55 protein-coding genes and 3 tRNA genes (2 of these 58 running past the window's edge) are annotated in these 55758 nt (G+C 61.2%); 22 read left to right on the top strand and 36 right to left on the bottom strand.

Annotated features, from left to right (window positions below):
* Nucleotides 1-291: the 3' end of a helix-turn-helix transcriptional regulator gene (locus tag LSO07_RS23945; RefSeq protein ID WP_099394472.1), read on the top strand. It extends 498 nt beyond the left edge of the window; 291 of the gene's 789 nt are visible here — the last part of the coding sequence; its start codon lies beyond the left edge, outside the window; it ends in the stop codon at nucleotides 289-291.
* A 59-nt stretch (nucleotides 292-350) separates the two neighbouring features.
* Here LSO07_RS23945 and LSO07_RS23950 read toward each other — a convergent pair.
* Nucleotides 351-427: transfer RNA gene (locus LSO07_RS23950), tRNA-Met, on the bottom strand.
* A gap of 141 nt (nucleotides 428-568) precedes the next feature.
* A tRNA-Met gene (locus tag LSO07_RS23955) sits at nucleotides 569-645 on the bottom strand.
* A gap of 185 nt (nucleotides 646-830) precedes the next feature.
* On the opposite strand from LSO07_RS23955, the gene LSO07_RS23960 reads away from it, so the two are divergent.
* Genes LSO07_RS23960 through LSO07_RS23970 form a run of 3 tightly spaced genes read left to right on the top strand, consistent with a single transcriptional unit; the run spans nucleotide 831 to nucleotide 2951 of the window.
* Nucleotides 831-1421, top strand: a complete 591-nt coding sequence (locus LSO07_RS23960) for an NUDIX hydrolase (RefSeq protein ID WP_034785201.1) — start codon at nucleotides 831-833, stop codon at nucleotides 1419-1421.
* 30 nt (nucleotides 1422-1451) lie between these two features.
* Complete coding sequence (gene aat / locus LSO07_RS23965) at nucleotides 1452-2168, top strand: leucyl/phenylalanyl-tRNA--protein transferase (RefSeq protein ID WP_151096765.1); 717 nt, start codon at nucleotides 1452-1454, stop codon at nucleotides 2166-2168.
* A 60-nt stretch (nucleotides 2169-2228) separates the two neighbouring features.
* Complete coding sequence (locus LSO07_RS23970) at nucleotides 2229-2951, top strand: arginyltransferase (protein ID WP_070256655.1); 723 nt, start codon at nucleotides 2229-2231, stop codon at nucleotides 2949-2951.
* Between the two features lie 102 nt (nucleotides 2952-3053).
* Here the strand turns inward: LSO07_RS23970 and LSO07_RS23975 are convergent, their stop codons facing one another.
* Nucleotides 3054-6365, bottom strand: coding sequence for a S41 family peptidase (locus tag LSO07_RS23975; RefSeq protein WP_151096767.1), 3312 nt, complete (start codon nucleotides 6363-6365; stop codon nucleotides 3054-3056).
* A gap of 203 nt (nucleotides 6366-6568) precedes the next feature.
* On the opposite strand from LSO07_RS23975, the gene LSO07_RS23980 reads away from it, so the two are divergent.
* From LSO07_RS23980 to LSO07_RS23990, 3 genes are all read left to right on the top strand, one after another.
* Nucleotides 6569-7618, top strand: coding sequence for a quinone-dependent dihydroorotate dehydrogenase (locus LSO07_RS23980; RefSeq protein ID WP_151096769.1), 1050 nt, complete (start codon nucleotides 6569-6571; stop codon nucleotides 7616-7618).
* On the top strand, nucleotides 7618-8664 hold the full coding sequence (locus LSO07_RS23985) for an aldo/keto reductase (RefSeq protein WP_151097928.1): 1047 nt from the start codon (nucleotides 7618-7620) through the stop codon (nucleotides 8662-8664). The genes LSO07_RS23980 and LSO07_RS23985 overlap by 1 nt, the downstream gene beginning before the upstream one ends.
* 296 nt (nucleotides 8665-8960) lie before the next feature.
* Nucleotides 8961-11381, top strand: coding sequence for a TonB-dependent receptor plug domain-containing protein (locus tag LSO07_RS23990; protein ID WP_151096771.1), 2421 nt, complete (start codon nucleotides 8961-8963; stop codon nucleotides 11379-11381).
* Between the two features lie 82 nt (nucleotides 11382-11463).
* Here LSO07_RS23990 and LSO07_RS23995 read toward each other — a convergent pair whose 3' ends face one another.
* Nucleotides 11464-12021: a PEP-CTERM sorting domain-containing protein gene (locus LSO07_RS23995; protein WP_092608397.1), complete on the bottom strand. Its 558-nt coding sequence runs from the start codon at nucleotides 12019-12021 to the stop codon at nucleotides 11464-11466.
* 360 nt (nucleotides 12022-12381) lie between these two features.
* On the opposite strand from LSO07_RS23995, the gene LSO07_RS24000 reads away from it, so the two are divergent.
* On the top strand, nucleotides 12382-12993 hold the full coding sequence (locus LSO07_RS24000; RefSeq protein ID WP_151096773.1) for an immunity protein Imm33 domain-containing protein: 612 nt from the start codon (nucleotides 12382-12384) through the stop codon (nucleotides 12991-12993).
* The gene (locus LSO07_RS24005; protein ID WP_151096775.1) at nucleotides 12990-13343 is read left to right on the top strand and encodes an MmcQ/YjbR family DNA-binding protein; all 354 of its coding nucleotides are present in this window, start codon (nucleotides 12990-12992) and stop codon (nucleotides 13341-13343) included. Before LSO07_RS24000 ends, LSO07_RS24005 begins: the two co-directional genes overlap by 4 nt.
* Here the strand turns inward: LSO07_RS24005 and LSO07_RS24010 are convergent.
* The 8 genes from LSO07_RS24010 to LSO07_RS24045 all read right to left on the bottom strand — a co-directional run bounded on the left by LSO07_RS24010 (nucleotide 13340) and on the right by LSO07_RS24045 (nucleotide 20202).
* Nucleotides 13340-14272, bottom strand: coding sequence for a CysB family HTH-type transcriptional regulator (locus LSO07_RS24010; RefSeq protein WP_151096777.1), 933 nt, complete (start codon nucleotides 14270-14272; stop codon nucleotides 13340-13342). The genes LSO07_RS24005 and LSO07_RS24010 overlap by 4 nt on opposite strands.
* 12 nt (nucleotides 14273-14284) lie before the next feature.
* Nucleotides 14285-15355 carry a sulfate/molybdate ABC transporter ATP-binding protein gene (locus LSO07_RS24015; protein ID WP_034747519.1) on the bottom strand — a complete coding sequence of 357 codons (1071 nt, stop codon included), beginning with the start codon at nucleotides 15353-15355 and terminating at the stop codon, nucleotides 14285-14287.
* A 1-nt stretch (nucleotide 15356) separates the two neighbouring features.
* Nucleotides 15357-16283 (bottom strand): sulfate ABC transporter permease subunit CysW, encoded by a 927-nt coding sequence (cysW, locus tag LSO07_RS24020; protein WP_034785420.1) that lies wholly within the window; start codon nucleotides 16281-16283, stop codon nucleotides 15357-15359.
* Nucleotides 16280-17089 (bottom strand): sulfate ABC transporter permease subunit CysT, encoded by an 810-nt coding sequence (gene cysT / locus LSO07_RS24025; RefSeq protein ID WP_099408869.1) that lies wholly within the window; start codon nucleotides 17087-17089, stop codon nucleotides 16280-16282. Before cysT ends, cysW begins: the two co-directional genes overlap by 4 nt.
* Nucleotides 17090-17388: 299 nt before the next feature.
* Nucleotides 17389-18027 (bottom strand): peroxiredoxin, encoded by a 639-nt coding sequence (locus tag LSO07_RS24030; protein ID WP_034785187.1) that lies wholly within the window; start codon nucleotides 18025-18027, stop codon nucleotides 17389-17391.
* Nucleotides 18028-18072: 45 nt separating this feature from the next.
* Nucleotides 18073-18639, bottom strand: coding sequence for an RBBP9/YdeN family alpha/beta hydrolase (locus LSO07_RS24035; protein WP_034747509.1), 567 nt, complete (start codon nucleotides 18637-18639; stop codon nucleotides 18073-18075).
* A gap of 44 nt (nucleotides 18640-18683) precedes the next feature.
* Nucleotides 18684-19688, bottom strand: a complete 1005-nt coding sequence (locus LSO07_RS24040) for a sulfate ABC transporter substrate-binding protein (protein WP_034785183.1) — start codon at nucleotides 19686-19688, stop codon at nucleotides 18684-18686.
* A 130-nt stretch (nucleotides 19689-19818) separates the two neighbouring features.
* On the bottom strand, nucleotides 19819-20202 hold the full coding sequence (locus LSO07_RS24045) for a diacylglycerol kinase (RefSeq protein ID WP_070281337.1): 384 nt from the start codon (nucleotides 20200-20202) through the stop codon (nucleotides 19819-19821).
* 151 nt (nucleotides 20203-20353) lie between these two features.
* On the opposite strand from LSO07_RS24045, the gene LSO07_RS24050 reads away from it, so the two are divergent.
* Complete coding sequence (locus tag LSO07_RS24050) at nucleotides 20354-21133, top strand: IclR family transcriptional regulator (protein WP_034785179.1); 780 nt, start codon at nucleotides 20354-20356, stop codon at nucleotides 21131-21133.
* Nucleotides 21134-21166: 33 nt separating this feature from the next.
* Here the strand turns inward: LSO07_RS24050 and LSO07_RS24055 are convergent, their stop codons facing one another.
* The 3 genes from LSO07_RS24055 to LSO07_RS24065 all read right to left on the bottom strand — a co-directional run bounded on the left by LSO07_RS24055 (nucleotide 21167) and on the right by LSO07_RS24065 (nucleotide 24081).
* A complete protein-coding gene (locus LSO07_RS24055) occupies nucleotides 21167-22240 on the bottom strand; it encodes a serine hydrolase (protein WP_151096779.1) in 1074 nt (357 codons plus the stop codon).
* A 177-nt stretch (nucleotides 22241-22417) separates the two neighbouring features.
* Complete coding sequence (locus LSO07_RS24060) at nucleotides 22418-23137, bottom strand: nitroreductase (protein ID WP_151096781.1); 720 nt, start codon at nucleotides 23135-23137, stop codon at nucleotides 22418-22420.
* A gap of 26 nt (nucleotides 23138-23163) precedes the next feature.
* Nucleotides 23164-24081: a DMT family transporter gene (locus tag LSO07_RS24065; protein WP_034785174.1), complete on the bottom strand. Its 918-nt coding sequence runs from the start codon at nucleotides 24079-24081 to the stop codon at nucleotides 23164-23166.
* A 350-nt stretch (nucleotides 24082-24431) separates the two neighbouring features.
* Here LSO07_RS24065 and LSO07_RS24070 point away from each other — a divergent pair, with 350 nt between their 5' ends.
* A complete protein-coding gene (locus tag LSO07_RS24070; protein ID WP_092608379.1) occupies nucleotides 24432-24995 on the top strand; it encodes a phasin family protein in 564 nt (187 codons plus the stop codon).
* 122 nt (nucleotides 24996-25117) lie between these two features.
* On the opposite strand, the gene LSO07_RS24075 is transcribed toward LSO07_RS24070, so the two are convergent.
* The 4 genes from LSO07_RS24075 to LSO07_RS24090 are packed head-to-tail and all read right to left on the bottom strand — an operon-like array spanning nucleotide 25118 to nucleotide 28789.
* Nucleotides 25118-25837, bottom strand: a complete 720-nt coding sequence (locus LSO07_RS24075; protein ID WP_070256673.1) for an ABC transporter ATP-binding protein — start codon at nucleotides 25835-25837, stop codon at nucleotides 25118-25120.
* Complete coding sequence (locus LSO07_RS24080) at nucleotides 25834-26607, bottom strand: ABC transporter ATP-binding protein (protein ID WP_034785170.1); 774 nt, start codon at nucleotides 26605-26607, stop codon at nucleotides 25834-25836. The genes LSO07_RS24075 and LSO07_RS24080 overlap by 4 nt, the downstream gene beginning before the upstream one ends.
* Nucleotides 26608-26619: 12 nt before the next feature.
* Entirely contained in the window at nucleotides 26620-27837 is a 1218-nt protein-coding gene (locus LSO07_RS24085) for an ABC transporter permease subunit (protein WP_034785169.1), read from the bottom strand.
* A 22-nt stretch (nucleotides 27838-27859) separates the two neighbouring features.
* A complete protein-coding gene (locus tag LSO07_RS24090) occupies nucleotides 27860-28789 on the bottom strand; it encodes a branched-chain amino acid ABC transporter permease (protein ID WP_034785168.1) in 930 nt (309 codons plus the stop codon).
* Here LSO07_RS24090 and LSO07_RS24095 point away from each other — a divergent pair.
* Nucleotides 28788-29006, top strand: coding sequence for a hypothetical protein (locus LSO07_RS24095; protein WP_151096783.1), 219 nt, complete (start codon nucleotides 28788-28790; stop codon nucleotides 29004-29006). The two genes, LSO07_RS24090 and LSO07_RS24095, sit on opposite strands and share 2 nt — an antisense overlap.
* Before the next feature lie 80 nt (nucleotides 29007-29086).
* Here LSO07_RS24095 and ispH read toward each other — a convergent pair whose 3' ends face one another.
* The 4 genes from ispH to LSO07_RS24115 all read right to left on the bottom strand — a co-directional run bounded on the left by ispH (nucleotide 29087) and on the right by LSO07_RS24115 (nucleotide 31822).
* Complete coding sequence (gene ispH, locus LSO07_RS24100; protein ID WP_034785166.1) at nucleotides 29087-30034, bottom strand: 4-hydroxy-3-methylbut-2-enyl diphosphate reductase; 948 nt, start codon at nucleotides 30032-30034, stop codon at nucleotides 29087-29089.
* A 9-nt stretch (nucleotides 30035-30043) separates the two neighbouring features.
* The gene (locus LSO07_RS24105; RefSeq protein ID WP_034785165.1) at nucleotides 30044-30499 is read right to left on the bottom strand and encodes an FKBP-type peptidyl-prolyl cis-trans isomerase; all 456 of its coding nucleotides are present in this window, start codon (nucleotides 30497-30499) and stop codon (nucleotides 30044-30046) included.
* A gap of 134 nt (nucleotides 30500-30633) precedes the next feature.
* Nucleotides 30634-31386, bottom strand: a complete 753-nt coding sequence (locus LSO07_RS24110; RefSeq protein WP_151096785.1) for a LamG domain-containing protein — start codon at nucleotides 31384-31386, stop codon at nucleotides 30634-30636.
* A complete protein-coding gene (locus tag LSO07_RS24115) occupies nucleotides 31340-31822 on the bottom strand; it encodes a hypothetical protein (RefSeq protein ID WP_151096787.1) in 483 nt (160 codons plus the stop codon). The genes LSO07_RS24110 and LSO07_RS24115 overlap by 47 nt, the downstream gene beginning before the upstream one ends.
* A gap of 245 nt (nucleotides 31823-32067) precedes the next feature.
* Between LSO07_RS24115 and radC the strand changes: the two genes are divergently transcribed.
* The 3 genes from radC (at nucleotide 32068) to rpmG (ending at nucleotide 33416) form a co-directional block, all read left to right on the top strand.
* Nucleotides 32068-32742, top strand: a complete 675-nt coding sequence (radC, locus tag LSO07_RS24120) for a RadC family protein (RefSeq protein ID WP_070256677.1) — start codon at nucleotides 32068-32070, stop codon at nucleotides 32740-32742.
* Between the two features lie 247 nt (nucleotides 32743-32989).
* Complete coding sequence (rpmB, locus tag LSO07_RS24125; RefSeq protein ID WP_010400928.1) at nucleotides 32990-33226, top strand: 50S ribosomal protein L28; 237 nt, start codon at nucleotides 32990-32992, stop codon at nucleotides 33224-33226.
* Between the two features lie 22 nt (nucleotides 33227-33248).
* A complete protein-coding gene (gene rpmG, locus LSO07_RS24130) occupies nucleotides 33249-33416 on the top strand; it encodes a 50S ribosomal protein L33 (protein WP_010400929.1) in 168 nt (55 codons plus the stop codon).
* 154 nt (nucleotides 33417-33570) lie between these two features.
* On the opposite strand, the gene LSO07_RS24135 is transcribed toward rpmG, so the two are convergent.
* The 6 genes from LSO07_RS24135 to LSO07_RS24160 all read right to left on the bottom strand — a co-directional run bounded on the left by LSO07_RS24135 (nucleotide 33571) and on the right by LSO07_RS24160 (nucleotide 41202).
* The gene (locus tag LSO07_RS24135; protein WP_151096789.1) at nucleotides 33571-35703 is read right to left on the bottom strand and encodes a PKD domain-containing protein; all 2133 of its coding nucleotides are present in this window, start codon (nucleotides 35701-35703) and stop codon (nucleotides 33571-33573) included.
* Nucleotides 35704-35871: 168 nt separating this feature from the next.
* Entirely contained in the window at nucleotides 35872-37041 is a 1170-nt protein-coding gene (locus LSO07_RS24140; protein ID WP_369811458.1) for a DesA family fatty acid desaturase, read from the bottom strand.
* A 172-nt stretch (nucleotides 37042-37213) separates the two neighbouring features.
* Nucleotides 37214-38572 (bottom strand): mechanosensitive ion channel family protein, encoded by a 1359-nt coding sequence (locus LSO07_RS24145; protein ID WP_151096791.1) that lies wholly within the window; start codon nucleotides 38570-38572, stop codon nucleotides 37214-37216.
* A 125-nt stretch (nucleotides 38573-38697) separates the two neighbouring features.
* Entirely contained in the window at nucleotides 38698-40017 is a 1320-nt protein-coding gene (locus LSO07_RS24150) for an RsmB/NOP family class I SAM-dependent RNA methyltransferase (protein ID WP_092608367.1), read from the bottom strand.
* Between the two features lie 21 nt (nucleotides 40018-40038).
* A complete protein-coding gene (gene purN, locus LSO07_RS24155) occupies nucleotides 40039-40647 on the bottom strand; it encodes a phosphoribosylglycinamide formyltransferase (protein WP_034785137.1) in 609 nt (202 codons plus the stop codon).
* 156 nt (nucleotides 40648-40803) lie between these two features.
* Nucleotides 40804-41202 (bottom strand): barstar family protein, encoded by a 399-nt coding sequence (locus tag LSO07_RS24160; protein WP_034785135.1) that lies wholly within the window; start codon nucleotides 41200-41202, stop codon nucleotides 40804-40806.
* Between the two features lie 401 nt (nucleotides 41203-41603).
* Here LSO07_RS24160 and LSO07_RS24165 point away from each other — a divergent pair, with 401 nt between their 5' ends.
* The 5 genes from LSO07_RS24165 to LSO07_RS24185 all read left to right on the top strand — a co-directional run bounded on the left by LSO07_RS24165 (nucleotide 41604) and on the right by LSO07_RS24185 (nucleotide 45576).
* A complete protein-coding gene (locus LSO07_RS24165; RefSeq protein WP_151096793.1) occupies nucleotides 41604-42116 on the top strand; it encodes a glycine zipper 2TM domain-containing protein in 513 nt (170 codons plus the stop codon).
* A gap of 222 nt (nucleotides 42117-42338) precedes the next feature.
* Complete coding sequence (locus tag LSO07_RS24170) at nucleotides 42339-43127, top strand: spermidine synthase (RefSeq protein ID WP_151096795.1); 789 nt, start codon at nucleotides 42339-42341, stop codon at nucleotides 43125-43127.
* A gap of 47 nt (nucleotides 43128-43174) precedes the next feature.
* Entirely contained in the window at nucleotides 43175-44929 is a 1755-nt protein-coding gene (locus LSO07_RS24175) for a GspE/PulE family protein (protein ID WP_191909757.1), read from the top strand.
* 68 nt (nucleotides 44930-44997) lie between these two features.
* Nucleotides 44998-45073 (top strand) — tRNA-Lys (locus LSO07_RS24180).
* Nucleotides 45074-45177: 104 nt separating this feature from the next.
* Nucleotides 45178-45576, top strand: a complete 399-nt coding sequence (locus tag LSO07_RS24185) for a hypothetical protein (RefSeq protein ID WP_151096797.1) — start codon at nucleotides 45178-45180, stop codon at nucleotides 45574-45576.
* Here LSO07_RS24185 and LSO07_RS24190 read toward each other — a convergent pair whose 3' ends face one another.
* Nucleotides 45577-46044, bottom strand: coding sequence for a hypothetical protein (locus tag LSO07_RS24190; RefSeq protein ID WP_151096799.1), 468 nt, complete (start codon nucleotides 46042-46044; stop codon nucleotides 45577-45579).
* A 39-nt stretch (nucleotides 46045-46083) separates the two neighbouring features.
* Nucleotides 46084-47130, bottom strand: coding sequence for a lysozyme inhibitor LprI family protein (locus LSO07_RS24195; protein ID WP_208672429.1), 1047 nt, complete (start codon nucleotides 47128-47130; stop codon nucleotides 46084-46086).
* Nucleotides 47131-47303: 173 nt separating this feature from the next.
* On the opposite strand from LSO07_RS24195, the gene LSO07_RS24200 reads away from it, so the two are divergent.
* Nucleotides 47304-49472 (top strand): dipeptidyl-peptidase 5, encoded by a 2169-nt coding sequence (locus LSO07_RS24200; protein WP_151096800.1) that lies wholly within the window; start codon nucleotides 47304-47306, stop codon nucleotides 49470-49472.
* A gap of 158 nt (nucleotides 49473-49630) precedes the next feature.
* On the opposite strand, the gene LSO07_RS24205 is transcribed toward LSO07_RS24200, so the two are convergent.
* The 3 genes from LSO07_RS24205 to LSO07_RS24215 all read right to left on the bottom strand — a co-directional run bounded on the left by LSO07_RS24205 (nucleotide 49631) and on the right by LSO07_RS24215 (nucleotide 52603).
* Nucleotides 49631-50923, bottom strand: coding sequence for an MFS transporter (locus LSO07_RS24205; RefSeq protein ID WP_151096801.1), 1293 nt, complete (start codon nucleotides 50921-50923; stop codon nucleotides 49631-49633).
* 157 nt (nucleotides 50924-51080) lie between these two features.
* Entirely contained in the window at nucleotides 51081-51812 is a 732-nt protein-coding gene (locus tag LSO07_RS24210; RefSeq protein ID WP_151096802.1) for a BON domain-containing protein, read from the bottom strand.
* A 104-nt stretch (nucleotides 51813-51916) separates the two neighbouring features.
* Complete coding sequence (locus tag LSO07_RS24215; protein WP_151096803.1) at nucleotides 51917-52603, bottom strand: hypothetical protein; 687 nt, start codon at nucleotides 52601-52603, stop codon at nucleotides 51917-51919.
* A 196-nt stretch (nucleotides 52604-52799) separates the two neighbouring features.
* On the opposite strand from LSO07_RS24215, the gene LSO07_RS24220 reads away from it, so the two are divergent.
* Nucleotides 52800-53768 carry an IS1595 family transposase gene (locus tag LSO07_RS24220; RefSeq protein ID WP_151096804.1) on the top strand — a complete coding sequence of 323 codons (969 nt, stop codon included), beginning with the start codon at nucleotides 52800-52802 and terminating at the stop codon, nucleotides 53766-53768.
* A 58-nt stretch (nucleotides 53769-53826) separates the two neighbouring features.
* On the opposite strand, the gene LSO07_RS24225 is transcribed toward LSO07_RS24220, so the two are convergent.
* Together LSO07_RS24225 and LSO07_RS24230 are read right to left on the bottom strand one after the other, a co-directional pair.
* Nucleotides 53827-55560 carry a dipeptidyl-peptidase 3 family protein gene (locus LSO07_RS24225; RefSeq protein ID WP_151096805.1) on the bottom strand — a complete coding sequence of 578 codons (1734 nt, stop codon included), beginning with the start codon at nucleotides 55558-55560 and terminating at the stop codon, nucleotides 53827-53829.
* Between the two features lie 111 nt (nucleotides 55561-55671).
* A protein-coding gene (locus LSO07_RS24230; RefSeq protein WP_151096806.1) for a short chain dehydrogenase crosses the window boundary here: on the bottom strand, nucleotides 55672-55758 show its final stretch. Its footprint extends 513 nt past the window's final position; only the last 87 of its 600 coding nucleotides appear in the window; the start codon falls outside the window, past its right edge; its stop codon occupies nucleotides 55672-55674.

The raw sequence follows: 55758 nt of genomic DNA on the forward strand, positions 1-55758 counted from the left end.
TCCCGCTTCGCGGCGTGGGAAGAGCAGGCGCCGCTGATGCTGTCGAGCTTTCGCCGCGACTATGCGCGCGCCACGCAGGAAGCGGATATCCACGCGCTGGTGGAGGAACTGGAAAAAGTCTCGCCCGAATTCAAGTTATGGTGGCGCCGCCACGACGTGCATGCGCCATGTGCCGGCGTGCGCCGCCTGACAATCGACGGCGGGGAGGTCGCATATGAACACACCTCGCTCACCATCGATGCGGACCGCCATCTGCGGCTGGTGGTGTATGCACGCCAGCCGCAGGAGTGAACTGCGGCGCACAACGAAAAAACCGCTGATTCTCTTGCGAGAAATCAGCGGCTTCGAATTGGTTGCGGGGACAGGATTTGAACCTGTGACCTTCGGGTTATGAGCCCGACGAGCTGCCAGACTGCTCCACCCCGCAGACGAATTATATACCAGATTGTTGCGCGGCGTAAAGGCGTGAATTGACAATGTCATTCCTGCCCCGTCTGCCGGATATTGTCGTTGGCCAGCAATGGAAAAAGCCGCTGATCTTTTGCAAGAATCAGCGGCTTTCCGGTATTGGTTGCGGGGACAGGATTTGAACCTGTGACCTTCGGGTTATGAGCCCGACGAGCTGCCAGACTGCTCCACCCCGCACAAGAATTATAAGGGCAAACGGGTGGCTTAGGCAATAGCTATCTCAACTTAGGCTGCAATAGAGCTATTTAATTAAAAACCCCGGCCAATTGCCGATTGGCATTGTGTCCTCCCGACACGCCACGCCGCGCGCAATCGGTGTACAGTAAGCGTTACACTAGACTTCCATTTTCCCAAGCCCGCCCATGAAATTCTGCTCCGAATGCGCCCATCCTGTCAGCCTCTCCATTCCGGAAGGCGACAACCGTCCGCGCTATGTCTGCGCCAACTGCGACGCCATCCATTACCAGAACCCGAAAATGGTGGTCGGCTCCATCCCCGTGTGGGAAGAGGATGGCCAGCTGCAGGTCTTGCTGTGCAAGCGCGCCATCGAGCCGCGCCTGGGCTACTGGACCCTGCCTGCCGGCTTCATGGAAAACGATGAAACGACATCCGACGCGGCCGAACGCGAAACGGTGGAGGAAGCGGGCGCGAATATCGAACTGGGCCCCCTGTTTTCACTGCTGAACGTGCAGCGCGTGCACCAGGTGCACCTGTTTTACCTGGCGCGCCTGCGCGACCTCGATTTCGCGCCGGGCATCGAAAGCCTGGACGTGCAGATGTTTACGGAAGCGCAGATCCCCTGGGATGACCTGGCCTTCCCCACCATCCGCGCCACCCTGGAACTGTTCTTTGCCGACCGCGTGAAAATCCGCGAAGGCGGCAGCTATGGTTTCCATACGGGCGACATCACGCGCCCGATGGCGCGCACGGATGCAGAGCAAGCCCCCGAATAAGCCTCCACCAACTGCCACCTTTGACGCCGCATGATTCCCTGGCTCGATACCCACACCCCGTTTCCCGACGTTTCGCGCGCCCTCACCGACGAGGCGCCCGGCCTGCTGGCGGCCGGCGCCGACCTGTCGCCCGCGCGCCTGCTCGACGCCTACCGGCGCGGCATCTTCCCCTGGTTTTCCGAAGGCCAGCCTATTTTGTGGTGGAGTACCGATCCGCGCATGGTGCTGATGACGGAGGACTTCAAGGTCTCCGACAGCCTGGCCAAGGCGATCCGCAAGGTCGAACGCAGCGCCGCCACGGACGGTCGCTGGCAGCTGCGCTTCGACGGCGATTTCGACGCCGTCATGCGCGCCTGCGCGGCGCCGCGCAAGGATGGCCCGGGCACGTGGATTTCCGACGAAATCATCGCCGGCTACACGGGCTTGCACGAGCTGGGCTACGCGCACTCGTCGGAACTGTGGCTTGATGGAGAACTGGTGGGCGGCGCGTATGGCGTGTCGATCGGACGCATGTTCTATGGCGAATCGATGTTCGCGCGCGTGACGGATGGCTCGAAGATCGCGCTGGCGCACCTCGTGCGTTTTCTGTACGCGCGCGGCGTGGCCATGATTGACTGCCAGCAAGAAACAAAGCACCTGGCCTCGCTGGGCGCGGCGCCCATTTCGCGCGCGCGCTTCCTCGCCCATGTGCGCGTCGCCATTGAAGCAGCGCAAATCACGGATTGGCAAGCTGCACCACCTGCATAAAAAAGCTATGATATCTCCACGCAGACTTCCATTGCCGCGGACAGACCAGACAGGATCAGCATGACGCACCTGAACGAACTACCGTTTGCCACCCTGCAGTTCTACACGACGGCGCCCTATCCGTGCAGCTACCTGGACGACCGCCAGGCCCGCTCGCAGGTGGCCACGCCTTCGCACCTGATCAACAGCGACGTGTATTCGGAACTGGTGCGCAACGGCTTTCGCCGCAGCGGCATTTTCACCTACCGCCCGTATTGCGATGGCTGCCAGGCCTGCATTCCCGTGCGCGTCGTGACGGGCGAGTTCACCCCGAACCGCAACCAGCGCCGCGCCTGGAGCCGGCACGCCGACCTGCAGGCGGGCGTGGCCACCCTGTCCTTCCTCGACGAGCACTACGAACTGTACCTGCGCTACCAGAGCACGCGCCACGCGGGCGGCGGCATGGACCAGGACAGCCGCGACCAGTATGCGCAATTCCTGCTGCAAAGCCGGGTCAACACTCGCCTGGTGGAGTTCCGCGATGCCGAAGGCATCCTGCGCATGGTCAGCATCATCGACGTGCTGGCCGATGGCCTGTCGTCCGTCTACACTTTTTTCGATCCCGACGTGCCGGGCGCCTCGTACGGCACCTACAACGTGCTGTGGCAAATCGCCCAGGCGCGCGAACTGGACCTGCCCTACATCTACCTGGGCTACTGGATCGCGCAAAGCCCGAAGATGGCCTATAAAATCAACTTCAAGCCGCTGGAAGCACGGATCAAGGGACAGTGGGTGATCCTGTAAACCTGGGATTATTTGGCAGGTCGGATTAGCGCGCAAGCGCGTAATCCGACACTGCGATGCCAACAATGGTGTCGGATTACGGCGCTTCGCGCCTAATCCGACCTACTTGCTCTTGTCCGGAAACGCCGGACGCTTGGGCTGCACAGGCGGATTCTTCGCCAGTTCGGCCTGGATCACCTCGATCGCCTTTTCCAGCTGAGGATCACGTCCGGCGATGACGTCGGCCGGCGTTTGCTCGACTTCGATATCGGGCGGCACGCCTTCGTTTTCCACGCCCCAGCCATTCTCGCGCGTCCAGAACGCCAGGTTCGGCGCCGTGATGAAGCCGCCATCCATCAGCACGGGGAAGCCCAGCACGCCCACCAGGCCGCCCCACGTCGCCTTGCCGATCAGCGGGCCCATGTTATTTTTGCGGAACATCCACGGCAGCAGGTCGCCGCCCGAACCGGCCGTCTCGTCGATCAGCATGGCGCGCGGCCCCTGGATCGAAGCGGACGGCGTCTTCATGTCGGCGCCGTAGCGCATGGTCCACCAGGCGATTTCCTTCTTCTGCAGAATCTCGATGTAGTAATCGGCCACGCTGCCGCCGCCATTGAAACGCTCGTCGACGATGATGGCCTGCTTGTCCGCCTGCGGGAAGAAATAGCGCTTGAAGTAGGTGTGGCCCAGGCCCGCCGTATTCGGCACATACACATACGCCACCTTGCCGCCGGTCGCCGCATTCACCTTGCGCATATTGCCTTCGATCCAGTCGCGGTTGCGCAAGGCATCTTCGGTGGGCACGGGCACCACGGTGATCGTGCGCGCGCCCTTGCCGTCGGCCGATGGCCCCACGGTCAGGTCGATCGCCTTGCCGGCCGTGTTTTCAAAGGCGCTGTACAAGTTGGTGGGTGGCGCCAGCGGGCGGCTGTCGACGGCCAGCAGGTATTCGCCCGCCTTGACGTTCAGGCCCGGCTCCGTCAGCGGCGCGCGCAGGGCCGGATTCCAGTTCAAGCCGCCATACACTTTCTTGAAGCGGTAATGCCCATCGCGCACTTCATAGTCAGCGCCCAGCAAGCCCCCCGGCACCTTCTTCGCCTCGATAAAATCATCGCCGCCGCCGCCGCGGTGGTGGCCCACGGCCAGCTCGCTGCACATCCACTGGATCAACCGGTTCAGGTCCGCGCGGCTGGACAGCTCGGGCAGGAAGACGGCGTACTTGTCGCGCATGGCTTTCCAGTCCACGCCATGCATGCCCGGGTCATAGAAGTAATCGCGGTTGATGCGCCACACCTCGTTGAAAATCTGCGTCCATTCGGCGCGCGGATCGGCCTTTACTTCGATGGCGTCGACCTTGATCTTGCCTTCGCCCGGCGCCAGCAGCTTGCCCATGGCGCTACCCATGGCCCAATTCTCCTTCTGGCGGTACAGCAGCTTCTTGCCATCGGCCGACACTTCGAATTCATCGGCTTCCGCCACCACGGTTTCCGCCTTGCGCTCCTTCAGGTCAAAACGCTGCACGGCCTTCTTGCCGTCGCTTTCGCGCAGCAAAAAGATCTGCCCTGCGGCACCCGCCGTCAGACTGGAGAACTGCGCGGCCGGCAGCGGCAAGTCGACGATGCGCGTGGCGATGCCGTCGAAATCGATGCTGATCGGCGCCACCGGTGCCACCGTCACCTTCGGATCGTCGCGGCCCGTCTTCGGATCGACCTTCGGTTCGTTTTTCGCTTCCGGCTCCGCCTTCGCCGTGTCTTTTTTACTCTCCGCGCTGGCGGCCTTTTCCTCGTCGCTTTCCTTGATCAGGGGCGATGGCAAGTCGCGCCGCAGCACGGCCATCCACACGGTGCGCGTCACCAGGTTGTCTTCGTTCTGCTGCGAGAACCAGTTGTTGCTGGGGCCAGCATTCGTCGAAGCGAAGAAATACAGGTATTTGCCGCTCTTGTCGAACACGGGCTGGGCCACGTCGGACAAGCCATCGGTCACGGGCATCGACTTGTTCTGCTCGACGGAATAGATGTAGGCGCTGCGCGTGTAGGTGGGCGAATTGAGCGTGTAGGCCAGCCAGCGCGAATCGGGCGCCCACGAGGCGCGCATGCTCTTGTCGACGCCATACATCGGCTCCGTGGCGACCTTCTGCACCTTGCCCGTGCCGACATCGATCACATACATGCTCCAGCCATTGTCGGCAAACGCGATCTTCCTGCTGTCGGGCGACCAGACGGCGCTGTCATAGAAGCCGCTGCCATTCAGCTTGAACTTGCGTACGGCACCCTTGCCATCCTGCGCCCGCACATGCAGTTCATACTCGCCCGACTCGTCCGAGAAATACGCGACCGAGCGGCCATCGGGCGACCAGATCGGCGTGCGCTCGTGGGCGCCGGCCGTCTGCGTCAGGTTGCGCACATCGCCCTTGTCGGCGGGGATGGTGACGATCTCGCCCCGGTACTCGAAGGCGATGCGCGCGCCCGACGGCGAAATCGACGCGTCGCGGATATATTTCGCGTTCTTGACCCAGCGGGGGCGCGTCTGCCCCAGGTCGCTGGCCACGGCGATGCTCAGCTTGTGCGCCTGGCCGCTGGCGATGTCGAGCGCGTGCAAATAGCCGGCCTGCTCGTAGACGATGGTGCCGTTCGCGGCCGACGCGTTCAGCACGGGGAAATCCGCATGCCGCGTCAGCTGGCGCACGGCTTTCGTCTTGACGTCATACGCAAACAGGTTGAATTCGCCGTTGCGGTCGGAGCGGAAGTACACGGTGTCGCCCAGCCACATGGGGTCGACGTCGTTCGAGCGCGTCGTCGGCTGGGGGATTTTTTCGATGGATTTGTCGGCCGACGAGAATAGCCACAGCCAGGAGTTGGTGCCGCCCCGGTAGCGCTTCCACTGCTTGAAGGCGGGCGCCAGCGGGTTGTAAACGATGCGCTTGCCATCGGGCGAATAGGCGGCGCGCGAGGCGTTGGGGATTTCCAGCTGGGTTTCCACGCCGCCCGCCACGGGTACCGTAAACAGCTTCTGGAAGCGGTTGTTGAAGGCGGCGCGGGGCGAGGTGAACATCACTGCCTGGCCATCGGGCGTGAACGACTGCGCCAGGTCCGCGCCCGGGTGGAAGGTCAGGCGGCGCGGCACGCCGCCGGCCGCCGCGATCACATACACGTCGACATTGCCGTCGATGTTGGCGCTATACGCGATCTGGCTGCCATCGGGTGAAAACACGGGATGGGACTTGTCGCCCAGGTCCGAGGTCAGGCGCCGCGCGCCGCCGCCATCCAGGTTCGACAGCCACAGGTCGCCCGCATAGATGAAGGCGATGTGGCGGCTGGAGACGGCTGGTTCGCTCAGCATGCGGGTGTCTTGCGTATTGGGCAGGGCCAGGGCCGGGTGGCTCAGCAGCAGTGCGCTGGCGGCCGCGATGGCCGTCAAGATGCGTGTCTTTTTCAATCGATGTCTCGCTTATGAAGTAAACAGAACAGAGAAGAAACAGGAAAGTCCAAGGCCGGATGCGGATTATCAATGGATCAATATTGCATTTGGCCAACAAGAACTATACACCCGACCGCTGCGCGGAACACGGTAAAATACGGCACTTATTTCGCGCGCCGCCAGCCCTTCCCGGCAGCCCGCACACCTACTCAAAGCGCCCCATGTCTGAAAAATTCCTGTACTCCCTCGCCCGCCCGCTGCTGTTTTCGATGGATGCCGAAGCGGCCCACCATCTCACCCTGCCCGCCCTGAAACGCGCCAGCGCGCTGGGCCTGACGAAGCTGGCCGGCAAGCCGGCAGCCGACCCGCGCACGGTGATGGGCATCACCTTCCCCAATCCCGTCGGCCTGGCCGCCGGCCTGGACAAGGATGGCGCCTACATCGACGCGCTGGCCGACCTGGGCTTTGGTTCCATCGAAGTGGGTACCGTCACGCCGCGCGCGCAGGCGGGCAATCCGAAACCGCGCATGTTCCGCCTGCCGCAGGCGCAGGGCATCATCAACCGCATGGGCTTTAACAATGGCGGCGTGGACGCCTTTGTCGCCAACGTGCAGGCGTCGCAGTTCTACCAGGACCGCGCCGGCGTGCTGGGCCTGAACATCGGCAAGAATGCCGACACACCTATCGAGCGGGCGGCCGACGACTATCTGCTGTGCCTGGAAAAAGTCTACCCGTATGCCAGCTATGTGACGGTGAACATCTCGTCGCCGAACACCAAAAACCTGCGCCAGCTGCAGGGCGCGTCGGAACTCGACGCCCTGCTGTCGCAGCTCAAAGATGCCCAGGCGCGCCTGGCGGACAAGCACAAGCGCTACGTGCCGCTGGCCCTGAAAATCGCGCCGGACATGGATGGCGAACAGGTGAAAAGCATTGCCGAGTCGCTCACGCGCCACCGTATCGACGGCGTCATCGCCACCAACACGACCCTGTCGCGCAGCGCCGTGGAAGGCATGCCGCACGGCGCCGAAGCGGGCGGCCTGTCGGGTGCGCCCGTGTTCGAGCTGTCGAACAATGTCATCCGCCTGCTGAAGGCCGAACTGGGCGATGCGCTGCCCATTATCGGCGTGGGCGGCATCATGCAGGGCAGCGACGCCGTGGCCAAGTTCGAGGCGGGCGCGCAGCTGGTGCAGCTGTACAGCGGCCTGATTTACGCCGGTCCCGCGCTGATCAAGGATTGCGCGCGCGCGCTGCGCGGCAAACAGGCGAAATGATAGCCAAGGTCAAGCTGGGTTCCAGCAGCCTGGAGGTGAGCCGGATCTGCCTGGGCACGATGACCTTCGGCGAGCAGAACAGCGAAGCGGAAGCGCACAGCCAGCTCGATTACGCGCTCGAGCGGGGCATCAACTTCGTCGACACAGCCGAGATGTATCCGGTGATGGCCAGCGCGCAAACGCAGGGCAGCACGGAGCGCTACATCGGCAGTTGGCTGAAGAAAAGCGGCAAGCGCAGCCAGATCGTGCTGGCCAGCAAGGTAGCCGGGCCGAATTCGCGCATGCACTGGATACGCAAGGGCAAGACGGACCACGACGCGGTCAACATCCGCGCCGCCGTCGAGGACAGCCTGCGCCGGCTGCAGACGGAGCACATTGACCTGTATCAATTGCACTGGCCCAGCCGCAACCTGCCCATCTTCGGCGCCAGCGTGTACAACCCGCGCAAGGAGCACGCCTCGGTCGCCATCGAAGACACCCTGGCCGTGCTGGGCAAGCTGGTCGAGGAAGGCAAGATCAGCAATATCGGCGTGTCGAACGAATCGTCGTGGGGCGTGTGCGAATACATCAAGCAGGCCGAGCTGAAAGGCTTGCCGCGCATCGTTTCCATCCAGAACCTGTACAACCTGACGGCGCGCCATTTCGAGACGAGCCTGCTCGATGAAACCTGCCACAGGGAAAATGTCAGCTTGCTGGCCTACAGTCCGCTGGCGTTCGGCCAGCTGACGGCGAAATATATCGATGACCCGCAGGCCAAGGGCCGTTTGACGCGCTTCCCGGCCGGCTGGAGTCCCCGCTACGTGCGCCCCGCTACCATCGCGGCAGCCAGCCAGTATGCGGCGCTGGCCCGCGCGCACGGCTTGACGCCGGCGCAGCTGGCGCTGGCCTGGTGCTACTCGCGCTGGTTCGTGGCCTCGACCATCATCGGCGCCACCAGCGTGGCGCAGTTGCAGCAGAATATCGACGCCCATCAAGTGACCCTGTCGCCGGAACTGGTGGCGGCCGTCGACGCCATCCACGCCAGCCTGCCCAATCCGGGACAGTAGGCGCGCTCCATCTGGCGGCGCATGCCGCCGCCAGGCTCCCCACGCTCATCGCAGATAGTCGTATTTATACAACAGCTGGCAATTTACTGCTGTGCAGCATTGCGGCCTTGCCGTGCCCGGTCGTATGCTGGAAACGAGGCCATATGCGCTACCCGCGCCATTTGGACGTGTATCAGACATTTATTGCATATCGATAGACAGAACGATTCGTAAGCACGCCACAGGCCCACTGTTACTCTGATGTCATCACCGGACCGCCATGGTTCGCGCATCCACCAACCGAAGAGATATTGTCGATGAGTTCAAGCACCGCCCGCTCCCAGCTTCCCGCCCTGCCCGTGAAAACCGTTATCGCCGCCAGCCTGATCGCCTGCTTCAGCCTGCCAATGCAGGCGCAAGCGCAGCAAGAGCTGCCGGCCGAAGGTGAACTGCAATCGGTGGTGGTCACCGGCACGTTCGCCAAGAACCGCCGCACCATCGATTCCGAATCGCCTATCGACATCCTCACCTCGCGCGACCTGCAAAGCACGGGTTCGGGCGAACTGGCCACCGTGCTGGCGCGCCTGCTGCCATCGCTGAACTTTGCCCGCGCCACGGGCGCCGACGCCAGCGACGCCGTGCGTCCGGCCCAGCTGCGCGGCCTGTCGCCCGACCAGACCCTGGTGCTGGTGAACGGCAAGCGCCGCTACACCTCGGCCGTCGTCAACGTCAACGGTTCCCTGGGCCGCGGCTCGGCGCCCGTCGACCTGAACGCCATCCCGCTGGCCGCCATCGACCACGTGGAAGTGCTGCGCGATGGCGCGGCGGCCCAGTACGGTTCCGATGCGATTGCCGGCGTGATCAACATCATCCTGAAAAAAGGCGCGGCCGGCGGCGATATCGAAGTGGGCTATGGCCAGACGCAGGAACGCGACGGCAAGCAAAAATCCATCAAGGGTTCGGCCGGCTTCGCCCTGGGTGACGACGGCTGGGTGCGCGTCTCGGCGGAAGTGGCGGAACGCGACCCGACCAACCGTGCCGGCGCCGACTTCCGCAATCCGCTGGAACCGCGCTACGGCAAGGTCAACCAGCGCTATGGCGATCCGGAAAGCAAACCGGCAACGATTTTCCTCAACAGCGAATACCGCATCAACGACAATATCGACTGGTATGCCTTCGGCAATTATGGCAAGCGCGACACGTCGGCCGCCGCCACATGGCGCACGGCCCTGATCCAGGACCCCGTCACCAAGGTCTACTCGCAGCGCACGCCGATCTATCCGGAAGGCTTCTTGCCGCTGCAAAACAGCACCCTGACGGACCAGTCCATCGTCACGGGCTTGCGCGGTGAAGCGGCCGGCTGGCGCTGGGATGCCAGCATCAATTACGGCAGCAACAAGTTCGAACTGGACCTGGACAACACGGTCAACCAGTCGCTGGGCGCGAACAGCCCCACGCATTTCTACGCCGGCTCGCTGAAAAACGAACAGACCGTATTCAATCTGGACGCGGCGCGCGAGTTTCCCGTCTCTTACTTTACGGGTCCGCTGACTGTAGCCGTCGGCGCGGAAGCGCGGCATGAGAAATACAGCATCGGCGCCGGCGACGCAGCGTCGTACACAGGCGGCGGCTCGCAAGGCTTTGCCGGCTTCCGCCCTGTCAACGCAGGCAGCCACTCGCGCCACAACGAGTCGATCTATGTGAACCTGGAAGCGGAAGCGACGAAGAAACTGTCGGGTGGCGTGGCCCTGCGCCATGAGCGCTACAGCGATTTCGGCAGCACCACCTCGGCCAAGGGCTCGGCCCGCTACTCCTTCACGGACGCGCTGTCCCTGCGCGGCACCGTATCGAGCGGCTTCCGCGCGCCATCGCTGGCGCAGCAGTACTACACCATCACCACCACCAACTTCCAGGTCATCAACGGCAACAATACGGCCATCGAGACGGGCACCTTTGCCGTCAACACGCCGCAGGCGCGCGCCTTGGGCGCACAGGACCTGAAACCGGAAAAAGCCCGCAACTACAGCCTGGGCCTGCAGTTCCAGCCTAACCGCAACTTCACGACGACGGTAGACGCCTACCGCATCGACATCGACAACCGCATCCTGTTCTCGGCCAACCTGGCGCTGAACGACAAGCTCAAGGCCCAGCTGGCGACGCAAGGCTCGAGCGTGGGCGCGGCGCGCTACTTCACCAACGCCGTCGACACGCGCACGGAAGGCGTGGACATCGTCAGCACCTACCGCATCGACCTGCAGGACAAGGACCGCCTCGATCTCACCGTGGCCTACAACCATAACAAGAGCACGGTACAGAAAATCGCCGACAATCCAGCCATCCTGACGGCCAACAACCTGAAACTGATCGACCGCCAGAGCATCGACCGCATCACGGTGGCCTCGCCGAAGGACAAGTTCAGCCTGGCCGCCGACTACGGCTTCGGCATCTGGAATACGCACGGCGTCGTGACGCGCTACGGCAGCTTCACCGTGCCGCAGAACGATGTCAAGCTGGACCAGACGTATGACCCGCAATGGGTGCTGGACGTGTCCGGTTCCGTGAAACTGGGCAAGAACTGGCGCCTGGTGGCCGGCATCGACAACGTCACCAACCGCTACCCGGCGCAAGTGACGAGCGCGGGCAACCTGAATGTCAACGGCACCCAGCCGTACAGCATCTTCGCGCCGAACGGTTTCAACGGCCGCTACTACTACGCCAAGGCTGGCTATAGCTGGTAAATAGCGCTCTGCCATGCAAAAAGCCCGGAACGCATCGCGTTTCCGGGCTTTTTCATGTCTTGCGCCCGCAGGCGCATCAGGCTCAGGCGCGGCGGCGGCGCGCGACAAAACCGACCAGTCCCAGGCCCAGCATCAGCATGCCGTAGGTCGCTGGCTCAGGCACGGCAGAGACGGAGTTGTACGCGCGGAAATTGCTCAGGCCACGCGGCAGGTTGGCAATGCTGAAGACCGTATTCGCGGCAAGCGGCGTATCCCAGTGGAACAATAGTTCGCCACGGCCATAATGCACGGCCAGGTAGTCAAAGCTGGAGTTGACGGTAAACGAACCGGACTTGCTGCTGGCCAGGTCGCCCTGGGCGGCAAAGACCAACGAGCCGGCGCCGCTGGAGGGCAGGCCAAACTTGCTGCTGACCAAGCTCTTGATGGCGGCCGCGCTTTGCGCGCCGGCCGGGTTGGCGCCGTCATAGACCCAGACCGCGTCCGCTGCCACGCTGCCATAGGTGACGGTATTGCCGCCCACCAGGAAGCCGCTCATGGCAGGGTCGGTGATTTCCACCCAGCTAGCAGCCTGGGCCAATGGCGCCAGGCAAGCCGAGACAGCAAGGCAGAGACCCAGCACGGCATGTTTAGTCATGTTCATAGTTTCCCCTATCGATTAATTTCAAAAACTACAATGTTGATTATATTTTTGTTATATTTTTTTGCGATTGGACAAAAGATATCATCCAGGAAATCTAAATGCAATAAAAGAAACATCTTCGGCCATTGAAAATTTCAATTGGTCTTATCAATTTATTGGCGAGGCCTGCTATCACGAGGCTTGCCGCCATCGTTGCCATGAGCGCGCTCGCCGTTCCGGGGAACAGGATTGTTGTATCTCAGCACATGTAAAGTGGCAGGGTCGCCCTGCTCCAATGGCAAGCCGGAAGGTATGCGTGGTCATCCTGACACGCAATCGGCTACCATGGGTCTTACTCTTTTTGATCACGGATAAGCAACCATGCCCAGCTGGCACCTGGCCGACGCCGCCGAACTGGCGGCGCGCCATCCCTACACTTTCTATAAATCGCCACCCGAGGCCATCGCCCAGGTGCGCCCCGGCGAGGTGGTCAAGCTGATCTTCGCCTTCCACAGCGACGATCCGCAAGCGCCGGGCGCCGAGCGCATGTGGGTGCTGGTGGATACGGTCGAACCGCATGGCCACTTCACCGGCAAGCTCGACAACATGCCCGGCTACATCCAGGATTTACAGGCCAAGGCCCCCGTCGCCTTCGATGCGCGCCACATCATCAATACCCAGCACGACGATGACGATAACCTCGTCAACCGCTACGCGGGCCTGTGCTTCGTGACGAAAAAAGTGCTGGAAGACGGCGCGCCCGTCGGTTATCTGTACCGCGAGGAGCCTGACAACGACGACGACAGCGGCTGGCGCTTCACGGCCAACGACGAAAGCGACGACTACATGCACGACAGCGCCAACGTGGCCCTCGTGTCGCTGGGAGCCGTGCTCAGCGTGGACGACCGTTTTATTGCCCTGCTGGATGCTCCGGCCGGCGCGGCCTATGCCTTCGACCACAACACGCAACAATTCATGGCGGTTGACGAATGACAATAGATGAATTGAAGGAATTTTGCGCGACCCTGCCCGGCGCGCAAGCCGTGCTGTACGGTGCGCCGTCGAATATCCTCGTGTATGCAGTGGCGGGGAAAAAATTTGCGTACTTCAAGACCAGCGCACCGGAGCAGTGGCGCTTCAGCCTGCGGGTCAGCGCCGGGCGCTTTATCGAACTGACGGACATGCCGGGCGTGAAACCGGCCCGTTACATGGGCCGCTTTCACTGGGTGACGATCGTGGATGTGGCGCGCTTCCCGGCCGATTACCTGGCGGAGCTGGTACAGGATAGCTACGCGCGCGCCGTGGCCAACCTGACGCGCGCGCAAAGGGCAGCCATCGCCTAGAGGGCGTCCTCGCCCGCCATGGCACGGTCGATGTCTTCGCGCGTCAGGTCCGGCGCCAGTTGCAGGATGAACTCATAGGCGTACGCGCGCAGGTAGGCGCCGCGGCGCACGGCCAGGCGCGTCGTGTTGGTGGCGAACAGATGCGACGCTTCCACGGCCCGCAGACCCTTGTCCCTGCCATGGTCGAAGGCCATCGAGGCGACGATGCCCACGCCCAGGCCCAGCGCCACGTATTGCTTGATGACGTCGGAATCCATGGCAGTGAGAATAATATCGGTCGCCACGCCCGCCTTGGCGAACGCATCGTCGATATGGCCGCGTCCCGTGAAACCCTTGTCGTAGGTAATCAGCGGATACTTCGCCAGGTCTCCCAGGCGGATGGGCGAGTGTTCGAGCAGCGGGTGGCCGTCCGGCACGACGATCAAATGGCTCCAGCGGTAGCACGGGAACGACACGAGGTCGGGGAACTGGCTCAAGCCTTCCGTGGCGATGCCGATATCGGTCTTGCCGGACAGCACCCATTCCGCGATGTGCTCGGGCGCGCTTTGCTGCAGCGCGATACGCACGTCGGGGAAAGCGGCACGGAAGCTTTGCACCACTTTCGGCAGCGCATAGCGCGCCTGCGTGTGCGTGGCCGCCACCGATAACGTGCCGCTGGTCTGGCCGCTGTATTCGAGGCTGGCCTGCTGCAGGTTTTCCGCCTCGATCAAGAGACGGTCGACGATCTTCAGGATACCCTTGCCCGGCTCCGTCAAGCCCGTCAAACGCTTGCCGTTGCGCTCGAAAATCACCACGCCCAGCTCATCCTCGAGTTCGCGGATTTGCCGGCTCACGCCCGGCTGCGACGTGAACAGGGCGTTGGCCACTTCCGTCAGGTTATAGCCGCGGCGGGCCGCTTCGCGGATCGATCGCAATTGTTGAAAGTTCATGGCTATCCTGTATCAAGTTCGGGTGGGTTCAACAAATACATGTAGGCGTTTCGGGCGGACAACCAATGTCTCGCCTTCCTTCAGCTGCAGATGGGTAAAACGCTCGTTCGACATCACAGCTTCGATCAGCTCGCTGTTATCGACGCGCTGCAAATCCAGCTGGGCCAGCGGGCCGATCGCATGCGCGCGGCTCAGCTTGACGACGATGCCTTCCGCGCCCTGCGTGTAGCGGTCGATTTCGAGGTCGTGCGGACGCACATAGGCCGTACCCTTGCTGTCGCTCACGCCCGCGTAATCGGGCACCTCGAAGCTGGCGTCGCCGGTGGCCATCACGCCGTCGTGCACGCGGCCGTGGAACAGGTTGACGTTGCCCAGGAAGCCATACACGAAGGGCGAAGCCGGGTGGTTGTAGACTTGCTCCGGGGAACCGAGCTGCTCGACGGTGCCCTTGTTCATCAGCACCACCTGGTCCGCCACTTCCAGCGCTTCTTCCTGGTCATGCGTGACGAAAATGCTGGTCACGTGCAAGTCGTCATGCAGGCGGCGCAGCCAGCGGCGCAATTCCTTGCGCACCTTGGCATCCAGGGCGCCGAACGGTTCGTCGAGCAGCAGCACGCGGGGCTCGACAGCCAGCGCGCGCGCCAGGGCGATGCGCTGGCGTTGCCCGCCCGACAGCTGCGGCGGATAGCGGTCGGCCAGCCAGTCCAGTTGCACCAATTCCAGCAAATCCTTCACCTTGCGGCGGATCTGGTCTTCCGACGGGCGCTCGCTGCGCGACTTCACGCGCAAGCCGAAGGCCACGTTCTCGAACACCGTCATGTGCTTGAACAGCGCGTAATGCTGGAAGACGAAACCGACTTGCCGCTCGCGCACGTGGCGGTTCGACGCGTCTTCCGCGTCCAGCAGCACCTGGCCGCTGTCCGGATGTTCGAGGCCGGCAATAATGCGCAACAAGGTGGTCTTGCCGCAACCGGACGGGCCCAGCAGGGCCGTCAATTCGCCGGCGGGAAAGTCCAGCGAGATATTGTCGAGGGCGACGAAATCGCCGAAACGCTTGTGGATGTTTTTAACTGCGATGGTCATATCAGTGCTCCGTAGAACGTAAGGCGGAATCGTCGGCGTCGCTCTCGTTCAAACGCCACTCAATGAAAGCTTTCAGGGCCAGGGTCACCAGGGCCAGCAGGGCCAGCAGGGAGGCGACGGCGAACGCGGCGGCGAAGTTGTACTCGTTGTACAGAATCTCCACTTGCAGCGGCATGGTGTTCGTTTCGCCGCGGATATGGCCGGAGACGACGGACACGGCGCCGAACTCGCCCATGGCGCGGGCGTTACACAGGATCACGCCATACAGCAGACCCCACTTGATGTTCGGCAAGGTGACTCGGCGGAAGGTATTCCAGCCCGACGCGCCCAGCACGATGGCGGCCTCTTCCTCTTCGCTGCCCTGCGACTGCATCAGCGGGATCAGTTCACGCGCCACGAACGGGAAGGTAATGAAAATGGTGGCCAGCACGATGCCGGGCACGGCAAACAGGATCTTGATGTCGTGCGCCTGCAGCCACGGGCCGAACCAGCCTTGGGCGCCAAACATCAGCACATAGATCAGGCCGGAAATCACGGGCGAGACGGAAAACGGCAAGTCGATCAGGGTCAGCAAGATGCTCTTGCCGCGGAAGTCGAACTTGGCGATGCACCAGGATGCAGCCACGCCGAACACCAGGTTCAGCGGCACGGCGATGGCTGCCGTGATCAGGGTCAGCTTGATGGCGGAAATCGCGTCCGGGTCGATGATGGCGGCGATATACGCTTCCCAGCCCTTCTTGAACGCTTCCGCAAACACGGCCACCAGGGGCACGATCAAAAAGGTCGTCAGGAACAGCAGGGCGATGGTGATCAGTACCGTGCGCACCCACAACGGCTCCAGCACGACGGGGCCGACATTCGGCTCGAAGCGGCGCGCCGTCGGGCGCGCATTGTCCACGCCAGCGATGGCAGTCGTATTCGTACTCATGATTTCTTCGCCTTTCCGCGCGTCCATGCTTGCAGCAGGTTAATCGTCAACAACAGCAGGAAGGACACCACCAGCATCACCACGGCGATGGCCGTGGCGCCCGCGTAATCGTATTGTTCCAGCTTGGTAATAATGAACAGCGGCGTGATTTCCGACACCATCGGCATATTGCCGGCGATAAAGATCACGGAACCGTATTCGCCCGTGGCGCGGGCGAAGGCCAGCGCAAAGCCCGTCAGCAAGGATGGCAAAATCGTGGGGAAGATGACGCGGATAAACGTTTGCAGGGAATTGGCGCCCAGGCTGGCGGCCGCCTCTTCCAGTTCCTTTTCCGCGTCTTCCAGCACCGGTTGCACGGTGCGCACGACAAAGGGCAAGCCGATGAAGGTCAGCGCCACCACCACGCCCAGCGGCGTGAATGCCACCTTGATGCCCAGCACGCCTTCGATGAACTGGCCGAACCAGCCGTTCGACGAATACAAAGCCGTCAGGGTGATGCCGGCCACGGCCGTCGGCAAGGCGAACGGCAAGTCGACCAGCGCGTCGATGATGCGCTTGCCGGGGAATTTATAGCGCACCAGCACCCAGGCCAGGATGCCGCCAAACACCACGTTCAACAGGGCGGCGATCAGCGAAGCGCCAAACGTCAGGCGGTACGACGCCATCACGCGGTCGGAGGTGACGGCGCTGAAGAAGGCGTCCCATGTCATGGTGAAAGTTTTCAGGAACACCGACGACAGCGGAATGAGGACGATCAAGGCCAGGTAAAAGAGCGTGAAGCCCAGTGACAGCTTAAACCCCGGCATGACCCGAAACGGCGCTCCGCGCGCCTTGAGCGGTGCTGCTGATGCTGCAGACATAGAAACTCCTTCTTATTACATTTTTGAGTTATAGGCTGCAATAATCACATGCAATCGTTATAAAAAGAACTAACCATTTCTCATTTGCTTAGATGGATTTTGCATACTTGCCGATGGAAATGCTGGGCGAAAAAAAAGGGGTCGGACCCTGTGGGTCCGACCCCGGCTTTTGGGGTGGGGTTGGGCACACACTTAACCCAACACCTTGACGGCTGAGGTCAGACCCATAGGATCTGACCCCGTTCTTACTTGTTCGGCTGCGGCGTGAGGCGCAAGTATGGTTTCGCTGCCGTAAAGCCCTTCGGATATTTCTGCTTGATCACATCCGGGTCTTGCACGGTCAATGGAATGATGACGTCGTCGCCATCTTTCCAGTTGCCGGGCGTGGCCACCGTGTAGCCATCCGTCAGTTGCAGGGCGTCGATGACGCGCAGGATTTCATTAAAGTTGCGGCCCGTGCTCAGCGGGTACGTGAGGATCAGGCGCACCTTCTTGTTCGGATCGACGATGAAGACGGAGCGCACGGTGGCCGTAACGGACTGTTCCGGGTGGATCATGTCGTACAGCACCGATACTTTCTTGTCGACGTCGGCGATGATGGGGAAGCCCACCACCGTGTTTTGCGTCTCTTCGATATCCTTGATCCAGCTTTTGTGCGATTCGGCCGCGTCCACGGACAGGGCGATGGCCTTCACGTTGCGCTTGTCGAATTCCGGTTTGAGCTTGGCCGTCAGGCCCAGTTCCGTCGTGCACACGGGGGTAAAGTCGGCCGGGTGGGAAAACAGCACCACCCAGGAATTGCCCGCCCACTCGTGGAACTTGAGCGGGCCGATCGAGCTGTCTTGTTCAAAATCAGGGGCGACATCGCCCAGGCGTAAAGTCATCGTGATCTCCTTGTGAGGTTGTGTGGCAATGGGATGTGCGTCGAATCAGGCTGCCTGACGGTGGCGCTTGTCGCTTTGCGCCAGATCAAACAGTGTTTGCAGTTGCGCCTGGCCGTAGACCCAGTCACCGAGGCGCGACTCGGCGTTGATATGACCCAGCGCACCGCCATCAATATACTTGCAATTCCAGCGCCGTGCCCACTGCGCCGCGTGTTCGGCAGTCATCCATGGGTCGGTCTGGCTGGCGATCAATATGCCGGGGCAAGGCAACCGCTTTTGCGGCAATGCCTTCGCCACGCCAAACTTGTCGGGATCGGCCGGCCCCACCAGCAGCACGCCAGCCACGCCCTGCGGATCGCGGGCCAGGCTGTGCGCCGTCGTCAGGCAGCCAAAGCTGTGGGCCACGATCAGGGTCGGGCGCGCATCCTGCCGCCGTACCTGGTCCAGGCGCGCCGACCAGGTGGCCAGGTCGGGAGCGTTCCAGTCGTCCTGCTCGACCCGCTCGAATTGCGGATACAGGCGCTGCCAGCGGCTCTGCCAGTGCTCGGGACCGCTGTTATGCAAGCCCGGCACGATCAGTACCCGGTAATCGGAAAAGCTGCGCAGCGCCATGGTGGATCCTTTTAGTAACGGTCTGGCAATCGTGCCACCCGATCTTATTTAGGCTGGTAGATCTGGTCGAAGATGCCGCCGTCGGCAAAGTGCGCCTTCTGTGCCGCCGTCCAGCCCCCCGCCACTTGCTCGATGGTGAACAGGTTGACCTTGGCAAATTGCGACGCGTATTTCTTCGCCGCCTTGTCCGTTGCCGGACGATAGTAATTCTTCGCGATGATGTCTTGCGCTTCGTCCGTGTACAGGTAGTTCAGGTAAGCCTCGGCCACCTTGCGCGTGCCGTGCTTGTCGGCAAACTTGTCGACGACGGCGACAGGCGGTTCGGCCAGGATGCTGACGGACGGCGTGATGATGTCGAACTTGGTCGGACCCAGTTCCTTGACGGCCAGGTAAGCCTCGTTTTCCCAGGCGATCAGCACGTCGCCGATGCCGCGCTCAACAAACGTGGTGGTGGCGCCGCGCGCGCCGGAATCGAGCACGGGCACGTTCTTGTACAGTTTGCCGAGGAAATCCTTGGCCTTCGCTTCGTTGCCGCCCGGCTGGCGCAGCGCGTAGCCCCACGCTGCCAGGTGGTTCCAGCGGGCGCCGCCCGAGGTTTTCGGGTTCGGCGTGATGACGGAGACGCCCGGCTTGATCAAATCATTCCAGTCCTTGATGCCTTTCGGGTTGCCCTTGCGCACCAGAAACACGATGGTCGAGGTGTACGGCGAGCTGTTGTGCGTCAAGCGCTTCTGCCAGTCGGCGGCCAGCAGCTTGTGCTCGGCCAGCGCATCGATGTCATAGGCCAGGGCCAAGGTCACGACGTCCGCTTCCAGGCCATCGATAACGCCGCGCGCCTGCTTGCCGGAACCGCCGTGCGATTGCTTGATCTTGACGTTGTCGCCCGTCTTGCCTTTCCACTCCTTGGCAAATGCCGTGTTCACATCCTGGTACAGCTCGCGCGTCGGGTCATACGACACGTTGAGCAGGGTGATATCGGCAGCCTGCGCCGTTTGCAGAATGGCAAACGCGCTGATGGCGGCGGCAATGATGATTTTTTTCGACAGCATCTAAGATCCCCGAGTGGTTGAACTTTCAGAACCACCAGATTACGGCGCTATGGCCGCAAAGAGAACGAAGCGTTTCGCCGTTTGATATGCGATTTTCGCATATGGATGGCGCACACCGGGGATAAAGCGGTTAATAGAAACGGTTAAATAATACGACGGCCCACGTGGCGAAGGCCAGGATGCAGGTCAGCAACACGGCCGCGCTGCCGAAATCCTTGGCATTCTTCGACAGCGGATGGCGCTCCAGCGAGATGCGGTCGACCACGGCTTCCAGCGCGGAATTGATCAGCTCGACGATCAGCACCAGCAGCAGCACGCCGATCAGCACCAGCTTTTCAAAGGCGGAGATGCGCAGCAGCAAGGCGATCACCGTGCCGACGACGAACAGGCCCAGCTCCTGGCGGAACGCGTGTTCGTGGCGCCAGGCCGCCTTCAAGCCATCGAGCGAGTAGAAAAAAGCGGAAAAGATCCGCTTCAAGCCACTCTTACTTTTGAATTCATTTACAGGTTGCATAGTTTTCCATATGTAAATCAAGTGCAGTGGGCACATTATGGGGGCGACATAGCACTGTGACCATTTATTCGCCGAATATCTCGGAACATTTCATTATTTTTTCACATTATGGTATAAAGAAGCATGAATACTGCATTGCACCAAATCCATCATGAAAATTGAACCGGTCGCGGCCCCCAAGACAACGATACAGGTGATCGAACGCATGGTCGCCCTGCTTGATGCCCTGGCGAAATATTCGGACCCGGTCAGCCTGAAGGAATTGTCGAAGGTTTCCGGCCTGCACCCCTCGACGGCGCACCGCATTCTCAACGACATGGTGCTGACGCGCTTTGTCGACCGCATCGAACCGGGCACGTACCGGCTGGGCATGCGCCTGCTGGAACTGGGCAATGTGGTGAAAAGCCGCCTCAGCGTGCGCGAAGCGGCGCTGGATTTCATGCGCCAGCTGCACAAGAAAACCCAGCAAACCATCAACCTGTCCGTGCGCCAGGGCGACGAGATCGTCTACATCGACCGCGCCTTTTCCGAGCGCTCGGGCATGCAGGTGGTGCGCGCCATCGGCGGGCGCGGCCCGCTGCACCTGACCTCGACCGGCAAGCTGTTCCTGTCGGTGGACGAGCCGAAAGCCATCCGCGCGTATGCCACGCGCACGGGCCTGGCCGGACACAACAAGAATTCCATCACTGATCTGCAAAAACTCGAGCGCGAACTGAGCCTGGTGCGCGAGCGCGGCTATGCGCGCGACAATGAAGAGCTGGAACTGGGCGTGCGCTGCATGGCCGCCGGCATCCGCGACGACTCCGGCAAGCTGATCGCCGGCCTGTCGATCTCGGCGCCGGCCGACCGTCTGCAGGATGAGTGGCTGGTGGACCTGGTGGAAACGGCGAACCAGATTTCCGTCACGCTGGGCTATATCCCGCAAGACTAAATATACAGGGCAGCTACGCTACCCTGTATATTTTTAGCCGCCGGGCAGGCTCATGTTGGCTGGTTTCAGTGCTTCGAGCCACTTGCGCATGCGTCCCGCATCGGCCGTACGCGACTGCTTTCCCTTGGAGTCGAGGAAGACCATGATCACGGCCCGTCCTTCGATGACAGCCTGCATCATCAAACAACGTCCCGCCTCATTGATGAATCCCGTCTTTTGCAAGCCGATCTCCCAACCGGGGTTGGCCACCAGGTGATTCGTATTACCAAACTGCATGGGCTGGCCGCTGGCTTCGACGATGGCTTTCGGGTCCGTCGAGTATTCGCGCAGCAGCGGATGGCGGAAAGCGGCCATGGCCAGCTTGCCCAGGTCGCGCGCGCTGGCCACGTTCATTTTTGACAGGCCGCTGGAGTCGACATAATGCGTATCCATCATGCCCAGCTGGCGCGCCTTGCTGTTCATGGCGTCGACAAACGCCGGCAAGCCGCCCGGATAGTTACGGCCCAGCGCCGAGGCGGCGCGGTTTTCCGAGCTCATCAAGGCGATGTGCAGCATATTCGCGCGCGTCAATTGCGAACCCACTTTCAGGCGCGAACTGCTGAACTTGGCGCGGTCAACGTCCTCGTCCGTGATCGTCAGCACTTCATCCATGTCCTGGCGCGCTTCGACCACCACCAGGCCCGTCATCATCTTGGTGATGGAGGCGATGGGCAAAGCCACATTGGAATTCTTTTCAAACAGCACTTCCGCATTGGCCTGGTCCAGCACCAGCGCCACGCTGGACTTGAGGTCGAGCGGATCGCGCGTCAGGTTCAGGCCGGCCAGATCACCCATGGTCGGCATCGGTGCGGCCATGGGCACGACCACGCTGCTGACTTTTTGATAGATGACTTTGCGCTTGCCGCGCACCATGACGACCCGGCGCGCGGTCTTTTCGCGCGGCGCGGCCGTCGCGCCCTTGCGCAGCACGACTTTGACTTTCTTGGTATTTTGTTTCTTGGACGCAGAGGATTTGCCGTTCGCTTCCTTGGCGTGCACGGCAGCAGCCGGCGCCAGCGCAAACAGCAGGGAAGCCAGGATACCCAGCGCAAGTTTAAACTTAGCCATTCGATAATTCCCCGTGAAGCTGTTGCCTTATTGCAGTGTAGCGAAATGCAGAGTAATCGCAAGTCTATTTAACAGTTAGGACAGTATTTATTGCAGCAATGAAATACAAATCGTTGGCGATCAGCAAACAAACTCATCCTTAACCGCTTGTTTGACCGTGTCCGTCGCCAGTAATGTCTATTTGTCCATGAATTTAACAAAGCCGGCCAGCGGCTCGCGTTCCGTGTTCAGCCGGTTCTCGACCTTGTCCGGGTCGGCATGGCCGAGGGCCATGCCGCACACCACCATTTCGCTGGCCGGCACGCCCAGCTCGTCGCGGATGATGTCATGGTAATGGATGAAGGCCGCTTGCGGGCACGTGTCGAGTCCCCGCGCGCGCGCTGCCAGCATGATGTTTTGCAAGAACATGCCGTAGTCGAGCCAGGAACCCTGTTCCAGCACCCGTTCGATGGTAAAGATCAGGCCCACGGGCGCATCGAAAAACTGGAAATTGCGTCCATGCTGGGCCGCCATGCCGGCCGTGTCGCCACGCTCCAGGCCCAGCAGCTGGTACAGGTCCAGGCCGATCTTGCGGCGACGCTCGATGAACGGCGCCGTCCACTGGCGCGGGTAATAAGTGTACGACGCCGTGCGCGCGGGCGCATCGGCTGCCTTGGGCGCGTCGTAGGCGGCCAGGATGCGGCGCGACAGGCGCAGGCGCGCTTCGCCCGACAGCACATACACTTTCCACGGCTGCATGTTGGCGCCCGATGGCGCGCGCGCCGCCACTTCCAGGATGCGCGCAATATCCTCCTGCGCCACCGGCGTGGGCAAAAAGGCGCGGATCGAACGGCGCGACACGATGACGGCGTCCACGGCTTGCTGCGCCGACTGTATTTCAGATGCTTGCTTGCTCACTGCCCTGCTCTCCCGCTATATCTAGTCTATTTCTTGACCACGAACACCACACCGACCACGGCCACCAGCATGCCGGCGATACCCAGCATATTGAACGCTTCGCCAAACATCAGCCAGGCCATCACGGCCGTCGTGGGCGGCGTCAGGTACAGCAAGCCCGTCACTTTTGTCGCATCGCTGCGGCGGATCAGGGCGAACAGCAGGAAGATGGCGCCGATGGACAGCACGAGTACCGACCACAGCAAGGCGCCGATGAAATTCGCCGTCCATTGCACATTGCTGAAATGCAAGTCCAGTCCTTCGTAATACAGGGCGAATGGCAAGACCACCACGATGGAGGCGGCAAACTGCACCACCGTGCCGGTGCGCAAGTCGAATTGCGGGCAGTGGCGTTTTTGGTACATGGTGCCGGCCGTCATCGACAGCAGCGCGAACACGCACAGCAGCACGCTTTCCACCGTCAGGCCCACGAGGTTGATCTTCGCATACACGACGAGAGCCACGCCCAGCAAGCCAAAGAACAGGCCCAGCCACTGGCGCGGGCGCACGGATTCGCCGATCAGGGGCGCGGCGCAGGCCGTCAGCACTGGCTGCATGCCGACAATTAACGCAGAGAGGCCGGCCGGCATGCCCAGTTTGATGGCGCACCAGACGCCGGCCAGGTAGCCGGCCTGCATCAATATGCCGGCCACGGCGATCTGGCGGAACTGGCCCACGGGCCACGGCGCGCGCAAGAGCAGCACCAGCGGCAGCAGGATCACCAGCACGCCCAGGAAGCGCAGCAGCAAGAAGGTCAGCGGCGGCGCATACGGCAAGCCGAACTTGGCCACGATAAAGCCTGTGCTCCATAACAACACGAAGAAGCCGGGCAAGGCCATCGGCGCCAGGGTCGTCAGGAAAGAGGCTTTGCCGCTGGCGCCAGCCGCGGCGGGAAGATTGGACATGGTATCAACTCGGGAAACAGGATCGGCACCGGGGCGCTGCGCCAGTGCGGGAGGCAAAGTCTAGCATGCTGCGCCGCACCCGTCCTGAAAGGTGGGGAAATAATGGTTTAGGGCTAAACCATTAACACACAGAAATCAAATATTTCTCTTTAGAAACAATGGCTTTTGACGCAAATCTATTCAATTGTTGCATCGCACAAGAATCGCTTGACTTCGTTTTTTTTCGCCGTAGAATAGGGTTTGTTGCGTTGCACAATTCTTGTTCAGCTTGAAAAATTTAGATTCACCTGCTTTCCCAAACGGTACACGCAGCATCAAATTAACCAGATTTCGATTTTTTGGAGATTTATATGTTTTCAATTCCTGAGCAATTTTCGTCCGCTACCAAAGCCAACCTGGAAGCCCAATTCGCCCTGTTCTCGTCGCTGACGGGCAAAGCCTTCGAAGGCATCGAAAAGATCGTCGAACTGAATCTGACCGCTGCCAAAGCAACGCTGGAAGAATCGACCGCCGCCGCCAAGCAATTGCTGTCGGCAAAAGATCCACAAGAATTCTTCTCGCTGGCCTCTGCCCAAGCCCAGCCTGGCGCCGAAAAAGCCATCGCTTATGGCCGTCACCTGGCTGCCATCACGTCGGGCACGCAAGCCGAATTCAGCAAAGCTGCTGAATCGCAAATCGCTGAAACCAACCGTAAAGTCCTGTCGCTGGTGGAAGAAGTCACCAAGAACGCGCCAGCCGGTTCGGAAAACGCCGTCGCCATCCTGAAAAGCGCCATCGGCAACGCCAATGCAGGCTACGAGCAATTCTCGAAAACCAGCAAGCAAGCCGTCGAAGCCATCGAAGCAAACCTGACCTCGGCCGTGAACCAGTTCACGCAAGCGGCTGAAAAAGTCGTGCCGCGCGCTGCCAAGTAATTCCTGCGCGACCGCTACGGCGGTCCGCTGTTATCGGCTCCTCCAGGCATCCATCCCGTACTTCCCCGACGGATGCCATTATGCCCCAGCCCAGCTGGGGCATTTTTTATGCCTGATCCCTCTTACTCCCCCAGATACGCCGCCTTCACGCGCGGGTCGTCGAGCATGGCGGCTGCGTTGCCGCCCATGGTGACCAGGCCGGAATCCATCACATAGCCGCGGTGCGCCGCCTGCAGGGCCAGGCGGGCATTTTGTTCGACCAGCAGAATCGTGATGCCTTCGGACGAGACCTTGCGGATCACCTCGAAAATTTTCTCGACCATGATGGGCGACAGGCCCATCGATGGCTCATCGAGCAGCAGCAGCTTCGGATGACTCATCAGGGCACGCGCCATGGCCAGCATCTGCTGCTCGCCGCCCGACAGGGTGCCGGCCATCTGCGCCGCCCGTTCCTTCAGGCGGGGAAACACGTCGAACCAGCGGGCGATATCGTCCTCGACGCCCGCCTTGTCCGTGCGCGTGTAGGCGCCCATCATGAGGTTTTCGCGGATCGACATACGGGTAAACACGCCCCGCCCTTCCGGCACCATGGCCAGTTTCCTTTCCACCAGGTGAAACGATTTCGTGCCCTTCAGCGACTCGCCCAGGTAGCTGATCGTGCCCTCGATCTTGCAGGCAGGCAAAGTACCCGTGATGGCTTTCAAGGTCGTCGTCTTGCCGGCGCCGTTCGCGCCGATCAGCGCGATCAGCTCGCCCTCGTTCACTTCCAGGTCGATGCCTTTCACCGCCTTGATGCCGCCGTAGGCCACGTGCAGGCCCGCCACCTTCAATATATTACTCATGCGTGCGATCCCCCCAGATAAGCCTCGATGACGGCCGGGTTTTGTTGTATTTCGGCCGGCAAGCCTTCGGCGATGCGCTTGCCATACTCGAGCACCGTGATGCGGTCGCACAGTCCCATCATCAGTTTCACGTCGTGCTCGATCAACAGCACGGTCTTGCCTTCCGCCTTGATTTTCACCAGCAACTCGCGCAAGGCCAGCTTTTCCGTCGCATTCATGCCCGCCGCCGGCTCATCGAGGGCCAGCAGGGTCGGATCGGTGGCCAGCGCGCGGGCGATTTCCAGGCGCCGCTGGTCGCCATACGACAGGAAGCGGGCCGTGCGGCTGGCGAACTGGGCGATGCCGACGAAATCGAGCAGCTCCATGGCCCGCTTGCGGATGGACGCCTCTTCCTCGCGCGCCGCCTTGTGGCGGAAGATGGCGCCGAACACTCCCTGGTGCGAGCGCACATGGCGCCCCACCATGACGTTTTCCAGCGCCGTCATGTCGCCAAACAGGCGGATGTTCTGGAAGGTGCGCGCGATGCCCGCCTTCGCCACCTTGTGCGGCGCGGATGGCGAATACGGCTTGCCGGCCAGTTCGAAGGTGCCCGTATCGGGCTGGTACAGGCCGGTGATCACGTTGAAGAACGTCGTCTTGCCGGCGCCGTTCGGGCCGATCAAGCCGTAGATCTGGCCTTGCCGGATGGTGATGCCCACGTCGGTCAGCGCCTGCAAGCCGCCGAAACGCTTATTCACGCCGGCAATATTGAGAATGATCTGTTCGCTCATGCTATCCCTCCCTTAAGCGGACACGACGCCGGTGGATTTGTTCGGCTGGTCCACATCGTGGTCGGGCCGGTCTTCGTGCTTCGGCGATGGCCACAGGCCGGCAGGACGGTTGAGCATGATCAACACCATGGCCAGGCCATACAGCAGCTGGCGCAGCACTTCCGCCTCGATCACCACGTGGCCGAACAGCGCCTGCTGGGCCGGTTCCACCACGTGGCGCAGCACTTCCGGTATCGAGGCGAGGATCACGCCACCGAGGATCACGCCGGGGATGTGGCCGATGCCACCCAGCACCACCATGGCCAGCACGGCGATCGACTCCGTCAGCGAGAACGATTCCGGCGAAACAAAACCCTGGAACGAGGCAAACATGGCGCCCGCCACGCCGCCGAACGAGGCGCCCATGGAAAAGGCCAGCAATTTCACGTTGCGCGTATTGATGCCCATGGCCTTGGCGGCGATCTCGTCTTCGCGGATGGCTACCCAGGCGCGGCCCAGGCGCGAATGCTGCAGGCGCTTGGTGACGAACACGACGGCGATGCACAGGAAGAGGAAAAGAAAATAATACGCATTCACGGACGGCATGGAAAAGCCGGCCACCATGACGGTGCTGTTGGTGCCCGCCTCGCCCGCCAGGTTGACGCCGAAGATGCGGATGGGGTCGATCAGATTGATGCCTTGCGGCCCATTCGTGAAATTGATCGGGTCGTTCAAATTGTTCATGAAGATGCGGATGATCTCGCCAAAGCCCAGGGTCACGATGGCCAGGTAGTCGCCGCGCAGTTTTAATGTGGGCGCACCCAGCAGGGCGCCGAACAGGCCGGCAACAAAGGCGGCCAGCGGCACGATGATCCAGATCGACAGGTGGATGCCGTTTTCGCGGATTTCCGGCCCCATCAGCTGCACCAGGGTTTCGCCCAGCACCGGATACTGGTTCACCACCGATTCGAGCAGGATGGCGAACTGGGGCGAGGCCAGCAAGGCCGTCAGGTAGGCACCCACGGCATAGAAGGCGATGTAGCCGAGGTCTAGCAAGCCGGCAAAGCCGACGACGATGTTCAGGCCCAGGGCCAGCATGATGTACAGCAAGGCCATGTCGATGATGCGCACCCACGAGTTGCCGAACTGGGCGGCAAAAAACGGGAACACCATCAGCAGCGCGGCCAGGCCCAGCATGCCGGCGTAGGCTTTGGTCGGATTTTTCTTAGCGTCAAAATCGAGTAGTGCCATGATTTAATCTCCCAGTTTCACATCAGGCACGGTCGGCCACGCGTTCGCCCATGATGCCGGACGGGCGCAGAGTCAGCACGATGATCAGCACGACGAAGGCAAAGATATCCTGGTAGTGGCTGCCCAGGAAACCGCCCGTGATGTCGCCGATATAGCCGGCGCCCAGACTCTCGATAATGCCCAGCAAGATACCGCCCAGCATGGCGCCATAGATATTGCCGATGCCGCCCAGCACGGCCGCACAAAAGGCCTTCAAGCCGGGGATGGCGCCCATGGAGAACTGGATGGACGCATAGTTGGCGCCCCACATCACGCCCGCCACGGCCGCCAGCGCCGCGCCGATGGCAAAGGTGGCAACGATGACCTTGTCGGAATCGACACCCATGAGTCCAGCCACGCGGGGATTTTCCGCCGTGGCGCGCATGGCGCGGCCCATTTTCGTTTTTTCCACCAGCAACACCAATCCGCCCATCGACAGCGCGGCCAGGGCCAGCAGCAGCACTTGCGTTTGCGAAATCACGGCACCGCCTATGTTGATGGGATCGGTCGACAGCAATTGCGGAAAGGGCAAGGGATTGCGCGTCCAGATCATCATGGCGAAGGTTTGCAGCAGGATGGAGACGCCGATGGCGGTAATCAGGGGGGCGAGGCGGGGGGCGTTGCGCAGGCGGCGGTAGGCGACCCGCTCGATGATGATATTGACCAGAATACAGATGGGAATGGCGCCGAGGATGGCGGTGGCCAGTTTCAGGTAACCGGGCCAGTCGGGCACATAGATGCCCAGCAGCTTGAGGATGGTCAAGCCCACCATGGCGCCGATCATGAGCACGTCGCCGTGGGCGAAGTTGATCAGGTTCAGAACGCCGTACACCATTGTGTAACCGAGGGCGACTAAGGCATACATGCTGCCCAACACCAAGCCGTTAATGATCTGCTGGATGAATGTATCCATGATTGCCCTATCAAATATGCATTTTTCGGGAACAACTTCCGCCAGAACATGGGTCGCTGATACAAAAACGGCACCGGAGGAAGAATTCCTGCAGTGCCATCCCTGGACCATTCTCACCAGCATGGTGCACGCACTGAAAACGGGCGTGACCTTGCTTAGTCATAACGACAACATATTCAAGCTTGAGGCAATCATAACGATCTTTTGCAAAAACTAAGCTCGGAATAAATCGATCATTTCCGAATTAAATTCGGTTTTGAGGTGACTATTTCATCGATACTCAGCAGCCGTACAGACTCAGGCGACGTCGCGCTTGATGCCATCGAGGCCTTTCGGCATCGGGAACGTGACGGCTTCCTGCACACCGTCGAGCGGACGCACGCTACGCACGCCGCACTCTTTCAAGCGGTCGATGACGGCTTGCACCAGCACCTCGGGCGCCGAGGCGCCAGCCGTCACACCCACGCGCAGCTTGCCTTCCAGCCAGGCGGGGTCGATTTGCGAGGCATTGTCGACCATATAGGCTGGCGTACCCATCTTCTCGGCCACTTCGCGCAAGCGGTTCGAATTCGAGCTGTTCGGGCTGCCGACGACGATCACCACTTCCACTTGCGGGGCCATGAATTTCACGGCTTCCTGGCGGTTCGTGGTGGCGTAGCAGATGTCGCCTTTTTTCGGCTCGGCGATATTCGGATATTTCGCTTTCAAGGCCGCAATAATGTCGCTAGTGTCGTCAACTGACAACGTTGTTTGCGAAACATAGGCCAGGCTCTCCGGATTGGCGACCTGCAGTTTCGCCACATCTTCGAGCGTTTCCACCAAATGCATGCCCATATCGGCCTGGCCCATCGTGCCTTCGACCTCGGGATGGCCATCGTGGCCGATCATGATGATCTCGCGGCCTTCGCGGCGCATCTTGCCCACTTCCATGTGCACCTTGGTAACCAGCGGGCAAGTCGCATCAAAAATGCTCAGGCCGCGCGATTCCGCCTCGGCGCGCACGGCTTTCGACACGCCATGGGCGGAAAACACGAGCGTATTGCCAGCAGGCACGTCATCGAGGTCGTCGATGAAGATGGCGCCCTTGTTGCGCAAGTCGGCCACCACATAGGCGTTGTGGACGATTTCATGGCGCACATAGATCGGTGCGCCAAATTGCTGCAAGGCGCGTTCGACGATTTCGATCGCCCGGTCGACGCCAGCGCAGAAACCGCGGGGCTGGGCCAGTAACAGTTCTTTATCCATCGCTACTCCTTACAGGACCGAAATGAGCTTGACTTCAAAGCGCAGCGGCTGGCCAGCCAGCGGATGGTTGAAGTCGAACAGGGCCGAGTCGTCGCGCATTTCGCGCAGCACGCCGGCAAAGCGGCCGCCGCCCGGGGCGGCGAAGTCGACCAGGTCGCCGATCTTGTAGTCGGCACCGGGCACGGAGTTCTCGTCCAGGGTAGCGCGCGAGACGGACTGCACCAGCTCGGGATTGCGCTCGCCAAAGCCTTCGCCGGCCGCCAGTTCGAACGTCTGGTGCGTGCCTTCAGGCAAGCCCAGCAGGCGCTGCTCGAGGAACGGTGCCAGCTGGCCCTGTCCCAGCATCAAGGTCGCGGGATTGCCGCTGAAGGTCGTGACAATGTCAGTACCGTCAACAGTAGCAAGACGATAATGCAGGGTGAGGTAAGCCGCTTCGGTGACGACTGCTGGTTGCTCGTTGGACATAGTAGTTTTCAAGTAACTGGTGCAAAACGATATTGTAAGCCACCCTGAGCCAGCGCGCCCCATGCCATCTCGGCGCGGCCATGCTTTTGTCAAAAAACATGGCCGCGCAACACATCCGACGCCGGATCGGCGAATCAGACGTTGACGTACGTCAACCCGCCCGCCGTGCTGGCGTGATTGCCGAAGCCGGAGCTGTCTTCCAGGTTGCCGTCGAGCTTCCAGCGTCCCACAGGCCGGTGCACGATGCCATACTGGCCATAGTCATGCACTTCCTTCGGTGTCAGCACGCGGTCGTACAGGATGACGTCCGACAACTGCCAGGCGGGCGCGCCCTGCTCCAGCGCATGCACGGCGCGGCCGATCACCAGGGGCGCGCCGCTGGCCTGCACGAATGGCGTCGCCATCTTGTTGCCCTGCGACATCAGGAAATCGTCGACATACAGGCTGATGGAACCATCATGCTTGACGGTGTAGGTGCAGCGAAACCAGCGGTTGGCGCTATCCACGTTCACGCCGTGACCATTGTTATTGAAGCCAGCACCGGCACTGTTGCGCAGGAACAGGAACGTCTGGATATCCTGCGTCAGCAGCGTCCATCCTTTCAGGTTCGCCTGGCGCGCGACAAACGCCCCGCCCCGGCCCACCATCGTGGAAAATGCCTGTTGCCGGATGCAATACGACAGCGAAAAATCGGCGCTCTCGTAGCGCACGGATGACGGTACGGTAAGCAGGAGGCCCGGCTGGAACTGCAAGGTTTTCTTGACGCCGAAGCAAGGCGTGGGCGGCGCCTGACGGACGGCGTCGTCGCCGCGCAAGGCGTCCCAGACCGCCTTGCGTTTGTTACTGTACCCCGGCGTCTCCACCAGGTTCAAACCGGCGCGCTCCATGGTTTTCCCCGCATTCCAGGCCCAATAGCATGCCAATTGCACGCCCGTACGGCGTATGGCGCTCAGCAAGGCATGCAGGTTGTCTTGCCTCCCAATATTTATCCTGAATTCTCAGGTCCACGACCGTGTTGTCGGTGGCAAACCTCGGCTCGCCGACAACGTAGTCCCATACCTGATAGCCCGTACCGTCAGCCTGTCTGCCGTTGAATGGCGCCACCATCACCTGGATGTACTTGAAGCCGTTGGCCGCAAGATAAGGCAAATCGGTACTGTAATCAGGATGTTCCACTTCCGGCGCCAGCGGTGCGGTAGCGCTCCATTGACGGCGCTCCAGATACGCGTGCGCATTGAGGCCGATGCCGCTAACCTTGCCCGTGTTGACGCCGGCGGCGTTGAACTCTTGCATGACTCCATTGACAACTTTGATGTACGGCATGACGACTCCTGTAAAACAAGTGGAAGACATTGAGTTCAGGGCCCTGACTCCCCGCCGCTGCAACTTGCATTAAGTACATCAACAGGCAAATCATAGCGCTTGAAAAAGGCCATGCCGGGCATCTTGGTTTTTGTTTTTTTCATATGATTCGCCATGAAGACGAGCTAGCGCAGCATGGCCGCCCGGGGAAGGCGCGACAATCGTTGGCAGGCGCCACGACGAGCCGGGCGCGAACGGGAGGCAAGATGGGCATCAAGGATTGGCCGGCCGGCGAACGGCCGCGCGAACGCCTGATCGAGGATGGCGCACAATCGCTGTCGGACGCGGAATTGCTGGCCGTCTTCCTGCGCACGGGCGTGCGCGGCAAGAGCGCCGTGGAACTGGCGCGCGACACGGTAGAGCACTTCGGCTCGCTGCGGGGCCTATTCGGCGCCAGCCTCGTGAGTTTTTCCGCAGTGCATGGCATGGGCAGCGCCAAGTTCGCCCAGCTGCAAGCCGTGCTGGAACTGGCGCGGCGCGCCATCATCGAGGACTTGCAGGCGGGCCAGGCCCTCAATTCGCCGCACGCCGTCAAGGATTACCTGCGCCTGACCCTGGGCCACCTGGCGCATGAAGCATTCCACGTATTGTTTTTGGACGTCAAGAACCGCCTGATCACCACCCAGGAAATGTTTCGCGGCACCCTCACCCACACCAGCGTGTATCCGCGCGAAGTGGTCAAGCAGGCCCTGCTGCACAACGCGGCCAGCGTCATGCTGGCGCACAACCACCCGTCCGGCACGCCGGAGCCCAGCGAATCGGATCTGTTGCTGACGCGCGCGCTGGTGCAAGCGTTGTCGCTGGTGGACGTGCGCATCCTCGACCATTTCGTCGTGGCCGGGCGGCAAGTACATTCCTTCTCGGAACACGGCCAGATCTAGGCCGGGGCTGGCCAGGCAGCAGTTAACCATGTGTAAACAAGGACATACGTGACAGCAGCAAGACGCTTATCTAACAGTAAACAGCACTGTTTACCAGTGCTTCTCCCTATGACGAAGAGTAAAAGTCAAATTGTTAAATTATTTCAATACAACATGACACAATTGTTTTTCGCAAGTCATTGATAAATCGGCTTATTTTGGATATACTCTCGTTTTTCCAATTTGGAATATCTTTAAGGAGTGCGCCATGGCACGTGTTTGCCAAGTCACTGGGAAGAAGCCGATGGTCGGCAACAATGTTTCCCATGCAAACAACAAAACCAAACGTCGTTTTTTGCCTAACTTGCAGAATCGTCGTATTTTTGTTGAATCTGAAAACCGCTGGGTCTCCCTGCGTTTGTCCAACGCCGGTCTGCGCGTCATCGATAAAGTCGGCATCGACGCCGTATTGGTCGATATGCGCGCTCGTGGCGAAAAAGTCTAATTAGCAGAATAAGGGAGCTATCATGGCAAAATCAGGCCGCGACAAAATCAAGTTAGAATCGACCGCCGGTACGGGTCACTTCTACACGACCACCAAAAACAAGCGTACGACGCCTGCGAAAATGGAGATCATGAAATTCGATCCTAAAGCACGCAAGCACGTAACGTACAAAGAAACCAAAATCAAGTAATTGATATTGTGTTCTCTGATGAAAAAGCCGCTCCGATGAGCGGTTTTTTTATTGCCCAAGCACCCAGGCCTGCAAGCCGCCCACCCCGGCAACCCGCCTCGAATCGCCCGACATCGGATTGGGGACGTACGCCGTACACCCCCGCAGCCGGATGCTAGCGAATCTTCATGCCTAGAATATACCGTGGATAGAAACCGACTGGCGTGGTATAGCCGACAGGTACGCCGCTTGGCCGTAACAAGGTATAGAAATAATGCTCGCCCTCCGATACTTCCATGAATGCATAACCATCATAGTCCGGCCCCATTTGCGTTTCATAGCACGCTGCCGGGTTGGACGCTGGCCCATAAAATGTCAGCTTCAGGCGGAACAGGTTGGCCTTCGAATCGGGAGAAATGGGGGCAATACGCCCTTGGACCCGGCAGCCAGCCTCTGTCGTGCCACTGATGCTGCCATCTGGCGCAATGTAACTGGCGCCGCCAGCCACATACGTCCCGCTGATATCGGCCAGGCTCAATGCCAGCGCATTCTCGATACTGTAAGAATCGAATGACAAGGTCACCGTCTTGCCAGCAGCGGCAGACATTGTGCCCACGATGCACGTTTTCGGCACGATGGTGCCAGATGCCTGAATGCCCTCAATCGACGTGGAGGTGTGAACCGTGCTCTTGTTTCCAAGCTGCCATATGGCACCATCACTGAGAAACTCGCCAAATACATGCACCATTCCGCTTGAAAACGGCGAGCCGGTTTGCCAAGCCGTTTCGCCGCCGGGTAATACCAGCGCGAATTCAGGATAGATTTTTGTCGATGGGCGGCGCCAGACGCCTGCCGCGGCATTGGTTCCGGAGGCAAACGAGCCCGCATCGGGATTTGCCAGCGTCACGCTGCGATAGGGCTGCCGGCCAATATAGCGCGTTGCGGTCCAGGCACCGTTTGCAGCGCTGTTTGGAATACTCCACGTACCCGCCCCGGTCCCGTCCTGCCCGAACACGCCACGAAAGATGGCGGCAGTTTGCGTACTTTCGGGAATATGCGGATTGACCCGCATATTCAGCGTGACGTTTCCAGTTTTTTCCACATCACCACGCAGTGCAAAGTCGCCCAACAGTTTTCCGTTGGAAATACACATACCCGGCGTATAGCTGCTGCCAGAGGGAGAGACAAACAGCACGTCGCAAAAACCGGCATTCGCTCCGGTAAATTCCAGCTTCCAGTAGTCACCATACATGCCGCCATTCGGCGCGCCGCTGACGGCCGGCGTGGTTTGATATGGCGCGTCCAATTGCGCCGTTACTTCAACAATGGCAGTACTCACATAGCGCTCGCCCGGATAATCGACGAGAACACTGAACATGTAGCTTCCGGGCTTATCCGCGACAAAAGTTGGCTTGGCGGTGTTCGCCAGGCTCAGCTCCGCCACACTCGTGGCAGGCTTGCCAATAATAGACCAACGGAAATTTGCCGTGACACCGGGTGCAATCTGGCTGGCGCTCGCATCCAGCGAGACTGTCGCCCCAGTTGCTACCGCTTGCGGCTTTCCGGCATCCGCCACCGGTACGGCCTTGAGTTCAACGATGAGCTTTTTGATGTCGTCAACCGTCTGCCCCGATACCAGCGCCTGGTTAATCAATCCGAGCTGAATGGAATTAAAATAGGAACCCAAGCGGTCCAGCAACCTGTCATGGGCATCCCCGCCAGCCTTGTCAGCCGCAGTCGCGGCCTTCAATGGCGTGCCGATAAAGTCTTGCAAGAAGCTGATACTTAACTTTGCCTGCAACAGATTCACGATATCCGACTGTGCGGCAAGCACATTGGCGGCATTGACTGTATTGACCAGCGATGCCGCGTCGATGTCCGGGAACAAGGCACTGAGATCACGGCCAAACAACCGCGAGCTGAGCATGTCGGTCAGGGGCGTGATATTGGCAGTTGCCGAACTCCCCGCTCCGACCACAACGGAATGCAATTTGATGCCATTGACGGGAGCGGTCAATTGCAGGAGACATGGAAATTTCCCTTCGACAATTTCCATTTGATAAGCACCATCCGGCCCAGTGCGCGCCTGTGCACTGCCCACCTGGCATTTCGCCTGAATGGAGGCATCGACAAGGGCCAGGCCGGTCGCCGCTGTGCCGCTGAGCGCGAGGCTGCTTTTTACAACGGGTGGAGGATTGGGGATGCCAGGATTGGGACTCGCCGGTTCTTGCACCGAGGTACCGCCACCGCAGGCAGAGAGCGCCGCCATGACACATCCCATAAACGCACTTCGTATTAACATTGCCATGCAAACTTTCCTATTTTAACTAATTAACAAGGAAAGTATTTCGCAAAATTATTATTTTGGCAAATCGACATTCTCGGGAAATGCCACGCGAAGCCCCCGTCGCCTTCACGCTCAGGGCAAAAAAAATGGCCCCGCAAGCGGAGCCACTCATGTCACCTCACCGTGCGATCAAGCATAGCTGCGCAGGCGCAGGGAGAAATCTTGCAGCGACTTGATGCCCGACGCTTCGGCGCGCGTGCACCAGTCTTGCAGCTTTTGCAGCAATTGCTCGCGCGTAAAGTGCGAACGTTCCCAGATGGCACCCAATTCCACGCGCATGTGGTGCATGGTTTCCAGCGCCTTGCTGTGCTGGAACAATTCCGACAGCTGTTCGTGATGCGCATCGGCCAGCTTGCCCGGCTCGCGCTGCATCAGCTTGCGCGACGATTTCAGGAAGCGCTTTTCCAGCTCCGCCTTGTGCTTCAGGTGTTCCAGCTCTTCCTTCCAGGCATGCTTGATCGATTTCGCATACTTGGCCATCACGTCGTAGCGGTTGGCGATGACGGACTGCAAGGTCTCGAAATCCGCTTCCAGCTTGCCATGCGAGAACTTCGGCTCCGGCGCCAGCTTTTTCACCTTCGCCAGGCCCAGCATTTCCAGCGCGCGGATATACGCCCAGCCGATATCGATTTCATACCATTTCGACGACAGCTTGGCCGACGTCGCATAGGTATGGTGATTGTTGTGCAACTCTTCGCCGCCGATCAGGATACCGAACGGAATGATGTTGGTGGCCGCGTCCGCGCAGTCGTAGTTGCGGTAGCCCCAGTAGTGGCCGATGCCGTTGATGATGCCGGCTGCCGTGATCGGGATCCACATCATTTGCACGGCCCACACGGAAATGCCGATCACGCCGAACAGGATGAAATTGATGACGAACAGGGACACCACGCCCAGCCAGCTGTATTTGGTGTACAGGTTGCGCTCGATCCAGTCCGTCGGCGTGCCGTGGCCGTACTTGGCCATGGTTTCCATGTTCTTCGATTCAGCGCGGTACAGCTCGGCGCCTTCCCAGAAGACTTTCTTGATGCCGCGCGTGACGGGGCTGTGCGGATCTTCTTCCGTATCGCACTTGGCGTGGTGCTTGCGGTGGATGGCCGCCCATTCCTTGGTCACCTGGCCCGTCGTCAGCCACAGCCAGAAACGGAAGAAATGGCTAGGGATGGCGTGCAATTCCAGCGCGCGGTGGGCCTGGTGGCGGTGCAGGTAAATCGTGACGCTGGCGATCGTGATATGCGTGACCACCATGGTGTACAGAAAAACTTGCCATGCGGACAGATCGGTAATGCCAGTTGCCATGAACTGCAAAACGTCGTGTAAAACGGAACTCAATGTCATTACTGCTACTCCAAGTGGACAGGGCGTGCGCACGGTCGCTCCAGTGATTCTGGAGGTCCGGCAGAGTTAATTTTAGGCGTGATTGTACGCCCTAATGGGTGCGGTCAGGCAAAATCGGAGGCAGGCAGCGAGGTTAAGGCTGGGTGCCGGATGGGTCGGACTCACCCTCTGCCGCGCTGGCGAGCGGGGCAGGAGGCGTACCAACAATACGCAATTCGCGTTGCGGAAACGGTACAGTGACCTTATGTTCCTGCAAGGTGCGCCAGATGGCGCGGTTCACATTCGACTTCACGCCGCCGGTGCCGTTTTCCGGGTCCGCGATCCAGAAGCCGATCTGCACATCGAGACCGTCGGCGCCGAAACGCACGAGGGTGGCCGATGGCGGATTGCTTTGCCACACACGCGGCACCTTGGCCGTCGCCGCTTCCAGCAAGGGGAAGATGACATCGAGATCCGTTTCATAGCCCACCGACACGGCCGTCGATAGCCAGACCATGCGGTTGCTCAGCGACATGTTCTGCACGCCGCCGGAAATCAGCATTTCATTCGGCACGATGGATTCAACGCCATCGCCACCCAATAACACAGTATAGCGCGTATTGATTTGCGTGACCTTGCCCGTGAACTGGCCCACCGTGATCATGTCGCCGATGGTGAGGCTGCGGTCCAGCAGGATGATGAAGCCGGACACGAAGTTCGCGGCGATCTTTTGCAAGCCAAAGCCCAGCGCCACGCCGAAGGCGCCGCCAAACACGGACAGCACCGTCAGGTCGATGCCCACCAGCGACAGACTGACCAGCACGGAAACGAGGATCAGCACGGCGCGGCCCATGCGCGACATCACCACGCGCAAGGAAGTGTGCAGGCCCTGCATTTTCATCAGGCGCTCGTCGAGCGAGGTGCCGGCCCACATGGCCAGCACCAGCAGCACGGCCACGGAAATAGCGGCTTGCAAGATGGCAGCCACGGACACCTTGTTGCGTCCCAGCGGCACGACGATGCTTTCCAGGAAGGTATGCAATTCCGGCCACAGACCCGTGATGTACAGGGCCATGCCTGCCCACACCACGACTGTAAATATCTTTTCCAGCAGCAGCATGGTGGGACTGATGTCGCCATGGCGGGCAAAAATGCGGCGCAGCACATAAAACCCGAAGCGCACCAGCGCCATCGAGGTGCACAGGGGGATGGCAATGCTGAGCAGATTGACCGACTGGAACTTGGCGAGGAAATGCTGCGCAATGCCCAGCAGCATGGCCGCCAGTACGGGCGTGAGGATGCGGATAAAACTATCGGTGCGCTGCAAGGTTTCCGGCGTGGCCGGCGTGGCGGCCGCTTCCGCGCGCTGGTGCAGGAACACGCGCAACTGCCGCACCAGCAGCCAGCTCAGCGCCAGGCAGGCGACGATGACCAGCGCCTGCCACAGGATGGCCGGTTGACGGAAATCGTCGACAAAGTCAGTGATCAGGTTGAGCAGCGGGGTTTCGTTCATGGCGGATGGAGTCTGGAAGATGGTGCGGGGGACTAACCGGGCGGGGTGCCCACAGCTTGCGCCAGACAGGCTGGCGCAAGTGCATGGCCACCGCTGCGATGCTGCAGCGGCGGCCCGTGACAGCCTTATTCGGCTTGTTCAGCGTCAACGTCGTCGGCCGGCTTTTCATCGGCGTAGACTTTTTTCGGCATGACCTTGCGTTCGAACACGGCGGCGAAGAAGCCATCGGTCTGGTGCAGATGCGGCAACAATTTCAGGTAGTCGCCCATTTCCAGCTCGATCTTCTGTTCGGCCAGCACCTTGCTCATCGGCACCAGGGTGAAGTCCGGATGGGCCGCGAGGAATTGCTCGGCGATAAAATCGTTTTCTTCGTTCAGGAAGCTGCAGGTGGCATACACCAGGCGGCCGCCGCCCTTGACGAGGCGCGCCGCGCCGGCCAGGATGGCTGCCTGCTTGGCTTGCAGCTCGACGATGGAATTCGGCTGCTGGCGCCATTTCACGTCCGGATTGCGGCGCAGGGTGCCCAGGCCGCTGCATGGCGCATCGACCAGCACGCGGTCGATCTTGCCGGCCAGGCGCTTGATCTTGGCATCGCGCTCATGCGCGATCTGCACCGGATGCACGTTCGACAGGCCGCTGCGGGCCATGCGCGGCTTCAGCTTGGCCAAACGCTTTTCCGACACGTCGAACGCGTACAGACGGCCCGTGTTGCGCATCAGCGCGCCCAATGCGAGGGTCTTGCCGCCCGCGCCGGCACAGAAATCGACGACCATCTCGCCGCGCTTGGCGCCGACGATTTGCGACAGGATCTGGCTGCCTTCATCCTGCACTTCGATGGCGCCGCTCTGGAACAATGGCAGGTTTTGCAACGATGGCTTCTTGATCACGCGCAAGCCCAGCGGCGCAAACGGCGTCGGCGTGCTGAGGATAGGCGCTTCGGCCAGGGCCAGCATCACGTCCTCACGCGTGGCCTTGAGCGAGTTCACGCGCAAGTCCAGCGGCGCCGGCGCGTTCAGCGCATCGGCCAGCTTCATGGTTTCCGCTTCGCCGAACTGGGCGATCAATTTATCGAACAGCCAGGTCGGCATGTTGGCGCGCATATTCGACGGCATCAGGCTGCGGTCGATCTGCGTGATGCGTTCCAGCCATTCCACTTCTTCTTCCGTCAGGCCGCCCAAGGAGTCGGCGCCGACGGCTTCGGCCAGGCCGAGGATGGTCAAACGGCGCATGGTCGGGCCACTGCCCGCTTCGGCGAAGTCCGTGAAGAACGATTTGTTGCGCAGCACGGCATAAATGCCTTCGGCAATGGCGCCGCGTTCGCGCGAACCGAGGCGCGGATGGTCGCGGAAATAGCGCGACAGGGTGGTGTCGGCCGGGGCCGTGAAACGTAAAATTTCGCGCAATACTTCTTCAGCATTGGCAAGTATCGCTGGTGGCAATCTCATTGTTATTCTTCCTGTAATATTTTATTGAGGGTCCACGCGGACCTGGCCATGCTCGACTGACAGTTTATCGTCAATGAACAGGCGGATGGCGCGCGGGTAAAGCAGATGTTCCTCTACCAGCACGCGCGCCGATAAGCTCTCTTCTGTGTCGCCTGGCAAGACGGGGACTTTCGCGCTCGCCACGGCCGGGCCATGATCGAGCTCGGCAGTCACGAAATGCACGGTCGCGCCGTGTTCCGTTACGCCCGCCTCGAGCGCCTGGCGGTGCGTCGCCATGCCCGGGAACAGCGGCAACAGCGACGGGTGGATATTGAGCATGCGCCCCGCGTAATGCTCGACGAAGGGCGGCGTCAGGATGCGCATGAAACCGGCCAGCACGACCAGGTCGGGGGCAAAGCCGTCGATCACGGCTTGCAGCGCCGCATCGAACTGTTCGCGGCTGGCATAATCCTTGTTGGCAACGACTGCCGTCGCTATCCCGTGTTCCGCGGCAAAAACCAGTCCCTGGGCATCGGCCCGGTTACTGATGACGGCGGCAATACGGGCTGGCCATTGCTCGGCTTGCGCCGCGCGCACGACCGCTTCCATGTTGCTGCCGCGTCCGGAAATGAGGATAACGATATTTTTCATAGCGCGCATTGTACCCGCTATGGCGATGCGAATCTAGAAAGGCCGGCATTATTGTTGCGGCGCAACATGGGCGCCGGCGCGCCGCAGCCGCCCGAAGAGGCCGATTCTCACCTGCGCGGGAAGCCGGTTTGACGGCGCCGCGGCAAGAGTAAGTATTTACTCGAACGAATAGAAGACGCGGAACGGGACTTTCTTCTCGGCCCAGTAGTCGGCCGCGTCGCGAAATACGTCGAGCAGGATCTCGCGCGCTTCCTTGTCGAATTTTTGCGTATTTGGCAATTGCTCGAGCACCACCAGGAAACCCGTCTGCGTGCCGGCCTTGGACATGGTGTCCGTCAGGCACAGGCGCAAGGCATCGAAATTCTTCGCCAGGTTTTTCGGAAACAGGAATGCTTCTGCAATAATGCCGATGACTTGTTGTTTGGTCTGTCCAGCGTTGCAATGCGCATATAAAAAGTGCTGCCCGAGACGGATCGCCTCGTCTTGTAATTCGGTCACGCGAAAGGCACGGATGGACTGGACAAGGTTGGGCGGCACGGTTAGTAACAAACTCATTTTTCCCTCAAATCGACCTGTTATGTATGGATCTCTTCTAGCTGCTCTTCTTATTGCATCCCCGCACGCGGGTCAATGCGCACGCGGTGATTCGATCTGTATCAACTTTTATGCGATTCAGTGCGATTTTATATAAGCCATACGCGTATTAGGGTAACGTGTTGTCCTGCATGAATCAACCCGAATATGATGTCAAACGCAAGATTTGTTACAAACCGCTGGTTTCAAGTCATTTCAACATCTTGTATCGATTGAAAGTGCATGTTACAGACTGTGGGGCAAGGGGCTTGGGCTGTTACATTTTGTTGCCATGCGAAACACTCGTCCCGGTCTGGCGGGATTACTATAGTACCAAGTTGTAAAAAATACCCTGAAAGATTCTCTAGATAACGAGGTTACAAATGAACTTGCAAGCCAAATTGATGATGTCAGCCCTTTGTATCGGTGCATTGCCACTCGCCCAGGCCGCCGACTTTGAAGATTTCGGCAAGGTCGTGCGCGTCGTGCCGCAAGTGGAGCAGATCAACCGCCCACGCCAGGAATGCCATACGGAATACGTGCAAGTCCAGGCCCCGCCGCAACAGCGCAGCGCTGGCGGCTCCATCGTCGGCGGTATCGCCGGCGCCCTGCTCGGTAGCCAGGTCGGTGGCGGCAATGGCCGCACGGCCGCAGCGGCTGCTGGCGCGATTGCCGGCGCCGTCGTCGGCGACCGTGTCGACAACCAGAACAATTACCAGGGCGGCATGCAGGAACAAGCCGTCAAGCAATGCCGCCAGGTCGACCACTGGGAATCGCGCAACAATGGCTACCAGGTCACCTACGACTACCGCGGCCGCAACTACACGAGCATCATGTCCTACGATCCGGGCGAGCGCATCCGTCTGCGCGTCTCCATCGAGCCTGCTCAACAGTAACGCCTGACATAAGCTGCTGCGCGTCGGCATAGGTGGCCTGCGATGCTCACCGTACTGGAGTACGGTTGCGCTTCTCGGCCACCTCTGCCTTCCGCTCGCGACGCTTCTGTCAAGCGTTGTTACTCAGTACTAAAATGCCAGCCCCATGTCTTTCTCATGGGGCCGGCATTTTTTATGGCACCCCGGCGCGGGCTATAATGCGGCACACTTTCAGGCCGCCTTATGCTTATCAAACGAAAATCCATCGAACAAGTCGAATCCTCCCGCCCTGCGCGCAAGCCCCGCTATGCCCCTGTCACCCTGTCGGAAATGGATGGCGTGCGCTATCTGCATTTCGGCACGGAATGGGTGCAGGGCGCCATGCGCATCCGCAAGCCGGACTGGCCGGAGCTCGAGTACGCGCAGCAGATGATGGCGTGGATGCTGTGGATCGCGCAACCGCAGCGCATCGCCCAGCTGGGCCTGGGCACGGCCGCGCTGACCAAGTTCTGCTACCGCCAGTTCCCGCAGGCGCAGGTCGATGCCATCGAACTGAATCCGTCCGTCATCACCATCTGCGCCTCGATGTTCAAGCTGCCGCCCAACGACGAGCGCCTGCACGTGCGCGAGATGGATGCGCTCGACTACGTCAACGACGACGCCAACCACGGCACCCTGGACGCCCTGCAGGTGGACCTGTACGACGCCACGGCGCGCGGCCCCGTGCTCGACAGCGCCGAGTTCTATTCCGCCTGCTGCGCCTGCCTGGCGCCGCACGGCATCATGACGGTCAACCTGTTCGGCGACCATCCCAGCTACGCAAAGAACATCAAGGCGATGAAGTTTGCGTTCGAACAGGTGATCTGCCTGCCGGAAGTCCATGATGGGAACGTGGTGGCGATCGCTTTCAAGACGAAAGTGGCACTCGATACGGAAGCGCAAGCCGCCCTGTTCGAACGCGCCAAGCAGATCGTCGCCGAGACCAAGCTGCCCGCCAAGTCCTGGGTCAAGGGCATCGTCAGCACCCTGTAACCGCCGGCAAGTCCAGGCAAGACCGGCAGCCCGGAAAGGCGCCGGCCATGCCCGCATCCCCTCCTTCTCCAGATACGCCGCTGCAACTGCCGCAGCTGCTGGCCTGGCTGCAGGAAGACGGCTTGCTCGATGCGGCGCAAGCGGCCGCCATCGACGCCCAGGCCGCCCTGCTGCCGGCACCCGCCCTGCATCCGCTGTGCAGCATCGCCCACGGCGGACTCACGCTCGATACCCTGTGCGCCTGGCTGGCGCAACGCTCCAGCCTGCCGTATGTGCGCATCGATCCCCTGCACATCGATTTCAGCCAGGTGGCCGACGTCATGACGGCCGGCTATGCGGCCCGCTTCAACATCCTGCCCGTGGAAAGCACGCCAGAGCGCATCGTCATCGCCACGGCCCAGCCATATGCGCTCGCTTGGCAGGCACAGCTGGGAAACCTGGCGCCGCGCAAGCTGAGCCTGGTCATCGCCAACCCGCTGCACATCGCCGACGCCATCGCGCAATTTTTCAGCCTGGCCAGTTCCGTCAAGGTGGCCCGGCAAGCCTCCACGCAAGACCTGGCGCTGCGCCACAATTTCGAACAACTGGTGGAACTGGGGCGCAACAAGACCAGCCTGGACGCCAACGACCAGCATGTGGTGCGTATCGTCGACTGGCTGTGGCAATACGCGTTTGCCCAGCGCGCTTCCGACATCCATCTGGAACCGAAGCGCGACGCGGGCCTCGTGCGCCTGCGCATCGACGGCCGCCTGCACCAGGCCTACCAGTTGCCGCCCGTGGTATTGCTGGCCATGACGGCGCGCATCAAGTTGCTGGGGCGTATGGACGTGGTGGAGAAGCGCCGGCCCCAGGATGGGCGCATCAAGACGCGCAATGTACAGGGCCAGGAAATCGAGCTGCGCCTGTCGACCTTGCCCACGGCCTTCGGCGAAAAGCTCGTCATGCGCATCTTCGACCCGGAAGTGGCCGTCAAGAGCCTGGCCGAGCTGGGCTTTCCGCCGGCGGACGCCGAACGCTGGCGCCAGCTGACGGCGCGCACGCACGGCATCGTGCTGGTGACGGGGCCCACCGGTTCGGGCAAGACCAGCACGCTGTACAGCACCTTGAAGGCGCTGGCCGGCAGCGAAGTCAATGTATGCACGGTAGAAGACCCCATCGAAATGGTCGAACCGGCCTTCAACCAGATGCAGGTGCAAACCCAGGCCGGCATCGAACTGTCGTTTGCCGATGGCGTGCGGGCGCTGATGCGGCAAGACCCCGACATCATCATGGTGGGCGAAATCCGCGACCTGGCCACGGCCGAGATGGCGATCCAGGCGGCGCTGACGGGGCACCTGGTGCTGTCAACCCTGCACACCAACGACGCGCCCTCGGCCGTCATGCGCCTGCTGGAACTGGGCTTGCCCGCCTATCTGCTGGAAGCATGCCTGGCCGGCGTGCTGGCGCAGCGCCTGTTGCGCTGCCTGTGCCCCGGCTGCAAGCAGCTTGACACGGCTCCCGGTGCCGCGGCGTGGCAGCGCCTGACGGGCGGCCAGCTGGAGCGGCCGGCCGCCACGTACCGCCCCGTCGGCTGCGCCCTGTGCCGGCACAGCGGCTATCTGGGACGCGCCGGCATCTATGAACTGCTGGGCGTGACGGAAACGTTCGGCCAGCTGGTCAAGGCAGGCGCCGACCTGCATGCCCTGCGCCGCCAGAGCATCCTCGACGGCATGACGCCGCTGCGCATCGCCGGCGCGCGCAAGATCATCGATGGCACGACCAGCATCGACGAAGTGCTGAAGCTCACGGCAGCCCTGCATTAGCGGCCCAGCACTTTCTCACAGGAATGCTTTGCATTCTTTTTCAACTGATATATAATGCGGCCTCTTTCGGGTCGTTAGCTCAGCTGGTAGAGCAGCGGACTTTTAATCCGTTGGTCGCAGGTTCGAATCCCGCACGGCCTACCACGAATGCGCAGTACTAAAAAGCCCCTCCTCACGGATGGGCTTTTTTCGTTTCCAGCCCCGCTGGTTATACTGGCGCTTCGTCTAGCCAGCCCTGAAAGAATCGCATGAAACTTGCCGTCGCCCTCCTCCTGTCCACCGTTTGCCTGTCCGCCCAAGCGCAAACGCCCATCGTGCTCGACGGCCAGTACAGCGCGCGCACGGACGAGATGAGCCTGCAGATCATCGGCAACCGCGTCTGCTTCGCGCCCGACAAGGCGCAGTGGGGCCGCCTGCCCCGCCCTGCCGCCACGCACGATGCGTGGTTCTGCTTTTCCAACGATGGTGAGGCGCGCCGGCTGCTGCGCGTGCCCGCGCGCCAGGCCGACAATTGCGGCTGGCAAGCGCGTGCGCGCATCGTCATCGACAACTATCAACCGTATGTGGAGCAAGGCGATGGCAACGACATGGCGCGCCTGGCGTCGGTGGTCAAGGTGGCGCAGCCGAACGCCATCGCCTGCGAGTAATCAGCCCAGTTCGTATTCCTGCAAATACCGGGCAAACAATTCCCCATCGGACAGCGGACACGCAAACCCTGCGCCCCAGTCGGCCAGCAGCAACTGCTCTTTCAAGGGCAGCAGCATGAGTTCAGGCATGGCGTCGCTGCACCACAGGTCGCACACGATGCCGTCGTCGTCCAGGCCCGCAAACAGGGTCTCCGTCGTCTCGCCGCCAAAGGCCAGCACATTCTTGCATTCCACGCGGTAGCTGCTGTAGCCCGTATACACGGCGTCGTACGGCGGCAAGGCATCGGCCAGCGCCAGGCGCAACTGGTCCGCCGTGAGGCCCAGCGCGCGCAGCGGCGATGGCGGCGCCTCGGGCACGTACATCTGCGTCCAGCCGGCGCCGCTGCGGTGCGCGTCGGCAAATGCCTGCTGCTCGCCCATCTGCGTCAGGCAGTGCTGCAAATTATCCAGCGGCAGCAGTTCGATCATGCAAAAATCATCTTCGTGGTAGTACGCTTCCCGCATGCTTCAATTCTCCAGCAAGTCGTGCAGTTGCACATTGCGCCGCGATGTCAGCAGGCCGCCCCAACTGTCGCTCGTCACGGACGGGTAACGCACTGCGCCAAAGTTCATCCACGCATCGCGGTATGCCAGCCACAGGCGCTGGGTGGCGCGGATGCCATCCTTGCCCACGGCGCCCGCATGGGTTTGCGCCGGCTTCTTCATGAGCTTGCCGTAGATGGCGTTGAGTTCCTTGTCGAGCGCCGCCGCCTGTTCCCTGGACATGCTGGCCGGCAGCTTGCCCGCTTCGTATTCGCGCAGATCGTGCGCCAGCAGATCAAGTTCGGCCGTGCGGGCGGCGATGCTCAGGGCGGCGCGGGCCGTGCCGCTCAAATCCGTTTCATTGGCCGCGCGCGCATCGGCAAACTTGCTTGCCGCCGCCTGCAGTTTTTGCAGCGACGCTTGCGCCGCGGCAGGCATGCTTGCGCTGGCTTTACCTGTCGCCTGCGTGCGCACGCGTTGTTTCTGGCGCGCATCGATGGCGCTGCACACGCCCATCATGTAGCCGCTGGTGATGTCGTCGCACAAATCGATCATGCCGCGTCCGCTGGCATTGATCTTCTGCAAGTGTTCGATGCGCCCTTGCATCTCGGCCGGCGCCGCATCGATGCTGCACGCGTACTTCAGCGCCAGCAACGGGTCTTTCTGCACGCCCTGCCCATTCTGGTACAGCATCATCAGGACAGCGCTGTTCTGCGTGGCCATGGCGCAATGGCGCGCGGGACGCCAGTCCGCCGGCTTGGGCGAGGACATACTCTTGGTATCGTAATACAGGTCTGTTGCCTGGCACTGCTGCAGCGATGCCACGGCGGACGGCGCCGGCAGGTCGGCAGGCGGCGGCGCCGCATCCTTGACCTTCAGGCAACCCGCATACCAGGCTGTGCTTTCCGCGTGACCCACGCCCATGGCGCTGGTATTCGGGTACGGTGCGGGCGCCGCGGCAAAAACCGGGGCGGCCAGCAGGCAGCTCGCGCCCAGCAATATCGTTTTCAATAAGGGTAGACTAATTTTCATGGCCGGCCACAGGTAGCGTCAGTAAAAGAACAAGTTTAACTGATCGGCCATGGCGCGCCCGCCCGATACGTGACCGTCCCACGTGGTAAGTAACGGTACACAGCCTTGGCAGTGCAGGAAACGATGGGCAATAATGTTGCCCGCTGTACTTTTTTCACTACCGGACCACGCCCATGACCTCACCCCGTCTTCGCCGTTCCCTCGGCTCCCTGCTGATCGCAGCGGCCTGCGCCTCGCTGGCAACGACCGTCCACGCCGCCGATACCAAGGCCACCACCCCAGTTGCCGCCACGCAAACGCAAGCCAGACACGCCATCACGCATGAAGACGTGTGGCTGATGAAACGGGTGGGCGCCCCTGTCGCCAGCCCGGACGGCAAGTGGGCCGTGTTTTCCGTGGTCGACAGCGCCTACTCTAGCCAAGACCAATCGTCGGACCTGTGGATCAAGTCGCTGCTTGACGACAGCCCTGCGCGCCGCCTGACCTCGTCCAAGGGCGGCGAAAGCGCCGTTGCCTGGTCGCCGGACAGCCGCCAGCTGGTCTTCGTTGCCAAGCGCGACGGGGACGAAGCGGGACAGATCTATCGCCTCGACGTGGCCGCTGGCGGCGAAGCACAGCGCCTGACCTCGCTCACCCTGGGCGCGCGCATGCCGAAATGGAGCCCGGACGGCAAGCAGTTGCTGTTCATCAGCGATATCTATCCAGGCAATAAGACGGAAGCCGACGTCAAGCAAAGCGCGAAAGAGCGCAAGGAGCGCAAATACAGCGCCCGTTCGTATGAAACGACGGCGCCTCGCTATTTCGACAAATGGTTGACCGACAAGCAGGTGCGGCTGTTCATCGTCGACGCCGACGCCGCGGCACGAGGTGACAACACCCCGCGCGACATCCTGTCGGGCACACAACTGGTCACCCTGCCGGGCTTTGGCGGCGGCCAGGGCGACGAGGGACAATCGCTGGATGCCGTCTGGACGCCGGACGGCAAGGCCGTCGTCTTCAACGCGGCCACCAACCGCGATGCGGCCCAGCGCGAAGCCGTCTACTCCCAGCTTTACTTGCTGCCCGTGGCGGGCGGTGAAGCGCAGCGTTTGACGCAGGACAAGCACAGCTATGGCTCCCTGAAATTCGCGGCCGACGGCAAGACGCTGTTCGCCTTGAGCGACGCGCAAACGCCGGGCAAAGTGTATGACGTGAAACGCCTGGCCAGCTTCGCCTGGCCGATGAGCAATCCTGCGCCAACGATTTTGACGGCCAAGCTGGACCGCTCGATTTCGCGCTTTGTGCTGCCCGAAGGCGGCAAGCGCGTCATCTTCAGCTATGAACATGCTGGCCTGGAAAAGCTGTACTCGATCGACGCCAGGGGTGGCGACGTGCGCGAGGAACCGTCCTTGCCAACGGGTACCATCAACTCGCTGAGCAGCGGCGGCAAGGCCCTGGTGGGCGTGTGGGAATCCGCCATCAACCCGCCGGAAATCTACGCCTTCAACGGCAAGCAGCCGAAGCGCCTGACGACCTTCAACACGGACAAGGCAAGTAAAATCGACTGGCAGGCGCCCGAGCACTTCTGGTTCACCACGGCCGACGGCCGCCAGATCCACAATATGCTCGTCAAGCCGGCCAACTTTGACCCGAACAAGAAATACCCGCTGTTTACCGTCATCCACGGCGGCGCGGCCAGCATGTGGCGCGACCAGTTCGTGCTGCGCTGGAACTACCACTTGCTGGCCAAGCCCGGCTATGTCGTGCTGCTGACGGACTACAAGGGTTCCACCGGCTACGGCGAGGAATTCTCGCGGGCTATCCAGTTCGATCCGCTGAAGGGCCCTGGCGACGAGGTCAACCAGGGCGTCGATGAAGCCATCAAGAAATATCCATTTATCGACAGCACGAAACTGGCTGCCGGCGGCGCCAGCTATGGCGGCCACCTGGCCAACTGGCTGCAAGCGACCACCACGCGCTACAAGGCCATCGTCTCGCATGCGGGCGAAATGGACCTGATCATGCAGTGGGGTACCAGCGATGGCGGTTTCGGCCGTGAAACCAATGCAGGCGGCCCCGTCTGGTCGAACCTGCCCGTGTGGCGCGAGCAAAGCCCCGTCATGCAAGCGGGCAACCACGAAAAAGGCACGGGTTTCACGACCCCCATCCTGATCACCGTGGGCGAGCTCGACTACCGCGTGCCGGCCAACAATGCCTTGATGAACTTTGCCGTGCAACAGCGCCTGAACGTGCCGGCGAAACTGCTGGTCTTCCCGGACGAAAACCACTGGATTTTGAAGGGCGAGAACAGCCGCTTCTTCTACAGCGAAGTCGAGGGCTGGCTGGCCAAATACTTAAAATAAGAACACCACAGAACAGTCCATGGCGGCGTTGCATTGCCTAGTCGTACTATTCGTACTGCCTTCGGCAATGCGCCTTGCCCTGAACGTGTTCTGAGGCGTTCTTGAAATCTTGAAAAAATGAAAAAAGCCAGGCTCCGCTCATGCGGGCCTGGCTTTTTTCATGCGGGCTGTGCAGAGGCCACGGCCGCCTTCTGTCGCTGGATCGCCAGCACCAGCAGCGCGGCGACGAGGCAGGCGGCGCCGGCCGCGAACAGGGCAGGATTGTAGGTCAGCATCAGGGTGCGGATGCGGCCCGCGCCGTAGGCGGCCACGGCGGCGCCCAGCTGGTGGCCGGCGAAGATCCAGCCAAACACCATGCCCGCCCGCTCCCGGCCAAACGTGGCCCCCACCAGCTTCACGGTGGGCGGCACGGTGGCGATCCAGTCCAGGCCGTAGAACATGGCGAACAGGGACAGACCGTACAAGGTGAATTCCGAATACGGCAGCCAGAACAGCGACAAGCCACGCAAGCCGTAATACCAGAACAGCAGCTTGCGGTTGTCATAGCGGTCCGACAGCCAGCCGGACAGGATGGTCCCAAACAGGTCGAACGCGCCCATCATGGCCAGCACGGACGCGGCCGGCACGGCTGACAGGCCCGAGTCGCCGCACAGGGAAATGAAATGCGTCTGGATCAAGCCATTCGTGCTGAGGCCGCAGATGAAAAACGTGCCGAACAATATCCAGAAGGTGCGGTTCGCCGCCACGCTGCGCAGGATCACGAACGGCGTGGCAAACGTCATTGTCGCCGCCGGCGCCACCACCAGGGGCGTGGCCGGGTCGGCGCCGTAGGGACGCAAGGCCACGTCCTGCGGACGGTTGCGCATGCACAGGAAGGCCAGCACGGCGACGATGGCGCAGGCGGCGAACACGGGCATGACGGCCGTGCGCCAGCCGTAGTGCTCGATCAGCCAGGCGCCCACGGGCAGGAACAGCAGCTGTCCCGTGGCCGAGCTGGCCGTCAGCACGCCCACCACCAGGCCACGGTGCGTCTCGAACCAGCGGTTCGCCACCACGGCGCTCAAGACCAGCGCCGTCATGCCCGAGCCCAGACCCAGCAGGATGCCCCACAGGGCGACCAGGTGCCAGAACTGCGTCATGCGCGTGGCCAGCAGCATGCCCGCTGCTATCAGGCCCAGAGCCACGCAGATGACATTGCGCAAGCCGAAACGCTCCATCAGGATGGCGGCAAACGGCCCCATCAGGCCGAACAGCACGAAGCGCACGGCCAGGGCCGAGGAAATCTGCTCGGCATCCCAGCCGAACTCGCGGCTCAAGGGCTGCATCAGCGCGCCCGGCAAACCCAGCGCGGCCGACGACGTCAAGGCGGTGAGGAAAGTAATGGCGACGATGACCCAGGCAAAATGCACGCCGCGCCGCTCCAGCCATTGCGAAAAAGATAGGGAAAGCATGCCGTCCTCATGAGAAAAAGTAAATGCCGGTCAGCATCAGCCGACTGGATTTTTCCCATGTTATATTATGATCGTAATTTATACAATCAAAAAAAACTGGAGCCACACTGCTGCGTGCGGCTCCAGTCCCGGCTTTAACGCATCGACAGAATGCGGCTTACTTCACCTTCAAGCCATTCTTCACATCCGTCACGCCTTCCACGCCACGGGCCAGGTCGGCGGCTTTTTTCACTTGCGCCTGCGAAGGCACGAAGCCACTGAGCATGACGACGCCGTTGACCGTTTCCACGTGCACATCGAGTGCTTTCAAGTCGTTGTCCTTGACGAGGTCAGCCTTGATTTTCGTCGTGATGACAGAGTCGGCCACGACCGTCTTGGTGCTGCCGGCCGCATTGCGCGTCACGCAGGCGGCCTTGGCCGTCGCATCCATGGCGTCGCAGTTTTCCTTCATCGTGGCGGGTGGATTTTGCGCCACGTTGGTGCCGGCCCTGGCGCCCGTGTTGGCATCGGCCAGCGCGGCCGTTTTCGCCGCCTTGGCATCGGTCATGCACGTGGTTTTATCGGTCCCCGTGCGGTCGCCGCACTTGGCCTTGGCCAGGTCATACTCGGCATTGGCGACATCCTTGCGGGCCTTGCCCAGTTCGCGCGGCGTGTTGCGGTATTGCGCCACGGCGTCCGATTCGGCCTTGGCGCGCGCCACCTTGGCTTCCTCCACGCAGACTTTTTTCGCGTTGCCGCTGTGGGCGTCGCAGGCGGCCTTGGCCTGCTTGTAGTCGGCCGATGCCTTGTCCGTCAAACTCTTGTACGAGGCATCCTGCGCATACGCGGGCGTGGCGGCAAGCAGGGCGCTGGCACTGGCGGCCAGCATGAGTGCGATCATTTTGTTCATGATGGTTCCTCTCTGGTTAATTGATGCCCAGATTAGACCCCTGCCGCGCGCAAAGCTCCGTGCGACAGCACACGCTGACAGTCCATTCGCATAAAAATCATCGCTTATTTGTCGCCGCTCAAGCCCTTCCGCCACAATACTTGCGCCTGTTCAAATGGTGAAACGGACTCATCAAATGCACCCGCGCCAGCGGCCAGCGCCAGCCAGGCTTGCGTGGCGTGCGAACCGCCTGCACCATCGCCGGCCGCGCGCACGCCGCGCATCCAGGCCAGCACATCCTGATACTGCCCGGGGTGGCGTGCATGCATCCACGCCAGGGCTACCAGATCCGCATAGCCCTCTTCGCGGCGCGTCTCGCGCAGCTCCTGCGCCAGCGGTGTCAACTTGCCCGGGCGCATGCTGCGCGGCTCGACAAAACCGCGTGGCAAGGCATGCCAGTCGCCCTGCGCATAGCGCCGGCAATGGCCGATCTCATGCGCCGTCATCGCTTCCATCATCAGGCCGTGGCGCGCAGCCGGCACGCCTTGCAGGACAATGTCCGCCTGCGCATTGCCGCGCAAGGAGAGCACCAGCTTGCAGCGCCCTGCTGCGTAGCCCAGCGCCAGCGGCACGGCGCCGGGGGCATCCTGCGGCTGCACGATGATATCGATGGGCAAGCCTTGCGCACGCGCAAACGCGATGACGGCTTGGCCCGCCTGCAGCCAGCGGGTTTCCAGATCGGTGAGTTTGGCGGCGGCCATGGCAGGCCACAAAACGATGAGCAAGCTCATCAGCGAGAGCAATTTCAACATGGGATCGGCAAGAGGGAAAAGGGGGATTTACGATTGCAGAGTAAGCGGCAAAAAAATTTCCACAAGGAAAAACTAGCAACTTTTCACAAATAAAGACGAAAAAAAAGGCTCTGTCACCGGTAAATAGGGGAACTGCCGGAATCTTTCCTGGGCTGTGTTGTCTGACTCTGCATAGTCACCATGCAGGGAGCAGCTCATGCAGGCAGCCGAATGGATCAGCTTTATCGCGCAGTTTGCGCAATTGAACCGACGCCAGCGGCAGGCAGGAATGCTCCTGCTGCGTGGCAACGCGCCACACGACACGACTATCGCGCTGCTGGAAAGTGTGGCGCAGCCGCGCTTGGCCTGTCCCACCTGCCACTCGTCTCACCTGCACCGGCATGGCCAGGCGCACGGCCTGCAGCGCTACCGCTGCGTGCCTTGCGGGCGCACCTTCAATGCCTTGACGGGCACGCCGCTAGCCCGCTTGCACCACAAGGCGCTGTGGCTCGAGTATGCCGATTGCCTGCTGGATTCCAGGTCGGTACGCCAGGCCGCTCAGCAGCTGGGATTGCACCGCAACACTACTTTTCGCTGGCGCCACCGCTTTCTCAGCGTAGCCAGGACGGACCGGCCGCACGGTCTGCATGGCATTGCCGAGGCCGATGAGCTGTATGTACTGGAATCGGAAAAGGGAGCCAGGCAGATGACGCGTCCGGCCCGCCGCCGGGGCGGACGTGCCCGCCAACGCGGCATTTCCAATGAACAGGTCTGTATCCTGGTGGCACGCGACCGCACAGGCCAGACCCTCGATTTCGTCACGGGCAAAGGGGCGTTGACGAAGGCGCAGCTGCACCGTTGTTTGTTGCCCATCATCGACAAGGATGTTCTGCTGGTAACGGATGGCCATGCCGCCTACCGGGCATTTGCCAGGGAGGCGGGCATCAGCCACCAGGCCGTCAACTTGCGCGCCGGCATCCGTGTGCAGGGTGCCGCCCACGTGCAGAACGTCAATGCGTATCACAGCCGCTTGCGGCAATGGCTGGGTCCCTTTCACGGCGTGGCGACGCGCTACCTGCCGAACTACCTGGGATGGCGCTGGATACTCGACGCCAGGCGCATCCGTTCACCAGAAACGTTATTAAAAGCAACGCTGGGAGCATTCCCACATCTGACGGTGACATAGCCAAAAAAAACCGGTGCAGAGGCACCGGCTTTTCACACTGATAATAATCAAGGTCAGCTTATTTCTTCGCCGCCTTGTCCAGCGCGCGGGCCGTGACGAATTCCGGGCGGATATCGTTAGGCACGGCCTTCATCTTGTCCAGCGCCACCTGCACTTCGGGGCGGATCACCACGTACTTGGTCATCAGGTCTTTCGCGCGCGCATAGTCGCCCGTCGCCTCGATGGTCAGGAATTCACGGTCCAGGTCGATCACGGCCTGTTTGATCTTGCCAAAATCGACGCCGAACTTGCCGTCGCCCAGCGATACAAAACCGCCCTTGTCGAGGATGTAATTCATCTGGATGGCCATGCCGCGCGCATGCGAATCCGTCAAGCCGAAATGCAGGGTGCGGAAACCGGAAGCAAGGAAAGTGTTGTACAGCTTGCGCTCGGCCACGTCGCCCTGGCCCAGGGTATCGTTCAGTTGCCCCTTGTCCATCATGTAGCGCAGCGCGAACAATCCCGTGATGTCGGCCTTGGCCTCTTCGATGGTCGAGTAGGCTTCCTTCAAGTCCTGGCGCGGCGTCGATGGCTTGCCGTCGACCACGGTCGCATGCGGACCCAGGCCATGCATGATTTCATGCGCGAGGATGTGCGTGAAGAAGGAATTGAAATCGACATCCTGCTGCGCCTCGGGCGTGAGCACCAGTTTCGAGATCGGCGTCAGGGTGGCCTTGAACTTGGCTTCCTGCACATTCTTCAACATCACGCGCTTGGAGCCGCGCGCGCTGATGATGCGCTCGTCGTTCGGCAGGTTGTAGGCGGCCGTCTGCACGGCCATGTTGCCGTCGCCGGCGCCGTACACCTGGTTGACCACCACCATCGGCGCCAGCGCGCCCACTTTCGGGTTGCGGTACCGGGCGTCGAGCGGCAGGTTGTCTTCCAGCTCCTGCATGTGCCTGGCGAAGAAATTGAGCTTTTGCGTTTCCGCCTGGTCGCGGATGTTCACGTAAGCTTCGAACGCGGCCTTGTAGCCGAACAGCTCGTCGTTATACGTCTCGTAGGGGCCGATGGTGATGTCGACGGGCGAATCGAGGTCCATCCAGGCGAAGTCGGACGGCAGGTAATCGTTGTCGAGGAAAGCCTTGGCGCGCAAGGTGAGGAATTTCTTCAGCGATGCGTTGTCCGTGGCGGCGGCCGCCTCGTCGAGCAGCTTGGCCAGTTGCCTCAGTTCCACCTTGTATTCATCCGAATACTTGACGGTCTTATAGGTGCCATCCTTGCCCGCACGGATCGTCGTGAAGAACCATTGCGCCTGCTGCTTGTCGTCCGCCGGCAAGCCGTTCATCCACGTTTCCAGGCTGGCCTTGGTGGCGCCCTGCGGATAGAAGTTGCCCGCTTCCGGCTTGTGCGCGGGAATGGCGATGCCAGTATAGCTGGCAGGCATGAACGAGGCATGGGCGTCGAGCACCGACCATGGGCCCTTGTTGATCCAGAAATAGTTCAAACGGGCCTGGCCCAGGGCCGACTTGTCTTTCTTCAGGGCCGCCCACAGCGCTTCATTGCCGGACCAGCGCTGGCGCAGCTGCAGCACGTCGACCAGCTTGGCCGCTTCAACCAGCTTGGCGATGGCCTGGCGGTCGCCCGCGGACAGGTGCGCGACATCGGCGGTCAGCGCGACGGGCGCATAACGCGCGCTCATGGCCGTCAGTTGCGCGGCGGTGGCCGGGGTTGCCGGCGTGGCTGCCTGTGGCGCGGCGCAGGCGCTGCCGACGGCGGCGGCCATCAGCAGGGGAATCAGGATGTTTTTCATGGGGCCTCGGTGTGTGGTTCACAGCAAGCAAGCGCCCCGCACCATCACGGCGCGGCCGCTTCCTTGTTCAGCCTGCGATTGTCCCACCTGCCCCATGGCATGGCAAGCGGCTTACCAGACCTTGTACACCTGCCCCGTCTGCGCCCCTTCCACGCTGCGGCTGTAAGCGAGCGCCACGCGGCTGGCGGCGACCGGTTC

This window comes from Janthinobacterium sp. PLB04 (assembly GCF_021165895.1).
Taxonomy (GTDB): Bacteria; Pseudomonadota; Gammaproteobacteria; order Burkholderiales; family Burkholderiaceae_D; genus Janthinobacterium; species Janthinobacterium lividum.

Coding starts and splice junctions, on each gene's coding strand:
- LSO07_RS24010 (WP_151096777.1), bottom strand. CDS start 14,272: ATGAACTTTCAACAATTGCGATCGATCCGCGAAGCGGCCCGCCGCGGC.
- LSO07_RS24070 (WP_092608379.1), top strand. CDS start 24,432: ATGTTTTCAATTCCTGAGCAATTTTCGTCCGCTACCAAAGCCAACCTG.
- LSO07_RS24170 (WP_151096795.1), top strand. CDS start 42,339: ATGCTTATCAAACGAAAATCCATCGAACAAGTCGAATCCTCCCGCCCT.
- LSO07_RS24030 (WP_034785187.1), bottom strand. CDS start 18,027: ATGACTTTACGCCTGGGCGATGTCGCCCCTGATTTTGAACAAGACAGC.
- LSO07_RS24050 (WP_034785179.1), top strand. CDS start 20,354: ATGAAAATTGAACCGGTCGCGGCCCCCAAGACAACGATACAGGTGATC.
- LSO07_RS24165 (WP_151096793.1), top strand. CDS start 41,604: ATGAACTTGCAAGCCAAATTGATGATGTCAGCCCTTTGTATCGGTGCA.
- LSO07_RS24225 (WP_151096805.1), bottom strand. CDS start 55,560: ATGAAAAACATCCTGATTCCCCTGCTGATGGCCGCCGCCGTCGGCAGC.
- LSO07_RS24175 (WP_191909757.1), top strand. CDS start 43,175: ATGCCCGCATCCCCTCCTTCTCCAGATACGCCGCTGCAACTGCCGCAG.
- LSO07_RS24135 (WP_151096789.1), bottom strand. CDS start 35,703: ATGGCAATGTTAATACGAAGTGCGTTTATGGGATGTGTCATGGCGGCG.
- aat (WP_151096765.1), top strand. CDS start 1,452: ATGATTCCCTGGCTCGATACCCACACCCCGTTTCCCGACGTTTCGCGC.
- LSO07_RS24075 (WP_070256673.1), bottom strand. CDS start 25,837: ATGAGTAATATATTGAAGGTGGCGGGCCTGCACGTGGCCTACGGCGGC.
- rpmB (WP_010400928.1), top strand. CDS start 32,990: ATGGCACGTGTTTGCCAAGTCACTGGGAAGAAGCCGATGGTCGGCAAC.
- LSO07_RS24055 (WP_151096779.1), bottom strand. CDS start 22,240: ATGGCTAAGTTTAAACTTGCGCTGGGTATCCTGGCTTCCCTGCTGTTT.
- LSO07_RS24085 (WP_034785169.1), bottom strand. CDS start 27,837: ATGGCACTACTCGATTTTGACGCTAAGAAAAATCCGACCAAAGCCTAC.
- LSO07_RS24145 (WP_151096791.1), bottom strand. CDS start 38,572: ATGAACGAAACCCCGCTGCTCAACCTGATCACTGACTTTGTCGACGAT.
- LSO07_RS24110 (WP_151096785.1), bottom strand. CDS start 31,386: ATGGAGCGCGCCGGTTTGAACCTGGTGGAGACGCCGGGGTACAGTAAC.
- LSO07_RS24185 (WP_151096797.1), top strand. CDS start 45,178: ATGAAACTTGCCGTCGCCCTCCTCCTGTCCACCGTTTGCCTGTCCGCC.
- LSO07_RS24105 (WP_034785165.1), bottom strand. CDS start 30,499: ATGTCCAACGAGCAACCAGCAGTCGTCACCGAAGCGGCTTACCTCACC.
- LSO07_RS24220 (WP_151096804.1), top strand. CDS start 52,800: ATGCAGGCAGCCGAATGGATCAGCTTTATCGCGCAGTTTGCGCAATTG.
- LSO07_RS24000 (WP_151096773.1), top strand. CDS start 12,382: ATGCCCAGCTGGCACCTGGCCGACGCCGCCGAACTGGCGGCGCGCCAT.
- ispH (WP_034785166.1), bottom strand. CDS start 30,034: ATGGATAAAGAACTGTTACTGGCCCAGCCCCGCGGTTTCTGCGCTGGC.
- LSO07_RS23970 (WP_070256655.1), top strand. CDS start 2,229: ATGACGCACCTGAACGAACTACCGTTTGCCACCCTGCAGTTCTACACG.
- LSO07_RS24015 (WP_034747519.1), bottom strand. CDS start 15,355: ATGACCATCGCAGTTAAAAACATCCACAAGCGTTTCGGCGATTTCGTC.
- cysW (WP_034785420.1), bottom strand. CDS start 16,283: ATGAGTACGAATACGACTGCCATCGCTGGCGTGGACAATGCGCGCCCG.
- LSO07_RS24080 (WP_034785170.1), bottom strand. CDS start 26,607: ATGAGCGAACAGATCATTCTCAATATTGCCGGCGTGAATAAGCGTTTC.
- LSO07_RS24140 (WP_369811458.1), bottom strand. CDS start 37,041: ATGGCAACTGGCATTACCGATCTGTCCGCATGGCAAGTTTTTCTGTAC.
- LSO07_RS24160 (WP_034785135.1), bottom strand. CDS start 41,202: ATGAGTTTGTTACTAACCGTGCCGCCCAACCTTGTCCAGTCCATCCGT.
- LSO07_RS24065 (WP_034785174.1), bottom strand. CDS start 24,081: ATGTCCAATCTTCCCGCCGCGGCTGGCGCCAGCGGCAAAGCCTCTTTC.
- LSO07_RS24205 (WP_151096801.1), bottom strand. CDS start 50,923: ATGCTTTCCCTATCTTTTTCGCAATGGCTGGAGCGGCGCGGCGTGCAT.
- LSO07_RS24035 (WP_034747509.1), bottom strand. CDS start 18,639: ATGGCGCTGCGCAGCTTTTCCGATTACCGGGTACTGATCGTGCCGGGC.
- cysT (WP_099408869.1), bottom strand. CDS start 17,089: ATGCCGGGGTTTAAGCTGTCACTGGGCTTCACGCTCTTTTACCTGGCC.
- rpmG (WP_010400929.1), top strand. CDS start 33,249: ATGGCAAAATCAGGCCGCGACAAAATCAAGTTAGAATCGACCGCCGGT.
- LSO07_RS24090 (WP_034785168.1), bottom strand. CDS start 28,789: ATGGATACATTCATCCAGCAGATCATTAACGGCTTGGTGTTGGGCAGC.
- LSO07_RS23995 (WP_092608397.1), bottom strand. CDS start 12,021: ATGAACATGACTAAACATGCCGTGCTGGGTCTCTGCCTTGCTGTCTCG.
- LSO07_RS23960 (WP_034785201.1), top strand. CDS start 831: ATGAAATTCTGCTCCGAATGCGCCCATCCTGTCAGCCTCTCCATTCCG.
- purN (WP_034785137.1), bottom strand. CDS start 40,647: ATGAAAAATATCGTTATCCTCATTTCCGGACGCGGCAGCAACATGGAA.
- LSO07_RS24190 (WP_151096799.1), bottom strand. CDS start 46,044: ATGATCGAACTGCTGCCGCTGGATAATTTGCAGCACTGCCTGACGCAG.
- LSO07_RS24150 (WP_092608367.1), bottom strand. CDS start 40,017: ATGAGATTGCCACCAGCGATACTTGCCAATGCTGAAGAAGTATTGCGC.
- LSO07_RS24095 (WP_151096783.1), top strand. CDS start 28,788: ATGATTGCCCTATCAAATATGCATTTTTCGGGAACAACTTCCGCCAGA.
- LSO07_RS24115 (WP_151096787.1), bottom strand. CDS start 31,822: ATGCCGTACATCAAAGTTGTCAATGGAGTCATGCAAGAGTTCAACGCC.
- LSO07_RS24215 (WP_151096803.1), bottom strand. CDS start 52,603: ATGTTGAAATTGCTCTCGCTGATGAGCTTGCTCATCGTTTTGTGGCCT.
- LSO07_RS24045 (WP_070281337.1), bottom strand. CDS start 20,202: ATGCAACCTGTAAATGAATTCAAAAGTAAGAGTGGCTTGAAGCGGATC.
- radC (WP_070256677.1), top strand. CDS start 32,068: ATGGGCATCAAGGATTGGCCGGCCGGCGAACGGCCGCGCGAACGCCTG.
- LSO07_RS24210 (WP_151096802.1), bottom strand. CDS start 51,812: ATGAACAAAATGATCGCACTCATGCTGGCCGCCAGTGCCAGCGCCCTG.
- LSO07_RS23980 (WP_151096769.1), top strand. CDS start 6,569: ATGTCTGAAAAATTCCTGTACTCCCTCGCCCGCCCGCTGCTGTTTTCG.
- LSO07_RS24005 (WP_151096775.1), top strand. CDS start 12,990: ATGACAATAGATGAATTGAAGGAATTTTGCGCGACCCTGCCCGGCGCG.
- LSO07_RS24200 (WP_151096800.1), top strand. CDS start 47,304: ATGACCTCACCCCGTCTTCGCCGTTCCCTCGGCTCCCTGCTGATCGCA.
- LSO07_RS24195 (WP_208672429.1), bottom strand. CDS start 47,130: ATGAAAATTAGTCTACCCTTATTGAAAACGATATTGCTGGGCGCGAGC.
- LSO07_RS23990 (WP_151096771.1), top strand. CDS start 8,961: ATGAGTTCAAGCACCGCCCGCTCCCAGCTTCCCGCCCTGCCCGTGAAA.
- LSO07_RS24040 (WP_034785183.1), bottom strand. CDS start 19,688: ATGCTGTCGAAAAAAATCATCATTGCCGCCGCCATCAGCGCGTTTGCC.